Source organism: Mesorhizobium sp. M0898 (assembly GCF_040319695.1).
Taxonomy (GTDB): domain Bacteria; phylum Pseudomonadota; class Alphaproteobacteria; order Rhizobiales; family Rhizobiaceae; genus Mesorhizobium.
Map to the genome: position 1 here is coordinate 57476 of NZ_JAMYOE010000004.1, position 56827 is coordinate 114302.

At 64.3% G+C, this 56827-nt stretch carries 53 protein-coding genes (2 of these 53 cut by a window edge); 34 read left to right on the forward strand and 19 right to left on the reverse strand.

The window, feature by feature from the left end; translation table 11 throughout:
• A protein-coding gene (mutS, locus tag NKH90_RS07620; RefSeq protein ID WP_352818788.1) for a DNA mismatch repair protein MutS crosses the window boundary here: on the reverse strand, positions 1-2174 show its 5' portion. Its footprint begins 517 nt before the window's first position; the window shows 2174 of its 2691 coding nt (coding positions 1-2174); its start codon is at positions 2172-2174; its stop codon lies beyond the left edge, outside the window.
• Between the two features lie 203 nt (positions 2175-2377).
• Between mutS and NKH90_RS07625 the strand changes: the two genes are divergently transcribed.
• The gene (locus NKH90_RS07625; protein ID WP_023676376.1) at positions 2378-4657 is read left to right on the forward strand and encodes an NADP-dependent malic enzyme; all 2280 of its coding nucleotides are present in this window, start codon (positions 2378-2380) and stop codon (positions 4655-4657) included.
• A gap of 184 nt (positions 4658-4841) precedes the next feature.
• Here the strand turns inward: NKH90_RS07625 and NKH90_RS07630 are convergent, their stop codons facing one another.
• Complete coding sequence (locus NKH90_RS07630) at positions 4842-5834, reverse strand: adenosine kinase (RefSeq protein WP_352469968.1); 993 nt, start codon at positions 5832-5834, stop codon at positions 4842-4844.
• A 213-nt stretch (positions 5835-6047) separates the two neighbouring features.
• Here NKH90_RS07630 and NKH90_RS07635 point away from each other — a divergent pair, with 213 nt between their 5' ends.
• The gene (locus NKH90_RS07635; RefSeq protein ID WP_352818514.1) at positions 6048-6743 is read left to right on the forward strand and encodes a sulfate transporter family protein; all 696 of its coding nucleotides are present in this window, start codon (positions 6048-6050) and stop codon (positions 6741-6743) included.
• On the opposite strand, the gene NKH90_RS07640 is transcribed toward NKH90_RS07635, so the two are convergent.
• The 4 genes from NKH90_RS07640 to NKH90_RS07655 all read right to left on the reverse strand — a co-directional run bounded on the left by NKH90_RS07640 (position 6740) and on the right by NKH90_RS07655 (position 9919).
• Positions 6740-7738: a proline racemase family protein gene (locus tag NKH90_RS07640; protein ID WP_352818517.1), complete on the reverse strand. Its 999-nt coding sequence runs from the start codon at positions 7736-7738 to the stop codon at positions 6740-6742. The two genes, NKH90_RS07635 and NKH90_RS07640, sit on opposite strands and share 4 nt — an antisense overlap.
• 14 nt (positions 7739-7752) lie before the next feature.
• On the reverse strand, positions 7753-8556 hold the full coding sequence (locus NKH90_RS07645; RefSeq protein ID WP_352681377.1) for an isocitrate lyase/PEP mutase family protein: 804 nt from the start codon (positions 8554-8556) through the stop codon (positions 7753-7755).
• Between the two features lie 77 nt (positions 8557-8633).
• Positions 8634-9491, reverse strand: a complete 858-nt coding sequence (locus NKH90_RS07650; protein ID WP_352818521.1) for a hypothetical protein — start codon at positions 9489-9491, stop codon at positions 8634-8636.
• Positions 9492-9568: 77 nt separating this feature from the next.
• Positions 9569-9919 carry an SRPBCC family protein gene (locus NKH90_RS07655; RefSeq protein ID WP_352818524.1) on the reverse strand — a complete coding sequence of 117 codons (351 nt, stop codon included), beginning with the start codon at positions 9917-9919 and terminating at the stop codon, positions 9569-9571.
• Between the two features lie 11 nt (positions 9920-9930).
• Here NKH90_RS07655 and NKH90_RS34795 point away from each other — a divergent pair, with 11 nt between their 5' ends.
• Positions 9931-10464: a TetR/AcrR family transcriptional regulator gene (locus NKH90_RS34795; RefSeq protein WP_502898806.1), complete on the forward strand. Its 534-nt coding sequence runs from the start codon at positions 9931-9933 to the stop codon at positions 10462-10464.
• A gap of 33 nt (positions 10465-10497) precedes the next feature.
• Here the strand turns inward: NKH90_RS34795 and NKH90_RS07670 are convergent, their stop codons facing one another.
• The 3 genes from NKH90_RS07670 to NKH90_RS07680 all read right to left on the reverse strand — a co-directional run bounded on the left by NKH90_RS07670 (position 10498) and on the right by NKH90_RS07680 (position 12194).
• On the reverse strand, positions 10498-11154 hold the full coding sequence (locus NKH90_RS07670) for an HAD family hydrolase (RefSeq protein WP_352818530.1): 657 nt from the start codon (positions 11152-11154) through the stop codon (positions 10498-10500).
• Complete coding sequence (dut, locus tag NKH90_RS07675; protein ID WP_023717930.1) at positions 11154-11639, reverse strand: dUTP diphosphatase; 486 nt, start codon at positions 11637-11639, stop codon at positions 11154-11156. Before dut ends, NKH90_RS07670 begins: the two co-directional genes overlap by 1 nt.
• A gap of 84 nt (positions 11640-11723) precedes the next feature.
• Positions 11724-12194 carry an Lrp/AsnC family transcriptional regulator gene (locus tag NKH90_RS07680; protein ID WP_023676368.1) on the reverse strand — a complete coding sequence of 157 codons (471 nt, stop codon included), beginning with the start codon at positions 12192-12194 and terminating at the stop codon, positions 11724-11726.
• A 115-nt stretch (positions 12195-12309) separates the two neighbouring features.
• Here NKH90_RS07680 and NKH90_RS07685 point away from each other — a divergent pair, with 115 nt between their 5' ends.
• Both NKH90_RS07685 and NKH90_RS07690 read left to right on the forward strand, forming a co-directional pair.
• Positions 12310-12525 carry a DUF6356 family protein gene (locus tag NKH90_RS07685; RefSeq protein ID WP_352469961.1) on the forward strand — a complete coding sequence of 72 codons (216 nt, stop codon included), beginning with the start codon at positions 12310-12312 and terminating at the stop codon, positions 12523-12525.
• A gap of 170 nt (positions 12526-12695) precedes the next feature.
• Positions 12696-14069, forward strand: a complete 1374-nt coding sequence (locus NKH90_RS07690) for an amidase (RefSeq protein ID WP_352614557.1) — start codon at positions 12696-12698, stop codon at positions 14067-14069.
• Here the strand turns inward: NKH90_RS07690 and NKH90_RS07695 are convergent.
• Entirely contained in the window at positions 14063-15139 is a 1077-nt protein-coding gene (locus tag NKH90_RS07695; RefSeq protein ID WP_352469959.1) for an NAD(P)/FAD-dependent oxidoreductase, read from the reverse strand. The genes NKH90_RS07690 and NKH90_RS07695 overlap by 7 nt on opposite strands.
• A gap of 118 nt (positions 15140-15257) precedes the next feature.
• Here NKH90_RS07695 and NKH90_RS07700 point away from each other — a divergent pair, with 118 nt between their 5' ends.
• The 4 genes from NKH90_RS07700 to NKH90_RS07715 all read left to right on the forward strand — a co-directional run bounded on the left by NKH90_RS07700 (position 15258) and on the right by NKH90_RS07715 (position 19085).
• The gene (locus tag NKH90_RS07700; RefSeq protein ID WP_352614617.1) at positions 15258-15857 is read left to right on the forward strand and encodes a TetR/AcrR family transcriptional regulator; all 600 of its coding nucleotides are present in this window, start codon (positions 15258-15260) and stop codon (positions 15855-15857) included.
• The gene (locus NKH90_RS07705) at positions 15854-16780 is read left to right on the forward strand and encodes a haloalkane dehalogenase (RefSeq protein WP_352818535.1); all 927 of its coding nucleotides are present in this window, start codon (positions 15854-15856) and stop codon (positions 16778-16780) included. The genes NKH90_RS07700 and NKH90_RS07705 overlap by 4 nt, the downstream gene beginning before the upstream one ends.
• Before the next feature lie 260 nt (positions 16781-17040).
• On the forward strand, positions 17041-17403 hold the full coding sequence (locus NKH90_RS07710; RefSeq protein ID WP_352818538.1) for a hypothetical protein: 363 nt from the start codon (positions 17041-17043) through the stop codon (positions 17401-17403).
• Between the two features lie 83 nt (positions 17404-17486).
• Positions 17487-19085 (forward strand): peptide chain release factor 3, encoded by a 1599-nt coding sequence (locus NKH90_RS07715; protein WP_502898805.1) that lies wholly within the window; start codon positions 17487-17489, stop codon positions 19083-19085.
• A 148-nt stretch (positions 19086-19233) separates the two neighbouring features.
• On the opposite strand, the gene NKH90_RS07720 is transcribed toward NKH90_RS07715, so the two are convergent.
• The gene (locus NKH90_RS07720) at positions 19234-19707 is read right to left on the reverse strand and encodes a VOC family protein (protein WP_352540429.1); all 474 of its coding nucleotides are present in this window, start codon (positions 19705-19707) and stop codon (positions 19234-19236) included.
• Positions 19708-19996: 289 nt separating this feature from the next.
• Between NKH90_RS07720 and ilvD the strand changes: the two genes are divergently transcribed.
• The 3 genes from ilvD (at position 19997) to NKH90_RS07735 (ending at position 24487) form a co-directional block, all read left to right on the forward strand.
• Positions 19997-21841, forward strand: a complete 1845-nt coding sequence (gene ilvD / locus NKH90_RS07725; RefSeq protein ID WP_352818543.1) for a dihydroxy-acid dehydratase — start codon at positions 19997-19999, stop codon at positions 21839-21841.
• A gap of 231 nt (positions 21842-22072) precedes the next feature.
• The gene (locus tag NKH90_RS07730) at positions 22073-23347 is read left to right on the forward strand and encodes an amidohydrolase family protein (RefSeq protein WP_352818547.1); all 1275 of its coding nucleotides are present in this window, start codon (positions 22073-22075) and stop codon (positions 23345-23347) included.
• Between the two features lie 219 nt (positions 23348-23566).
• Positions 23567-24487 carry a DMT family transporter gene (locus NKH90_RS07735; protein WP_352818550.1) on the forward strand — a complete coding sequence of 307 codons (921 nt, stop codon included), beginning with the start codon at positions 23567-23569 and terminating at the stop codon, positions 24485-24487.
• Here NKH90_RS07735 and NKH90_RS07740 read toward each other — a convergent pair.
• Entirely contained in the window at positions 24484-25386 is a 903-nt protein-coding gene (locus NKH90_RS07740) for a phosphotransferase (RefSeq protein WP_352818554.1), read from the reverse strand. The two genes, NKH90_RS07735 and NKH90_RS07740, sit on opposite strands and share 4 nt — an antisense overlap.
• 103 nt (positions 25387-25489) lie before the next feature.
• On the opposite strand from NKH90_RS07740, the gene NKH90_RS07745 reads away from it, so the two are divergent.
• Positions 25490-26122 carry a class I SAM-dependent DNA methyltransferase gene (locus tag NKH90_RS07745; RefSeq protein ID WP_352469951.1) on the forward strand — a complete coding sequence of 211 codons (633 nt, stop codon included), beginning with the start codon at positions 25490-25492 and terminating at the stop codon, positions 26120-26122.
• Between the two features lie 18 nt (positions 26123-26140).
• On the opposite strand, the gene NKH90_RS07750 is transcribed toward NKH90_RS07745, so the two are convergent.
• Together NKH90_RS07750 and NKH90_RS07755 are read right to left on the reverse strand one after the other, a co-directional pair.
• Positions 26141-28594: a GcvT family protein gene (locus tag NKH90_RS07750; protein WP_352818557.1), complete on the reverse strand. Its 2454-nt coding sequence runs from the start codon at positions 28592-28594 to the stop codon at positions 26141-26143.
• Positions 28591-29475, reverse strand: coding sequence for a phosphotransferase family protein (locus NKH90_RS07755; RefSeq protein ID WP_023676353.1), 885 nt, complete (start codon positions 29473-29475; stop codon positions 28591-28593). The genes NKH90_RS07750 and NKH90_RS07755 overlap by 4 nt, the downstream gene beginning before the upstream one ends.
• A gap of 434 nt (positions 29476-29909) precedes the next feature.
• Between NKH90_RS07755 and NKH90_RS07760 the strand changes: the two genes are divergently transcribed.
• The 7 genes from NKH90_RS07760 (at position 29910) to NKH90_RS07790 (ending at position 37559) form a co-directional block, all read left to right on the forward strand.
• Complete coding sequence (locus tag NKH90_RS07760) at positions 29910-30686, forward strand: DeoR/GlpR family DNA-binding transcription regulator (RefSeq protein WP_352767217.1); 777 nt, start codon at positions 29910-29912, stop codon at positions 30684-30686.
• Positions 30687-30764: 78 nt separating this feature from the next.
• On the forward strand, positions 30765-31691 hold the full coding sequence (locus NKH90_RS07765) for a LysR family transcriptional regulator (RefSeq protein ID WP_023676350.1): 927 nt from the start codon (positions 30765-30767) through the stop codon (positions 31689-31691).
• A gap of 304 nt (positions 31692-31995) precedes the next feature.
• On the forward strand, positions 31996-33150 hold the full coding sequence (locus tag NKH90_RS07770) for an ABC transporter substrate-binding protein (protein WP_352540421.1): 1155 nt from the start codon (positions 31996-31998) through the stop codon (positions 33148-33150).
• Positions 33151-33340: 190 nt separating this feature from the next.
• Positions 33341-34336, forward strand: a complete 996-nt coding sequence (locus NKH90_RS07775) for an ABC transporter ATP-binding protein (protein ID WP_352540420.1) — start codon at positions 33341-33343, stop codon at positions 34334-34336.
• A gap of 14 nt (positions 34337-34350) precedes the next feature.
• Positions 34351-35301, forward strand: a complete 951-nt coding sequence (locus NKH90_RS07780; RefSeq protein ID WP_352614621.1) for an ABC transporter permease — start codon at positions 34351-34353, stop codon at positions 35299-35301.
• Positions 35291-36106, forward strand: coding sequence for an ABC transporter permease (locus NKH90_RS07785; protein ID WP_352479858.1), 816 nt, complete (start codon positions 35291-35293; stop codon positions 36104-36106). The genes NKH90_RS07780 and NKH90_RS07785 overlap by 11 nt, the downstream gene beginning before the upstream one ends.
• Positions 36107-36131: 25 nt before the next feature.
• The gene (locus NKH90_RS07790; RefSeq protein ID WP_352818561.1) at positions 36132-37559 is read left to right on the forward strand and encodes a gamma-aminobutyraldehyde dehydrogenase; all 1428 of its coding nucleotides are present in this window, start codon (positions 36132-36134) and stop codon (positions 37557-37559) included.
• 17 nt (positions 37560-37576) lie between these two features.
• Here the strand turns inward: NKH90_RS07790 and nhaA are convergent, their stop codons facing one another.
• The 5 genes from nhaA to NKH90_RS07815 form a co-directional block, all read right to left on the reverse strand.
• Positions 37577-38770 (reverse strand): Na+/H+ antiporter NhaA, encoded by a 1194-nt coding sequence (nhaA, locus tag NKH90_RS07795; protein WP_352818564.1) that lies wholly within the window; start codon positions 38768-38770, stop codon positions 37577-37579.
• A gap of 91 nt (positions 38771-38861) precedes the next feature.
• Positions 38862-39425, reverse strand: coding sequence for an ActR/PrrA/RegA family redox response regulator transcription factor (locus NKH90_RS07800; RefSeq protein ID WP_023676342.1), 564 nt, complete (start codon positions 39423-39425; stop codon positions 38862-38864).
• A 63-nt stretch (positions 39426-39488) separates the two neighbouring features.
• Positions 39489-40814, reverse strand: a complete 1326-nt coding sequence (locus NKH90_RS07805) for an ActS/PrrB/RegB family redox-sensitive histidine kinase (protein ID WP_352448476.1) — start codon at positions 40812-40814, stop codon at positions 39489-39491.
• A gap of 89 nt (positions 40815-40903) precedes the next feature.
• Positions 40904-43522, reverse strand: a complete 2619-nt coding sequence (gene hrpB / locus NKH90_RS07810; RefSeq protein ID WP_352818567.1) for an ATP-dependent helicase HrpB — start codon at positions 43520-43522, stop codon at positions 40904-40906.
• A gap of 75 nt (positions 43523-43597) precedes the next feature.
• Positions 43598-44488: a DMT family transporter gene (locus tag NKH90_RS07815; RefSeq protein WP_352448474.1), complete on the reverse strand. Its 891-nt coding sequence runs from the start codon at positions 44486-44488 to the stop codon at positions 43598-43600.
• Positions 44489-44515: 27 nt separating this feature from the next.
• Between NKH90_RS07815 and NKH90_RS07820 the strand changes: the two genes are divergently transcribed.
• The 14 genes from NKH90_RS07820 to dhaK form a co-directional block, all read left to right on the forward strand.
• Positions 44516-45205, forward strand: a complete 690-nt coding sequence (locus tag NKH90_RS07820; RefSeq protein WP_352448473.1) for a PIG-L deacetylase family protein — start codon at positions 44516-44518, stop codon at positions 45203-45205.
• 212 nt (positions 45206-45417) lie between these two features.
• On the forward strand, positions 45418-46749 hold the full coding sequence (locus NKH90_RS07825) for an ABC transporter substrate-binding protein (protein ID WP_352448472.1): 1332 nt from the start codon (positions 45418-45420) through the stop codon (positions 46747-46749).
• A gap of 110 nt (positions 46750-46859) precedes the next feature.
• The gene (locus NKH90_RS07830) at positions 46860-47807 is read left to right on the forward strand and encodes a carbohydrate ABC transporter permease (RefSeq protein WP_031211681.1); all 948 of its coding nucleotides are present in this window, start codon (positions 46860-46862) and stop codon (positions 47805-47807) included.
• Positions 47804-48754: a carbohydrate ABC transporter permease gene (locus NKH90_RS07835; RefSeq protein WP_352448471.1), complete on the forward strand. Its 951-nt coding sequence runs from the start codon at positions 47804-47806 to the stop codon at positions 48752-48754. The genes NKH90_RS07830 and NKH90_RS07835 overlap by 4 nt, the downstream gene beginning before the upstream one ends.
• Complete coding sequence (locus tag NKH90_RS07840; protein WP_023676334.1) at positions 48751-48951, forward strand: hypothetical protein; 201 nt, start codon at positions 48751-48753, stop codon at positions 48949-48951. The genes NKH90_RS07835 and NKH90_RS07840 overlap by 4 nt, the downstream gene beginning before the upstream one ends.
• Positions 48952-48954: 3 nt before the next feature.
• Positions 48955-50067: an ABC transporter ATP-binding protein gene (locus tag NKH90_RS07845; RefSeq protein WP_352818570.1), complete on the forward strand. Its 1113-nt coding sequence runs from the start codon at positions 48955-48957 to the stop codon at positions 50065-50067.
• Complete coding sequence (locus NKH90_RS07850) at positions 50060-51073, forward strand: ABC transporter ATP-binding protein (RefSeq protein WP_352769103.1); 1014 nt, start codon at positions 50060-50062, stop codon at positions 51071-51073. The genes NKH90_RS07845 and NKH90_RS07850 overlap by 8 nt, the downstream gene beginning before the upstream one ends.
• A 67-nt stretch (positions 51074-51140) precedes the next feature.
• On the forward strand, positions 51141-52784 hold the full coding sequence (locus NKH90_RS07855; RefSeq protein ID WP_352769100.1) for a dihydroxyacetone kinase subunit DhaK: 1644 nt from the start codon (positions 51141-51143) through the stop codon (positions 52782-52784).
• An 81-nt stretch (positions 52785-52865) separates the two neighbouring features.
• Positions 52866-53468: a dihydroxyacetone kinase subunit DhaL gene (gene dhaL, locus NKH90_RS07860; protein WP_352767236.1), complete on the forward strand. Its 603-nt coding sequence runs from the start codon at positions 52866-52868 to the stop codon at positions 53466-53468.
• Positions 53465-53854: a dihydroxyacetone kinase phosphoryl donor subunit DhaM gene (gene dhaM, locus NKH90_RS07865; protein WP_352469937.1), complete on the forward strand. Its 390-nt coding sequence runs from the start codon at positions 53465-53467 to the stop codon at positions 53852-53854. The genes dhaL and dhaM overlap by 4 nt, the downstream gene beginning before the upstream one ends.
• A 22-nt stretch (positions 53855-53876) precedes the next feature.
• Positions 53877-54179, forward strand: coding sequence for an HPr family phosphocarrier protein (locus NKH90_RS07870; RefSeq protein WP_023676329.1), 303 nt, complete (start codon positions 53877-53879; stop codon positions 54177-54179).
• Positions 54163-55779, forward strand: coding sequence for a phosphoenolpyruvate--protein phosphotransferase (gene ptsP / locus NKH90_RS07875; protein WP_352769097.1), 1617 nt, complete (start codon positions 54163-54165; stop codon positions 55777-55779). Before NKH90_RS07870 ends, ptsP begins: the two co-directional genes overlap by 17 nt.
• 8 nt (positions 55780-55787) lie before the next feature.
• On the forward strand, positions 55788-56210 hold the full coding sequence (locus NKH90_RS07880; RefSeq protein WP_023676327.1) for a hypothetical protein: 423 nt from the start codon (positions 55788-55790) through the stop codon (positions 56208-56210).
• A gap of 26 nt (positions 56211-56236) precedes the next feature.
• Positions 56237-56827 carry the 5' portion of a dihydroxyacetone kinase subunit DhaK gene (gene dhaK, locus NKH90_RS07885; RefSeq protein ID WP_352769094.1) on the forward strand. Its footprint extends 396 nt past the window's final position, so the window shows 591 of its 987 coding nt (coding positions 1-591); the start codon lies at positions 56237-56239; the stop codon falls past the right edge of the window.

Sequence of the window (56827 nt, forward strand, 5' to 3'; positions counted from 1 at the left end):
ATGACCAGTGCGCGCTCGCCGGCCTGGTTGAGGATCGCCGCCGTCTCGACCATCTCGACCATGAAGGTGGAGCGGCCGCGCGCCAGATCGTCGGAGGCGCCGACCCGCGAAAACAGCCGGTCGACGACGCCGATATGGGCTGATGCCGCAGGCACGAAGGAGCCGGTCTGGGCGAGGATGGCGATCAGCGCGTTTTGCCTGAGGAAGGTCGATTTGCCGCCCATATTGGGGCCGGTCAGCAGCCAGATCGCGCCGGCCTTGGCATCGCCTTGCGGCGACAGGTCGCAATCATTGGCGACGAACGGACCTTCGCCGGAACGCCGCAGCGCCTGTTCGACCACCGGGTGGCGTCCGCCCGCAATCTCGAAGGCAAGGCTCGCATCGACCAGCGGCCGGCACCAGGCCTCGCTCTCGGAAAGCAAGGCAAGTGCGGCCGAAACGTCGAGCACGGCGAGCGCTTCGGCACCGGCACGGATCGTGTCGGCCTGGCCGACCACTTCCGCCGTCAGCGCCTCGAAAGCGGCAAGCTCGATCGCCAGCGCCCGGTCGGCGGCGTTGGCGATCTTGGTTTCCAGTTCGGCGAGTTCCGTGGTGGTGAAGCGCATGGCGTTGGCCATGGTCTGGCGATGGATGAAGCGCGCCTTGGCGCCGTCGCTGCCGGTCATCAGCGCATGATGATTGGCGGTGACCTCGATATAGTAGCCGAGCACATTGTTGTGCCTGATCTTCAGCGAGCGGATGCCGGTCTCGTCGATCAGCGAGCGCTCCAGCCCGGCGATCACCTTTCGTGACTCGTCGCGCAGCGCCCGCATCTCGTCGAGTTCGGCATGGTAGCCGGAACGGACAAAGCCGCCGTCGCGCTTGAGCAAAGGCAGCTCGTCGCTGAGCGCCTGCGCCAGATGCGTCGCCAGTTCATTGGGCAGCGCCTTGATAGCTCCCAACGCCGCGGCCAGTTCGCCCGGCAAGGCGGTTTGGCCGAACAGTTCGGCGATGGCGCCGGCCGCTTCGAAACCGGCGCGCAGCGCGCCGAGGTCGCGCGGGCCGCTGCGGTTGAGCGCCAGCCTGGACAGCGCGCGCGGCATGTCGGCAACGCTCTTCAGGCTTGCCCGCACCGCCTGGCAAAGGCGCGTTTCGGAGCGGAAGAACGACACCGAGTCCAGCCTTGCAGCGATTGCCGCCGGATCGGTCAGCGGCGCCATCAGCCGGTCGGCGAGCAGCCTTGCACCGCCGCCGGTCACCGTGCGGTCGATCGCCTTGAACAGCGATCCGTCGCGGCTGCCGGACAGCGTGCGCAGCAGCTCCAGATTGGCGCGCGTCGCCGGGTCGATGAACAGCGTCGAACCCTGCTCCTCGCGCTGCGGCCGCGACAGCGGCGGCCGCTCGGCCTTCTGCGTCTTCTCGACATAGGCGATGACGCCTGAGATCGCCGACAGTTCGGCGCGCGAAAACGTGCCGAAACTGTCCGGCGTTGCCACCTCGAAGAAGCGGGCGATGCGGCCGGCGGCCGAAGCCGAATCGAACAGCGACGGCGGCTGCGGGCTGGCGACGCGGCCGAGCACGTCGAACACCGGTTTCAGCTCCGGGTCGTAAAACACCGGCTCGGCGACGATCAGCTCGCGCGGATCGACGCGGAAGACGTCGGCGAGCAGCCGGTCGGCGGTGGTCTCGGCGACGCGGAAGACACCGGTCGAGATCTCGATCCAGGCCAAGGCGAAACTTCCTTGGTTCCCTGTCGCGCTGCCGCGCTCCCCGCCTCTTGTATCGCTGCTGCCGCCCTTGACCCGTCCCAGCGCCATCAGAAAACTCGATTCCGACGGCGCCAGCAACTTGTCCTCGGTGATGGTGCCTGGGGTGACCAGCCGCACCACGTCGCGGCGCACCACCGATTTGCCGCCGCGCTTCTTCGCCTCGGCCGGATCCTCGATCTGCTCGCAGACGGCGACGCGGAACCCCTGGCCGATCAGCTTCTGCAGATAATCGTCGGCGGCATGCACCGGCACGCCGCACATCGGGATGTCGAGCCCCTGATGCTTGCCGCGCTTGGTCAGCACGATGCCGAGCGCCCGGCTTGCCTTCTCGGCGTCGTCGAAGAACAGCTCGTAGAAATCGCCCATGCGGTAGAACAGCAGCGAATCCGGGTTCGCCGCCTTGATCTCGATATACTGCTCCATCATCGGCGTCGCCGGCGCGAAGGCCGGCGTGGCGTTGTCGCTTCGAATGGGCGTCTCGTCGTTCAAGAAGCTGCTTCCAAAATTTTGCAAGCCATGCTTGGCGGTTTACAGCGGCGAAGTGTAGCCTTAATCCCGAACCTTCCACAAAAGAAAGCATGCGCACCCATCTCAAGCGGTGCCGTACGGGCGAGGAAACCGAAAGTACCATGGCCAAGAAAACCGAAAGCAACGGGCCCTCCGTCAGCGCCCAGGAGGCATTGGAATTCCATGCTATGGGCCGCCCCGGCAAGCTGGAGATCGTAGCCACAAAACCAATGGCGACGCAGCGCGATCTCAGCCTTGCCTATTCGCCGGGCGTCGCTGTGCCGGTTCTCGCCATCGCCGAGGACCCGAGCCGCGCCTTCGACTACACGGTTCGCGGCAACATGGTCGCCGTCATCTCCAACGGCACCGCCATCCTCGGCCTCGGCAATCTCGGCGCGCTGGCCTCGAAGCCGGTAATGGAAGGCAAGGCGGTGCTGTTCAAGCGCTTCGCCGATGTCGATTCCATCGACCTCGAGGTCGATACCGAGGATGCCGACGAATTCATCAACTGCGTGCGCTTTCTCGGCCCCTCCTTCGGCGGCATCAACCTCGAGGACATCAAGGCGCCGGAGTGCTTCATCATCGAGCAGCGGCTGCGCGAGCTGATGGACATCCCGGTCTTCCATGACGACCAGCACGGCACCGCCATCATCTCGGCCGCCGGCCTGATCAACGCGCTGGAAATCACCGGCCGCGACATGAAGACCACGAAAATGGTCTGCAACGGCGCCGGTGCTGCCGGCATCGCCTGCATCGAATTGATGAAGGCGATGGGCTTTGCGCCTGAGAATATCATCCTTTGCGACACCAAGGGCGTCGTCTTCCAGGGCCGCACCGAAGGCATGAACCAGTGGAAATCGGCGCACGCCGTGAAAACCGGCGCGCGCTCGCTGGCCGAGGCGCTGGACGGCGCCGACGTGTTCCTCGGCCTCTCGGCCAAAGGCACGCTGACCACCAAAATGGTGCAGTCGATGGCCAAGAACCCGATCATCTTCGCTATGGCCAATCCCGACCCCGAGATCACGCCGGAGGAAGTCGCCGAGATCCGCACCGACGCCATCATGGCGACGGGACGGTCCGACTATCCCAACCAGGTCAACAATGTGCTTGGCTTCCCCTACATCTTCCGCGGCGCGCTGGATGTGCGGGCGACCACCATCAACGACGACATGAAGATCGCCGCGGCCAAAGCGCTCGCCGAACTGGCGCGCCAGGACGTGCCCGACGACGTCGCCGCCGCCTATCAGGGCATGCGGCCGAAATTCGGCCCCAACTACATCATCCCGGTGCCGTTCGACCCGCGCCTGATCTCGGCCATTCCGATTGCGGTGGCCAAAGCGGCGATGGACTCCGGCGTCGCGCGCAAGCCGATCCTCGATCTCGACCGCTACGCGCAGGAGCTTTCCGCCCGCCGCGACCCGATCGCATCGACGCTGCAGCGCATCTACGACCGGGTGCGCCGCCAGCCCAAGCGCATCGTCTTTGCCGAGGGCGAGGAGGAGCAGGTGATGCGCGCCGCCGTCTCCTATGTGAACCAGCGACTCGGCACCGCCATCCTGCTCGGCCGCGACGACATCATCAAGGAAAACGCCAGGAACGCCGGCATCGACCTCGGCAAGCAAGGCATCGAGATCATCAATGCGCGGCTGTCGCGGCGCAACTCCGTCTACACCGACTATCTCTACGAGCGCATGCAGCGCAAAGGCTTCCTGTTCCGCGACTGCCAGCGGCTGATCAACAACGACCGCAACCATTTCGCCGCCTGCATGGTGGCGCTGGGCGATGCCGACGGCATCGTCACCGGCGTTACCCGTAACTATTCGACGGCGCTCGACGACATCCGCCGCGTCATCGACGCAAGGCCCGGCCATTGCGTCATCGGCGTGTCGATCGTGCTCGCGCGGGGTCGCACCGTCCTCGTTGCCGACACCGCGGTGCACGACATGCCGGATGCCGTCGAGATCGCCGACATCGCCGAGGAGGCCGCCGGTTTCGCCCGCCGCATGGGCTACGAGCCGAGGCTCGCCATGCTCGCCTATTCAACCTTCGGCCATCCGCAGGGCGAGCGCTCCGAGCGCGTCCAGGAAGCGGTGCGCATCCTCGACAAGCGCCGCGTCGATTTCGAGTATGACGGCGAGATGGCCGCTGACGTGGCGCTCAACGCCCGCGCCATGGCGCAGTACCCGTTCATCAGGCTGACCGGCCCGGCCAACGTGCTGGTCATGCCGGCCTTCCACTCGGCCTCGATCTCGACCAAGATGCTGCAGGAGCTCGGCGGCTCGACCGTCATCGGCCCGCTGCTGGTCGGCCTGAACAAGCCGGTCCAGATCGTCTCGCTCAATGCCAAGGATTCGGACATCGTCAACATGGCAGCGATTGCGGCGTATAGCGCAGGAGCTTGACGAGCGGGGGCAGCAGCAGCGCCTCTCCCTTCTCCCCCTGTGGGAGAAGGTGGCCGAGCGAAGCTCGGTCGGATGAGCGGTGTTCCAGCTTGGCACCGGCAGCACTCCGTCCAGCACCCCTCAACCGTCTCGGCGCTGCGCGCCGATCCACCTTCTCCCACAGGGGGAGAAGGAAGAGATGCCGCTACAGCAGCCCCGCCTGCTCGGCCTCTCTGCGCAAATTCTGGCGTGGCCTTGGGCCGATCTGCTGGATGACCAGCCCGGCCGCTAGCGAGCCGAGATCGCCGCAATCCTTGAGGCTGCGGCCTTGCGTGTAGCCGTAGAGGAAGCCGGCGGCATAGAGGTCGCCGGCGCCTGTCGTGTCGACCAGCTCGCGGATCCTGGTCGCATTGATGGTCACGGTCTCGTCGCCGCGCACGATCACCGAGCCCTTTTCCGAGCGGGTGACGGCGGCGATCTTGCAGTCCCTGCGGATCCGCGCCAGCGCCTCGTCGAATGAAGCGGTCTGGTAGAGCGACTTGATCTCGTGGCTGTTGGCAAAGACGATATCGACGGTGCCGGAGCGCATCAGATCGAGGAATTCGTCGCGGTAGCGATCGACGCAGAACGAGTCCGACAATGTCATCGACACTTCGCGCCCGGCGGCGTGGGCGAGCTTAGCCGTCTGCCTGATCGCCTCCTTGGCGCGCGGCGGGTCCCACAGATAGCCCTCGAAATAGGTGACGGCCGCGCCCGACGCCTTGTCGGCCTCGACGTCCTCCGGGCCGAGCTCGACGCAGGCGCCGAGATAGGTGTTCATCGAGCGCTCGCCGTCCGGCGTGACGAAGATCATCGAGCGCGCTGTCGGCGGTTCGCCGTTAAGCGGCCTGGTGTCGAAGGCGACACCCTGGGCATGGATGTCATGCGCGTAGATTTCGCCGAGCGCGTCGTTGGAGACCTTGCCGAAGAAAGCGGCGCGACCGCCGAAGGAGGCGACGCCCGCCGCCGTGTTGCCGGCGCTGCCGCCCGAGGCTTCAATGGCCGGGCCCATGCGGCTGTAGAGCAGTTCGGCGCGCCTCGTGTCGATCAAATTCATCGCGCCCTTGATGATGCCGTTGGTCTCCAGGAACGCCTCGTCGCACTGGGCGATGATGTCGACGATGGCATTCCCGATACAAAGCACGTCATAGTCCGGCATCAATTCATGTCTCCGCCAAAAAACCCACCGGCTTTCTGCCACGCCGGGCGCGGGCGGGTCTAGCGGTTTGATGCGGCTTTGCCTAGGCCGCGAGTTATAAATCCGGGCAGAGCGCATGCTTCGTATCGCGCGGTTTGCGCTTGTCTCGCGACCTGTCTCCGCCTATCCCGAAATATCGCCCATGGCCTCGTTTGACATGGAATTGGAAACGCCGTGATCCTCGACGCCGCCCGTGCCGCCTTGAGCCGGCTGTTCTCGCCCGAATTCCGTTCCGTGTTCCTGAAGACGCTGGGGCTGACCTTGCTGGCGCTGGCGGCGCTTTGGTTCGGGATCAAGAGCCTGTTCGAATTGCTGGCCTGGCCGTGGATCGATGCATGGCTGCCCGCCCCACCCTCCTGGGCCGGGTGGCTGGGCGCCGTCGTCGCCGGCGTCGGCCTTGCGCTGGGCTTGGCGCTGCTCATCGCGCCGGTGACGGCGATCATCGCCGGCCTGTTCCTCGACGACGTCGCCGAAGTGGTCGAGCGCACCGATTATCCAAACGACCCGCCCGGCCGCGCCGTGCCGGCGTTGCGCTCGCTGGTGCTGGCGATCCGGTTTTTCGGCGTCGTCATCCTCGGCAACATCGTCGCCCTGCTGCTTCTGCTGGTGCCGGGCATCAACATCGCCGCCTTTTTCGTCGTCAACGGCTATCTGCTCGGGCGCGAGTTCTTCGAGTTCGCCGCCATGCGCTTTCGCCCGGAGGCCGAGGCACGGGCGTTGCGCAGAAAGCACTCGATCACCGTGTTCCTGGCCGGGCTGGTGGTCGCCGCTTTCCTCGCCGTGCCGCTGCTCAACCTTCTGACGCCACTGTTCGCCGCCGCCATGATGGTGCATCTGCACAAGGCGATCTCGGCACGGGAAGGGAGCTAGCGCAGCAGAAAGCCGCGCCCCAGTTCATCATCGTCCTCGACTATGAATTCGGCTCGGCCTGAGTAATAGGCGCGGCCGCCGACGCGGGCGATGATGGCGTCATGCGGCCCGGCTGTGGCCGTGCGTACGACCGCGCCGGAAAAGCGCGAGCCGGCAATGCTCTCGAACAGCCGCGTCCGGCCAATTTCGATCTGCCCCTTGGCGTGCATGGCCGCCAGCCGCGCGGTGACGCCGGAGCCGGTCGGCGAACGGTCGACCTCGGCCTCGGCGAAAACGCAGATGTTTTTGGTCGGCGTATCGGAGAACGCATCCTGTCCGTCGGTCAGGATTGTGCCGTAGAGAAAGGCGAGATCGGCATGGTCGGGATGCGACAGCGGCAATTCGGCCTTGAGCTTATTGGTCAGCGCGGTCGCCGCATCGACGAAATCGCGCACGCGGTTCCTGCCAAATTCCAGCCCGAACTGGCGGCAGTCGGCCACTGCATAGAAGGCGCCGCCATAGGCGATGTCGAAGCCGACCGGACCATAGCCCGGCAGCTCGATCCGCTGGTCGCCGACGAACAGAAACGCCGGCACGCTTTCGAAGGACACCGCGCCGGCCTTGCCATCCCTTACCTCGACTGCAGTCGAAATCAGCCCGCATGGCGCCTCGATATTGACGGTCGTCAGCGGCTCGCGTGGCGCCACCAGCCGCTCGTCGACGGCGTAGCGGCCGAGCGCGACGATGGCGTGGCCGCACATCGTCGAATAGCCGTCATTGTGCATGAACAGCACCGCGAGGTCGGCGCCTGGCAGGTCGGGCTCCACCAGCAGCGCGCCATACATGTTGTAATGGCCGCGCGGCTCGAACATCAGGATCTTTCTGAGATGATCGAGATGGTCGCGCACATAGGCACGCTTTTCGAGGATCGTGCCCTTGGGAATATCGGGGTAGCCGCCGGTGACGATCCGCAGCGGCTCGCCGCCGGTGTGCATGTCCACGACCGTGAGGGTCATTTGCCGGGCCCGACCTAGGCGGAAGGTTTGGCAAACAGCGCCTGCAGCTTGCCGAACGGCATGGCGGCGCGGGTGAAGCCGAAGGTGCCATCCTGCTGGATCTCGCGCGCCGCGGTCTCCAGCATGCCGAAGGCGAAATTGGTCAGCCACGGACCGAGCGAGACGCGCTTTACCCCCGCCATGGCCAGGTCGGCGATGGTGAAGCCGGGCCTGGCCATGACGTTGACCGGCTTGGTCAGCGCCGAGCAGACGGTTCGCACCATCTCGATGTCGTCCAGCCCCGGTGCATAGAGCACGTCGGCGCCGGCCTTCTCGAAGGCCTGCAGCCGCTTGATCGTATCGTCGAGGTCGGGCTTGCCCCACAGGAAATTCTCGGCTCGCGCGGTGAAAACGAAATCGCGTTTCAGTGCCCGTGCCGCTTCCGCCGCCGCCGCGACGCGCTCGACGGCATGCGCAAAATCATAGATCGGCTTGTCGGGCTCACCGGTATGGTCCTCGATCGAGCAGCCGGCGAGGCCAGCCGCCTCGGCGGCGAAGATGGTCTCGCCGGCACTTGTTGCGCTGTCGCCCTTGCCCTTTTCGAGATCGGCCGAAACCGGCAGCCCGGTCGCCGCCGAGACTTCACGGCAATGATGGATCATCGCCTCGAACGTCACCGCGCCATCGGGCAGGCCGCGCGAAAAGGCAAAGCCGGCGCTGGTCGTGGCCAGCGCCTTGAAGCCGAACGACGCCAAAAGCTTGGTCGTGCCGACGTCCCAGGAATTGGCCATGACGAAGATCGAGGCATGCAGGTCGCGAAAAATCTTGCCCTTGTCCATGGATGCTCCCCTCCAGTGCAGAATGTGAGGCAAATTCTAGCCCGGCGGCAGGCGCCGGGCAAACAAATGCGGTTGGCTCAGAAGCGTTTGGCGTTGTCATCTGCCAATCGATCCAGCGCGTCGGAATCCTTGACATAGCGCGAAGCATTTTTGTCCCAATGATAGGTGACGGAGATGTCGCGCGAAGACGCCTCTGGCGGCGGCTGGCCGTCGCAGCTTTCTTCTCCCGGCAGCGTCGCGTCGGTCACCGTGACCTTGATGGCTGCATAGGGCTGGCCGTCGGCGATCACCTGGAACGCCGCATTCTGTGTCCTCCTATGAGTGCAGAGGTTTTCGTCGAATGTATAGATCATGTCGATCAGCTCGAAGCTGTCGTTGCGGACCATGACCAGCGGCGTGATCCCATAGCCCTGGCTCGAATTGAAATGCATGCTCATGCTGATGATGGCGTCATCGCCGGGCCCGATCGACAGCTTGCCCGGATCGCGAAAGTAGGTGCTGCGGTCGACGGCAACATTGACCGCGTCGAGCAAGGCCGGCTTGCCGGTGATGTCGTAGAGTGCCAGCACGGCATAACCCTCGGCGCTGTCAGGCGAGTCGCCGAGGTCGAGCAGCATCGCCAGCCGGTCCTTGCCGCCGGTCTTGATGTCGAGCACGTCACCGCTGGAAAGACCCGACGTCGCCGGCGGCGAGCCGTCGTAGTCCGGTCCAGCGATGTGGCGCATCTCGATCGGCATCGAACCTCGGAAAAAGCCGTCCTTGTCCGCCGCCAGATCGGGAATGACCATCCTGGCGAGATCGAGATAGGTGACATCGCCGTGGCCGGGGACGGCGCTGCCGAGCTCCGGGAAACTGACGGCCTCCGCGCTGGCCGTCGTCCAAAGACAGGGCAGCAGCAGGCAGGCAAAGATGAAACGAAGCAGGGAGAAGGTCATGCGCGCGCGCTCGTTATCTCGGGCGCGCGCAAGCTAGAGCATTTTGCGACCAAGAGGAAACACTTGGCGTTGCCTCACTATGTTGGCTTGGCTTGGCTCGCCAGGGTCTGCTGGAAAACCGGCACCAGCTGATCCATGGCGGCTGCGAGCCACGCGCCGAGTTCGTCGGGCAGAGTGTCGTGGATCCAGACCAGGCGGCTCCGGCCCTCGCCCTCGGCAAAGACCTGCATGGAGGTATTATCGTGGGTGACCTCATCGCCGAGCCATCCCCACACGATTCGCCGGCTCTGCTCGTCGCGGGCGATGAGCCGCTCTCGCACGATCTTGCCGTCGGCGAAAGTAAGGGCCCGTACGTCGCCCTCATCCACCCGGCAGTCGACGAAAACGCCTGGGGCTATCCGTTGGGCGCCGCCGGCGAAGTCGCCCACCGCGCCGCCGCATCGTCGATACGGCGACCGCGCTGTTTTCTCTGGAGGGGGTCCGTGCCGTCGGCATCGACCGCATCATCGCCGAGGCCGGCGTTGCCAAGGCGACGTTCTATCATCACTTCGCGGCCAAGGACGATCTCGTCCGCGCCTATATCGAGGAGCTCAGCAAGGGAGGACGGGCGGCAATCGCGAGCCTTGGCCGGCGGCCACCTCGCCAGATGATCCCCGCCATATTCGATCTCATCGCCGACGCGGCGGATCAGCCGGGCTACCGCGGCTGCCCGTTCCAGAATGCCGCGGCCGAATACCCCGACCCGAGGAGCCCGGTTCGCCAGGCAATCGATAAGCATCGTCACTGGAAGTGGGGCACCCTCAGGGACTTGCTGATCGCTGACGCAAATCGCGATCCGGACCGCACCGCAGACGCGCTAACGGTGGCGGCGGACGGTCTCCTTGTCGTCAGTCATCTCGACAGGCCGGCCAATCTGCGCAGTCTCATACGCGACACCGTCGACCGAGTACTTGGAGGCCCGCGCCCGGTCTGAGACCGGGGGCGCGTGCAGCCTGCGCATAGGCGATCAGTGGATCGGCACCAGCCCGGCCAGTTCACGCATGTCGTCGAACAGGATGCCGCCGGCTCCGATCAGGCCGTCGCGGTCGGAAAGCGGGTCGCCGTGGTAGGAATAGACGCGCATGCCGGCGGCGATGCCGGCTGTCGTCCCGGCGACGCTGTCCTCGATGACGATGCAGTCGGCGGGCGCGAAGCCCATCGTCGCTGCCGCATGCAGGAAGAGGTCGGGGAACGGCTTGCCGCGCGAGACCATGGTCGAGCTGAACAGCGCATGCTCGAACAGCGGCAGCAGTCCGGTCTGGCCGAGCGTGATGTGCATTTTGGACACCCGTGCCGACGAGGCGACACAGGTGGCGATGCCGGCGGCGTGCACGGTTTCGATGAACTCGCGAACGAAGGGGATGGCCTCGACGCCATGCGCGAACAGGTCGGGCAGGCCGGCGTTCCAGCGCTCGACGAAATCGGCGCCGAGGCTGACGCCGGTCGCCTCGACTTCCTTCTGCACCGAGACCATGCTGCGGCCGGAGAAATTCTTGCGGCAATATTCGAAGCTGGCCGGAAAGCCGGCCGCGGTCAGCCACTCGGCGAGGCGCCGATTGGCCAGGTTCTCGGTATCGACCAGAACCCCGTCGCAATCGAAGATGACGAGCTTGGGTATTTTCATCAGGCCGTGCCGGTCGATCCGAAGCCGCCCGAGCCGCGCGTTGTGCCGCCAGCCAATGTGCGCTCCTCGACGGTCGCCTGCGTCACCGGGGCGAAGACGATCTGGGCGATCCGCATGCCCCGCGTCACCGCGAAATCCTCGTCGCCGAGATTGATCAGCAGCACCTTGACCTCGCCGCGATAGTCACTGTCGATGGTGCCCGGCGTGTTGAGGCAGGTGAGCCCGTGCTTGAAGGCGAGGCCCGAACGCGGCCGGACCTGGCCTTCGACGCCCTCCGGAATTTCCAGGACCAGCCCGGTCGGCACCAGCGCGCGCTTTCCCGGCAGGATCAAAAGCGGCCTGTCGTCCGGGACGGCGGCGCGCAGGTCCATGCCGGCGGCGCCCGAGCTTTCATAGGCCGGAAGCGGCAAGCCCTCGCCATGCGGCAGCCTGACGAAGCCGACAGCCGGACCGATGACGGAGGTGGGATAAAGTGCTGCGCGCATGAGGCTGATCCTATCGTCGCGAACGCCGGCTCAGTCAACTCGGCGGCAATGCTATCAACGGCTTTCTTTCAGTGCGGTTCCGCCTCAGCGCAGTTCCATCGGAACGACCGTGGTCTCCTTGATCTCCTCCATGACGAAGGAGGCCGAAACGTCGGATAGTGCCACCTTGGCGATCAGCCGTTGATAGAGCCGGTCATACGCCTTCACATCGGCGACGCGGGCGCGCAGGACATAGTCGAGATCGCCGGACATGCGGTAAGCGCCGGTGATCTCGGCAAAGCCGGTCACCGCCGCCCGGAATCTTTGCAGCCAGTCGGGATCGTGGTTGGAGGTGCGGATCAGGATGAACACCGAAAGGCCGAGCCCAAGCTTGTCGGCATCGACCAGCGCCACCCGGCCGGTGATGACGCCGTCCTCCTCCAGCCGCTTCACCCGGCGCCAGCAGGCATTGCGCGACAGCGATATTCTTGCCGAGAGCTGGTCGACGGACAGCGTGCCGTCGCGTTGCAGCTCGGCCAGCAATCTCCGGTCTATTTCGTCTATTTCCGGCGCCATGTGGGATGTTTGTCCCAAAATTCAGCCTTTCACAAGGACAATTTGAGACCGATGAACCGAACACCCATGCCAGTATACTCATCGCCGGCTCTTCATGCCGGCAGGAGGGATCGACATGACCGCACGGCTCGCAAGACTTTTCACCTCTCACCCGGCCGCGGTCGGCGAGAGTTATTTCGGCCATATGGCTTTCGCCGCATGGTTCTCGTCGCGATTGTTCATGGCGGCCTTTGCCGCGCTCGTTCATGCTTTCTTGCCGTTTCTGTTCGAGACCACGGCAAGCGGCATCATCCGTGAGCTCTATGAGCGGACGCACAACAGAGGACGGTAAGCCGCAGAGGTACCGAGCGCAGCGAGGCCGCTGGACAGCGCCGACCCTCAACAGGCCCCGCAGCGCAATCCCGATCAAGCGCCGCCATCGTCGAATGCCGAGCCAGGCTTGTATCCACGCGCCAATCCGCCATTTTGAGGATCGCGGCGCGATAGCCCGGAGCATTCACCATGGATATCGTCTTTTCCTCGACCACCAAACTGGCCGCGGCCATCCGCGACCGTACGGTTTCCGCAATAGAGGTGCTGGACGAGCATCTGGCGCAGATCGACAGGCACAATAAGGCGGTCAATGCCGTCGTAACCCTCGATCGGGACGGTGCGCGGCAACGCGCCGTCAAAGCCGACGACGCGCAGGCGCGCGGCGAGGCTCTTGGGCCGCTGCATGGCGTGCCGTTCACACTGAAAGACACGCATGAAACCGCCGGCATGAGAACCACCGTCGGCTTCCCGGCCTTCGCCGACTATGCTCCGAGGGCAGACAGTCCGGTCGTTGCCCGGCTGAAGGCGGCAGGCGGCGTGCTGGTGGGCAAGACGAACGTGGCGACGATGCTCGGTGACTGGCAGTCTGACAATCCACTGTTCGGCCGCACCGGCAACCCCTGGAACCTCCAGCGCACCGCCGGCGGCTCCAGCGGCGGTGCGGCGGCGGCGCTCGGCACTGGTATGACGCCGTTCGAGGTCGGCACCGACATGCAGGATTCGATCCGGCTGCCGGCCGCCTTTTGTGGCGTCTACGGCCTCAAGCCGACCGAGCACCGCGTCTCGCTCGCCGGCGCCTTCCCCGACCCGGGCGGGGCGCCGCGCAGCGTGCGGCTGATGTCCTGCCTCGGACCGCTGGCGCGCAGCGTCGAGGACCTGGCACTGATCTACGGCCTCATTGCCGGGCCGGATGGAAGCGATACCGACCTTGCGCCGGTACCGGTCGAAACCATGCCGGAGCTGGATCTCAGAAATTTGCGCATTGCCGTCGCGCCGTCCTTTCCGGGCTTTCCGGTGGCCGGCGAGATCAGCGCGGCGGTCGAAAGTCTGGCAAAGGAGCTTCAGTCGGCAGGCGCCATCGTCGAGGATGCCAAATTGCCGGAGCTCGACCTGCACGACGACCTAGCACAAGGCGGTGCGCTGATCGGCATGATGCTGGAGGCGGCCCAGCCCAAACCACCGGAGAAGCCGACGCCGGTCTCGCGCTGGTTCGAGGCGCTCGCCCGCCGCGACAGCTCCATCCTGGCGTGGGAACGGTTCTTCGACGGCTGCGACGCCTTGCTGTGCCCGGTCGCCATGGCCACCGCCTTCCCGCATTGCGAGCCGGGAACGCCGATCGAGGTCGACGGCAAGACGCAAAGCTACTTGATGCTGCCGGCCTATGGCGCGGTATTCAACTACAGCGGCCATCCGGCACTGTCGCTGCCCTGCGGACAAGATCGCGACGGCCTGCCCATCGGACTACAGCTTGTCGGCAAACGCTGGTCGGAGCGGCGCCTGCTCGGAATCGCCAGGGCAATCGAGCCGCTGGCCGGCGGCTTTCGCCGCCCGCCCGGCTATTGAGTAAACCGCGCCAGTCCGTAGGGATCAAGCAGCGGATCGCGCTCGCCGTCGAGGATTTCGCGGGCGGCGAACAGGGCGACGGCCGGCGCCAGCGTGATGCCGGAATGCATAACGGCGACATAGACGCCGCTCGTGCCTTCGGCGCGGCCTATGATCGGAAAGCCATCGACCGGCGTGGGCCGATAGCCAATGGTGTGGAAATCGAGTTCCAGCCCATCCGCGCCGCGCAGCATCGCCTTCATCGCCGCAAACAGCTCGCGGGCGGTGGCCGGGGCATCCATGCCGGGATCGGCGCCACCGAAATCCGAGCCGGCGATGACGCGGCCTTCCGCCGTCTGGCGCATATGCAGGCGGTCGCCGATCACCAGGCCGTTGAGCAGCTTTTCGTAGGGGCGCGAATGCACGATCAGGCCGGGCGGCGTTTCGATCGGCAGTTCTATCCCGGCTGTGGCAGCGATTGCCGGGGAGCCGGCTCCGGCCGCGATCACCACCTCGTCGGCAGCAATCCGCCCGCCGGATGTATCGACGCCGGCAATCCTGCCGTTGGCTTGCACCAGAGCGGTGACGGTCGTCCCGGCTACAATTCGCGCGCCGCGCCGTTCGGCGTCGGCCAGCAGTGCTTGCGTGGCGGCGACCGGCTCGGCAACGCCTTCCTCGGCGACATAAAGGGCGAAATCGGGAAGCTCGGTCAGATTGGGCTCGATGCGGGCCGCTCCGGCAAGGTCGACACGCTCGATGCCGTAGCCCCATGCGGAGTGCTCGGCCGCATAGGCTTCGAGTTCGGGACGTGGCAGGTCCCAGCACAGGCCGCCGCACCATTGCAACGGGATGCCGGGCACCTCGTTCGCCAGTCGCGTCCATTCGGCCATCGATCGAGTCCGTAGTCGGAAGTAAGGCTGCGGATTACCCCAGCTGGCATTGATCCAGGCAAAGGAATTCGGTGTCGCGACGCCGCCGGCGCCGCTGCCGGCAACGACCGTCACCTTTGCTCCAGCCCTGGTCAGGTGCCAGGCGATGGAGGCGCCGATGATACCGGCGCCGATGACGATCACTTCTTTCGCAGCTGTCATGCTTCACTCCTCGTTCCAACGCCACCACTGCGATGCCATTGCCCGTGGGTTCTGCCAAGAGCGAGCCGTATCAAATGTGCCTCTTGACTTTAATACGTACGTACGTATTTTACCTGGCATGGCTAGACATTCACTTCGCGAAAAACTTCTCGACGCCGGTTTCAAAACCATCTGGAGCTCCGGCTATTCGGCCGCCGGCGTACGCGACATCGTCGCCGCGGCCGATGCCCGTCCGGGGTCCTTCACCAATCATTTTGCCTCCAAGGAGGCGTTCACCGGCGAGGTGCTGGACCGCTATTTCGCCTATGTGAGCGGTTTGGCGGAGCAGGCCCTTGCCCGGGACGGCACACCCCCGGTCGGGCGCTTGCGCCGCTATCTCGAAATCATCACGTCGAAGCTGGAGGCGCATGATTGGGCACGGGGCTGCATGATCGGCAATCTCAGCCTCGAGACGGCGGCTCACAGTGAGGCGCTGAGGCTGCAACTCGTCGCCATCTTCGAACGCTGGCGTAAGCCCTTTGCCGAATGCATTGCCGAAGGCCAGGCGGCTGGCGACATCACCGACGCGTTCGATGCCGAGGACCTCGCCGATTTCCTGTTGAGTTCCTGGCAAGGCGCGATGCTGCGCATGAAGGTGGAGCGCAGTCCCGAACCGCTCGAGCGTTTCAAGAACATCGTCTTCAAAACAGTCTTCGTAAAAAAGGAGCTGATCCGATGAACCCGAAACTCGAAAAGCAGCAATCCCGCACAATGGTGCCGCGCTCGCAAGTCGCGGTACTCGATTCCACCATCTCCTATGTCGAGGCAGGTACTGCCGGTCCGACGATGCTATTCCTGCACGGCAACCCGACGTCGTCCTACATCTGGCGCGACATCATCCCGCATGTGGCGCCGTTCGGCCGCTGCATTGCGCCCGACCTGATCGGCTATGGCCAATCCGGCAAGCCGGACATCGACTATCGCTTCTTCGACCACGTCCGCTATCTCGACGCCTTCATCGAGACGCTTGGCATCACCGACGTGGTGGTCGTCGCGCAGGACTGGGGCACCGCGCTCGCCTTCCATCTCGCGGCCCGGCGGCCGCAGCGGATCCTCGGCCTCGCCTTCATGGAATTCATCCGCCCCTTCGAGAGTTGGGACGATTTTCACCAGCGTCCGCAGGCGCGCGAATTGTTCAAGGCAATGCGCACGCCGGGCGTCGGTGAGAAGCTTGTCCTGGAAGACAACGTCTTCGTCGAAAAGGTGCTGCCGGCTGCGGTGCTGCGCACGATGAGCGATGAGGAAATGGCCTCCTACCGGGCACCGTTCCCGACGCCGCAATCACGCAAGCCGATCCTGCGGCTGCCGCGCGACCTGCCGATTGAAGGCCAGCCCGCCGATGTCGCTGCCATCAGCGAGCACGACCATCGGGCACTCCGGCTCTCCTCCTACCCGAAGCTGCTTTTCTCAGGCGATCCGGGGGCCCTCGTCTCGCCGCATGCGGCACGGGAATTCGCGGCCGGCCTGAAGAACTGCCGGTTGATCGATCTCGGACCCGGCGCGCATTATCTACAGGAGGACCATGCCGACAGGATCGGCGCCACAATTGCCGAGTGGATTCCGAAGGTGGCCTTCGAGAGCCGAGCGACCGAATCGGCCTGACGTCGGGACGTGAACCGGCGGCAGCCGGAGACGTCGACAGCTTAGCTCTGCCGGTGCCAAGCGATGGAGGCGCCAATGACGCCGGATCCAATGACGATGATGTTCTTGCTCACGGCCGTGTACCTTCAAACGCCCAGGACTTCTTGCCCTCATTGCCACCATGCTACAGACTTACCAAGGGCGATGCCGGGACCGCTCTCGAAGCGGGTCGATGACGATCGCCTCACTGGAAACGTTCAGCTCAATCACATGGGGGTCATTTGCGCCGCTGGATAAAAGGGCTGGTTTTTGCTGCAGCCGGAGCCGCCATTGTCTATGCCGTCTTCTTTGGCCCGCTGCCGTTCGTTCGATCTTGGTGGCAGGACGACAACTGGCTGGATCCTTTGCATAAACGCCATCGCATCGCTGACGGTTTGGTGCTGACCGGGGCGTTGGTTGGGAAATCGCGGGCAGAAGTTGTTGCCATGCTCGGCGAGCCGCCGAAGACGGACTATTTCGAGGACTGGAGTCTGGTTTATATTCTTGGTTCGGAAAGAGGATTTTTTTCGATCGACTCTGAACGGCTGGTTATGCGCCTGGATGACGTTGGCTCGGTCACGCAGGCGGCTATCGTCAGAGATTGAACCTGCTGCCGGGGTATCAGCGGTGTTTCCGTTCGACAGGCTGGAAAAGCGCTGCTAGAAGCCCGCGCCACAGACAGGATTCCATGAAATTGGCTGAAGACATCGAACAAGCGGTATCGCGCCGCCGCACTTTCGCGATCATTGCCCACCCCGACGCCGGCAAGACGACGCTCACCGAAAAACTGCTTTTGTTCGGCGGCGCCATCCAGCTTGCCGGCGAGGTCAAGGCCAAGAAGGACCGCATCCAGACCCGCTCGGACTGGATGAAGATCGAACGCGAGCGCGGCATTTCGGTGGTCACCTCGGTGATGACCTTCGAATACGAGGACACCGTCTTCAACCTGCTCGACACGCCCGGCCACGAGGATTTCGCCGACGACACCTATCGCACGCTGTCGGCGGTCGACAGCGCGGTCATGGTCATCGACGCCGCCAAGGGCATCGAGCCGCGCACGCTGAAACTGTTCGAGGTCTGCCGGCTGCGCGACATCCCGATCATCACCTTCGTCAACAAAATGGACCGCGAAAGCCGAGACCCATTCGACATCCTCGACGAGATCGAGCAGAAGCTGGCACTGGATACAGCGCCGATCACCTGGCCGATCGGCCGCGGCAAGACCTTTTCCGGGACCTACCATCTGGCGCTGAACGCGGTGCGCAAGGGCGACGCCGAAAAGGAGCGCACGCCGGTCAATGGACCCGATTCCAACCGCGTCGCCGGCCTGTTGCCGGAGAACGAGCGCGAGGCCTTCATCGAGGAGCTGGAACTGGCGCGCGCGGCCTGTCGCCCGCTCGACCTCGATGCCTTCCGCGAGGGCCATTTGACGCCGGTCTATTTCGGTTCGGCGCTGCGCAATTACGGCGTGCGCGACCTGATCGAGGCGCTCGGCGCCTACGGGCCGCCGCCGCGCGCGCAGGAGGCCGACAGCCGCAAGGTCGAGGCGACCGAGGACAAGATGACCTCCTTCGTCTTCAAGATCCAGGCCAATATGGACCCCAACCATCGCGACCGCATCGCTTTCGTCCGCGTCTGCTCCGGCAAGCTCGAGCGCGGCATGAAGGCCAAGCTGGTGCGCACGGGAAAACCGATGAGCCTGTCGGCACCGCAATTCTTCTTCGCCCGCACCCGCGTCACGGCCGACGAGGCGTTCGCCGGCGATGTCGTCGGCATCCCCAACCACGGCACGCTGCGCATCGGCGACACGCTGACCGAAGGCGAGGAGATCCTGTTTCGCGGTGTGCCGAATTTCGCGCCTGAAATCCTGCGCCGCGTTCGCCTCGGCGATGCCATGAAAGCCAAGAAGCTCAAGGAAGCACTGCACCAGATGGCCGAGGAAGGCGTCGTGCAATTGTTCTCGCCGGAGGACGGCTCGCCAGCCATCGTCGGCGTCGTCGGCGCCCTGCAGCTCGACGTCTTGAAGGAGCGGCTAAACTTCGAATACACACTGCCGGTCGATTTCGAGATGTCGCGCTTTTCCGTCTGCCGCTGGATATCGGCCGACGATAAGGCCGAACTCCAGCGCTTCATCGAGGCGCATCGCGGCGACATCGCGCGCGATCTCGACAACGATCCGGTGTTCCTCGCCCAGCACGCCTTCTCGCTCAACTACGAGGCCGAGCGCTGGAAGGCGATCCGCTTCACCGCGGTCAAGGATTATCAGGTCCGCGACAGGGCGGCTTGATGCGCCCCTTCCCTTCTCCCCTTGTTGTGGGAGAAGGGAAGGGGTGTTCCAGGAAACACCAACGTCTCATTCCGTCCAGCACCCCTCAACCGTCTCGGCGCTGCGCGCCGATCCACCTTCTCCGGCACGAAGGAAAGATCGCGTTCGTTCACCCTTTCGCTGCCTCTTCGATCTTGGCGATGTCGATCTTGCTCATCTGCATCATCGCCTGCATCACGCGGCCGGCCTTTTCCCTGTCGGCGTCCAGCAGCAGCCTGGGCAGCTGCTCGGGAACGACCTGCCAGGAGAGGCCGAATTTGTCCTTCAGCCAGCTGCACTGGCTGGGCTGGCCACCGCCCGCGATGAGCCTGTCCCAGAAATAGTCGACCTCTTCCTGCGTCTTGCAGTCGATGGAGAGCGAGACCGCCTCGGTGAACTTGAATTGCGGCCCGCCGTTCAGCGCCTGGAACTGAACGCCGTCGAGCTCGAATGAGACCATCAGCACCTTGCCCTCATTATCGCCGCTGCCCTTGGGCCAGCGCATCACGCTCAGCACCTTCGAATTCTTGAAGATGGAGACATAATGGTTCATGGCCTCCTCGGCCTGATCGTTGAACCACAGGCAGGGGGTGATCTTTTGCATTCTCTTGCTCCTCGGGCTGGTTTTGGCTTTGTTTTCACTCGCAAAACGGCTGGCTGGCAATTGATGCCCGGTTCCGCCGTCTACCCAAGGACGCTCGAACGAGACCCGATCCGACAGCACCTCTGACTTTTTATGGTCTGGGCCGGCTGCGTCTTTGGCTGGCCGCTCGTTCCGCACCCTGGCGCAGCGCAAAATTGTGGCCAGACCAGAGTGTGCCGTCTATAAGGCCTGCGGCTCAATTCCGGTTTTCCGCACCTTTGGGCGCGACGCAGACAGCAAGGACAGTTCAATGCCCGCCTACCGTTCCCGCACCACCACCCATGGCCGCAACATGGCCGGCGCCCGCGGCCTGTGGCGCGCTACCGGCATGAAGGATTCGGATTTCGGCAAGCCGATCATTGCCGTGGTCAATTCCTTCACCCAGTTCGTGCCCGGCCATGTCCATTTGAAGGATCTCGGCCAGCTGGTTGCCCGCGAGATCGAAAAAGCCGGCGGCGTTGCCAAGGAGTTCAACACCATTGCCGTCGATGACGGCATCGCCATGGGCCATGACGGCATGCTCTATTCGCTGCCGTCGCGCGAATTGATCGCCGACTCGGTCGAATACATGGTCAACGCGCACTGCGCCGACGCGATGGTCTGCATCTCGAATTGCGACAAGATCACGCCCGGCATGCTGATGGCGTCGCTGCGCCTCAACATCCCGACCGTCTTCGTCTCCGGCGGGCCGATGGAGGCCGGCAAGGTGGTGCTCGCCGGCAAGACCCAAGCGCTTGACCTGGTCGACGCCATGGTCGCGGCCGCCGACGACAAGGTGTCCGACGAGGACGTCAGGATCATCGAGCGCTCGGCCTGTCCGACCTGTGGCTCCTGCTCCGGCATGTTCACCGCCAATTCGATGAACTGCCTGACCGAGGCGCTCGGCCTGTCCTTGCCCGGCAATGGTTCGACGCTGGCGACGCATGCCGACCGCAAGCGCCTGTTCGTCGAGGCCGGCCACCTGATCGTCGATCTTGCCCAGCGCTATTACGAGCAGGACGACGACACGGCGCTGCCGCGCAGCATCGCCTCGAAGGGCGCCTTCGAGAACGCCATGACGCTCGACATCGCTATGGGCGGCTCGACCAACACCGTGCTGCACATCCTTGCCGCGGCACATGAGGGCGAGGTCGACTTCACCATGGAGGACATCGACCGGCTGTCGCGGCGGGTGCCGGTGCTGTGCAAGGTGGCTCCGGCCAAGGCTGACGTCCACATGGAGGATGTCCATCGCGCCGGCGGCATCATGGCCATCCTCGGCCAGTTGGATAGCGCCGGGCTGATCAACCGCGACCTGCCGACGGTACACGCCGCAAGCCTCGGCGAAGCGCTCGATCATTGGGATATTTCGCGCACCACCAGCCAGAATGTCCGCGATTTCTTCCTGGCGGCACCCGGCGGCGTGCCGACGCAAGTCGCGTTCAGCCAGGACCGCCGCTGGGACGATCTCGATCTCGACCGCGAGAAGGGCGTCATCCGCTCGGCCGAACATCCTTTCTCCAGGGATGGCGGCCTTGCCGTGCTGAAAGGCAATCTGGCACTCGATGGCTGCATCGTGAAGACGGCGGGCGTCGATGAATCGATCCTGAAATTCACCGGTCCGGCAAGAGTGTTCGAAAGCCAGGACGCCAGCGTCAAGGCGATCCTGTCGAACGAGATCAAGGCCGGCGATGTCGTCGTCATCCGCTATGAAGGGCCACGCGGCGGACCCGGCATGCAGGAAATGCTCTACCCGACCAGCTATTTGAAGTCGAAAGGTCTCGGCAAAACCTGCGCACTGATCACCGACGGTCGTTTTTCCGGCGGCACCTCCGGCCTGTCGATCGGCCATGTCTCGCCGGAAGCCGCGGAAGGCGGTCTGATCGGGCTGGTCAGGGAAGGCGACACGATCGAGATCGATATCCCCAACCGCACCATCAGGCTTGCTGTCGACGACGCCGAACTCATCGCCCGTCGCGCCGCGATGGAGGCCAGGGGAACGGCTGCCTGGAAGCCCGAAGAAAAGCGCAAGCGCAAGGTGACGACAGCCTTGCGCGCCTATGCGGCGATGGCGACAAGTGCCGCCAAGGGGGCGGTGCGGTACGTGCCGGAATAGAGGCTTTTCCTTCTCCCTTTGTGGGAGAAGGTGGATTGGCGCGCAACGCCAAGACGGTTGAGGGGTGCTGGACGGAGTGCCGCCGGCGCCAAGCTGGAACACCCCTCATCTGGCCGCTTCGCGGCCACCTTCTTCCACAAGGGAAGAAGGGAAGGGCCGCGCCTGAAGGTTCCGCCTTGCGGCAGCACGCTGCATGGAAAGAAACGGCTTTTTTGAACGAGGTGGCGCTAGATGGATTTTGACCTTGTGGTGCGCGGCGGGACGCTGCCCGACGGCAGGATCGCGGATATAGGCATCGTCGGCGAAACGATCGCAGCGATAGAGCCCGAGCTGAACGTCAGCGCCGGCACGGCGATCGATGCCCATGGCAATCTGGTCTCGCCGCCCTTCGTCGATCCGCATTTCCATATGGACGCCACGCTTTCGCTCGGCATTCCGCGCATCAATGTCTCGGGCACGCTGCTCGAAGGCATCTCGCTTTGGGGCGAGTTGAAGCCGCTTCTGACCCACGAAGCGGTGCGCGACCGTGCGCTCGCCTATTGCGACTGGGCGGTGTCGATGGGCCTGCTCGCCATCCGCACCCATGTCGATGTTTGCGACGACCGCCTGCTGGCGGTCGAAGCGCTGCTCGACGTGAAGAAGACGGTTGGCCCCTATATCGACCTGCAGCTGGTCGCCTTCCCGCAGGACGGGTTTTACCGCTCGCCGACGGCGCGCGACAACACCATCCGGGCGCTCGACATAGGCGTCGATGTCGTCGGCGGCATTCCGCATTTCGAGCGCACAATGGCCGACGGCACGCGCTCCGTCACCGAGCTCTGCGAAATCGCGGCGAAGCGCGGCCTGATGGTCGACTTGCATTGCGACGAGACCGACGATCCGCTGTCGCGCCACATCGAGCAGCTTGCCTATGAGACGCAGCGGCTCGGGTTGCAGGGCAGAGTGGCCGGCTCGCACCTGACATCGATGCATTCGATGGATAGTTACTACGTTTCGAAGCTATTGCCGCTGATTGCCGAGGCCGGCGTTTCGGCGATCCCCAATCCGCTGATCAACATCATGCTGCAGGGCCGCCACGACACCTTTCCCAAGCGCCGCGGACTGACGCGGGTCAAGGAGATGCTGGCGCAAGGCATCCGCGTCGGCTGGGGCCAGGATTGCGTGCTCGACCCCTGGTATTCGCTGGGCACCGCAGACATGCTCGACGTCGCCTTCATGGGCCTGCATGTCGCGCAGATGTCGAGCCCGGCCGAGATGGCGCGCTGCTTCGATATGGTCACCAACGTCAATGCCGCCATCATGGGCCTCGACCACCTTGGCCTGGCGGTCGGCAAGCGCGCCAGCCTGGTCGTTCTCGATGCCGGCAACCCAGTCGAGGCCCTGCGGCTGCGCCCAGAGCGCCTCTGCGTCATCGCCAGGGGCAAGGTGGTGGCCGAGCGCAGCCGGCAGGACACGCGGCTTTCGATCGCCGGAAGGCCGGGCACGGTGAACCGGCGCCACGCTTAAAGCGCGTCGCGTTTGAACGGACCCACGCGACGCGCTTTAAGGTCTTGTTTTTAAGCGTGTCGTTATCGCAAAACCGCTGCACACTTTTGCGCGACATGCATTAGTCCAGCCGATTTCCGGCGCTGGTCTTACCGAATTCTCGATTTTCGCCTCGTCATGGCCGCAGCTTGCGACTACGACGCGGGTCACCGTACCCCACGGCGAGGAACCGGTAACGGAATGGCGCGGCCCGCAGCCCAGTGCTCAACGATCATGAACGTGCTGCTGGCCGGCATCCTGCTGATGCTCGCCGGCGACTTCCTGTTTGCGCTGAACGACGCGATGGGCAAGTGGCTGGTCGCCAGTTTTTCCGTCGGCCAGGTCGTGCTGATCCGCTCGATCGGCGCGTTTTTCATACTCGGGCCGATGATTGCACATCAGGGTGCGGCCAAGCTGTTTCGCATGGAGCGGCCGGAGCTGCAGCTGCTTCGCGTGGTGATGACGACGCTCGACACGGCGCTGTTCTACGCGGCGGTCGTCTATCTGCCGCTCGCCGATGTGATGAGTTTTTACATGGCCGGGCCGATCTATGTCGCGGCGCTGTCGCACTTCCTGCTCGGCGAAAGGGTCGGCTGGCGCCGCTGGGCGGCTATCCTGGTCGGTTTCTGCGGCGTGCTGATCATGCTGAAGCCGTCCTCGGCCGCGTTCTCGCTGTCGTCGATGTTCGCGCTCGCCGGCAGCATTTCCTTTGCCTTCGCCATCATCCTCAATCGGCGGCTGCGCGGCACCAGCGACACCTCGCTGGTCACCTGGCAAACCATCGGCACGCTGCTGGTCGGCGCTGCGTTGACCCTCGGTAGCTGGAAGACGCCGTCCTCGCTCGATTTCGGCGCCATGCTGCTTCTCGGCATCGTCTCCTGCGGCGCGCATCTGATGATCACCAGGGCGTTGAAGCTGGCGCCGGCCTCGACCTTGGCGCCGCTGCATTACAGCCTGCTGTTGTGGGCAGTGGTCTTCGGCCTCGCCTTCTTCGGCGATGTGCCTGGGCCGCGCATCCTGATCGGCTCGGCCATCGTCGTGCTGGCCGGCCTGTTCATCTTCCACCGCCAGAAGGTGGTCGACACGGTACCGCCGGAAGACGTGCCGAAGGGTGTGAATTAGCCCCGGCGCACCTCTGCGAGATGCCGCGAAAATTCCGGCATCTCCATCAGTGCCTTGCAGCGCGCAAACCGGCCGTCGGCATAGGCGCGAAAGTCGTCGGCCGGATTTTTGTTGGCAAGCTGGATCAAGCCCCAGAGCGTCCACAAGAGGTCGCACATCGCCTTGTAGATGACGATGCGGCCGCGCTCCGCCGGTCTCGGCTCGCCGCCGAAATAGGCGCGCATCATTTCTTCGTCTTGGGCCTCGTCGAATTGCCCTTCGACCGAGAGGTCGCCGAGATCCCAGAGCGGATCGTTCATGCCGGAATATTCCCAGTCGACGATCCACATCCTGTCGCCCGTATCAAGAAAGTTTTCGCAGAGCGGGTCGCAGTGGCAGGCGACGATCGGCAGAGGTTGAGCCGCAAGTGCTGAGCGCACTGCCTCCGCCTCGCGGACCACATCGTGGTAGCCGGCAGGCAGGGCGACGTCCTTGGTTGACAGCACTTTCAGATAATCGTCGATCATCGCAAACAGCTCGAAGCGGGAGGGGAACACCGCGCCGGATGTGTGCAGTTTGCGAAAGGCCTTGCCGGCGCGTGCCGGGCTGCCCGGCCGAGTCTTGAACTTTCCCGGTGACATCGTCTCGGCACCGGCAACGAAGCGGGTCACCAACACGCCGGTCTCGGCATCGACATGCAGCACATCGGGACTGACGCCGGCCTTCGCCGCTTCCCGCGCCGCCACTGCCTCGTTGGCGCGGTTGATGTATTCCTCGGTACCCTTGCCGGGGATACGCAGGCAGAAATCCTTACCCCTGAAGACGAGGTTGGTGAGACCGCCGAGCCGTTCCAGAGGGCCGTCATAGCCGGCCAGCATCGGAATGGCCGCAAGTGCGGCGCGCGCCCGGTCGTCCGCCATGGATTTCGCTCCTTTCCCCGTATTATTGGGACGACGACGGTTCCACAGTTTTCGCCGTTTGGCTATGATCGCGTTGCGGATCGATACCAGGCGACGGACAGCAATGACAAACAGCAAACATCAGAGCGCGCTCGCCGCAGCCTATGCGGCGAAGCGGCCGGAAGACGTCGCGGCTCTTTACGACAGGTGGGCAGGCACCTATGACGCCGACATGTCGGTGGCTGGCTATCGCCATCCCACCATCTGCCTTGCCTTGCTGGCCCGCCATCTGGCGCGCGGCGCCGCTCCTCTGCTCGATGCCGGCGCCGGCACCGGGCTCATCGGCGAATGGCTTGCCATTACCGGTTATCCGCAGGTCGAGGCGCTCGACATCTCGGAAGGCATGCTGGCGCAAGCCGCGCGCAAGGGCGTCTATTCAGCGCTGCACTGCCTGGCGCTTGGCGGACCGCTGCCCTTCGTGGACGACGCCTATGCCGGGATCATCTCAGCCGGCGTCTTCACGTCCGGCCATGTCGGGGCCGAGGGTCTGGACGAGCTGATCCGCATCTGCCGGCCGGGCGGGGTGATCGTGCTGACAGTGAAGAACACGCTGTGGGATGCCGGGTTTGCCGCGCGGATCGCCGAGCTCGAGGCGCAAGGCACCGTCACGCGCGCCGAAGAGACGCCGCCCTATGTTTCGATGCCAGGCGAGGCCGATACCGTGCCGAGCCGGGGGCTGGTGCTCATCGTGAACTGAGGCTGAAACCGGAAGGCTCTATGCCTTCACCTTTGCTCCTGCCGGATCGTAAAGCGGCTCGAGGTGTATCTTAGCCGGCGTCCGTTCCATTGCCACCACCAGCTCGTAGTTGCCGGAGGTAAGGAAATCATCGTTGACGCCATCGGCATTGCGCACATAGCCGTAGCCGATGTTCTTGCCGATGGTGTAGCCATAGCCGCCGCTGGTGAGATAACCGACCGCCTCGCCGTTGCGCAGGATGGTCTCGCGCCCGAGCAGCACGACGGCCGGATCATCGACGGTGAAGCCGGCAAAGCGTTTGCCGAGCGTCGAGCCATCGAGCTTTTCAAGCGCCCGCCGGCCGAGGAAATCGGTGTTCTTCCTGAGCTTCACCGCCCAGCCGAGGCCGGCCTCCTGCGGCGTGTCGTTGGGTGTAATGTCGGCGCCCCAGGCGCGGTAGCCCTTTTCCAGCCGCAGCGATTCCAGCGCCCGATAGCCGACCGGGCGAATGTCGTGGACAGCGCCCGCCGTCATCAGCACGTCGAAAACCTCGCCCGTCGCCGCGATCGGCGCATGCAGTTCCCAGCCGAGTTCGCCGACATAGGTGACGCGCAGTGCCCGGACGGCGTGACCGGCAATGGCGATCTCGCGAACATGGCCGAATGGAAAGGCGGCATTCGAGACGTCGGCATCGGTCACCGCTGACAGCACGTCACGGGCGCGCGGCCCCATTAGCGACAATGTGCCGAAATCCTCCGTGACGTCGGTCAGCGTCACGTCGAACTCCCTGCCGATATGATCGGCAATCCAGGAGAAATCATGCGTGCGGAAACCGGTGCCGGTGACGATGTAGAATTTTTCCTCACCGAGCCTCGCCACGGTCAAATCGGCCTCGATGCCGCCGCGCGTGTTGAGAAGCTGCGTGTAGGTCAGCCGGCCGACCGGCTTGGCGACGTCGTTGGCGCAGATCCAGTCCAGCGCCTTCAGCGCGTCGGCTCCGGTCATTTCGTATTTGGCGAAAGACGACTGGTCGAAAATACCGATCTTTTCGCGCACGTGGCGGTGCTCGTCGCCAACCGCCGGGAACCAGTTCTGCCGGCCCATCGAATAGACGTCCTTCGGCTCGATGCCTTCCGGCGCGAACCAGTTCGGCCGCTCCCAGCCAAGTTTCGAGCCGAACACGGCGCGATGTTTTTGCAGCCGCTCGTACAAAGGCGAGACGATGCGCGGCCGGCCGCTGACATATTCCTCATGCGGGAAGCCGATCGTGTAGTGCTTGCCATAGGCTTCCAGCGTGCGGTCGCGGACCCATTGCCGGTCGCGGTGGAGATCGGAGAAGCGGCGGATGTCGACCACCCACAGATCGAGCGGCGCCTCGCCGTCGACGACCCATTGCGCCAGCACCCAGCCGGCGCCGCCGCCGGACGCGATGCCAAAGGCATTGAAGCCGGCGCCGACGAACATATTGGCGCATTCCGGCGCCACACCGAGGATGAAATTGCCATCCGGCGTAAAGCTCTCCGGCCCGTTGATCATCTGCTTGACGCCGGCATTGGCGAGCGCCGGGACACGCTCGATCGCCTGGCTCATATGCTGCTCGAAATGATCGTAATCATCGTCGAACAGCCGGAACTCCCAATCGTCCGGCACATCGCCGCCCGGCAGACCGGTCGTCCACGCCTGCGGGTTCGGCTCGTAGCCGCCCATCACCAACCCGCCGACCTCCTCCTTGAAATAGGTGCGGCGATCGGGGTCGCGAATTGTCGGCGCGTCGGTCGGCAGGCCATCGATCTTTTCGGTGATGATGTACTGGTGCTTCACCGGCTGCAGCGGCACGTTTATCCCGGCGAGCGCACCCACCTGCCGCGCCCATTGCCCGGCGCAGTTCACCACCTTGTCGCAGGCGATATCGCCCTTGCTGGTCTTTACCGCGGTGATGCGGCCGTCTCTCATTTCGAAGCCGGTGACCCGCACCTCCTCGAACAATTTTGCGCCATGCATGCGCGCACCCTTGGCCAGCGACTGGGTGATGTCGGAAGGGCTTGCCTGACCGTCGGTCGGCAGCCAGGACGCGCCGACGAGGTCGCCGGTTTCCAGCAGCGGCCACATCTCCTTGACCTCGGCCGGCGACAGCAGATGCATGTCCATGCCGAAGCTCTTAGCCGTCGTTGCCAGCCGCTTATACTCGGTCCAGCGGTCGGCATTGGTGGCGAGGCGCAGGCAGCCAGTCATCTTCCAGCCGGTGGCGAGGCCGGTTTCGGCTTCCAGCCCCTTGTAGAGATCTACCGAATATTTGAGCACGCGCGTGATCGACGCCGACGAGCGCAGCTGGCCGACCAGCCCGGCAGCATGCCAGGTCGAACCCGAGGTCAGTTTGCCCTGTTCGAGCAGCACGATTTCGGCCTTGTGGTCGCGCGCCAGATGATAGGCCGTCGAACAGCCGATGATGCCACCGCCGATGACGACGATCCCGGCCTGGGCGGGCAAGGTCATGTCCGCGTCCCGTATTTTGTCCTGTAGTTTTCCAGGGCGGCTTCGAGCCGCGCCAGGTTTTCGTCGGCATAGGCGGCGTAGTCGACACCGGGCGCGTCGAGGTAAAGCTCGGAAACCATGCCCCACATCGCCTCACGCAGCAGCGACGCGCATTGCATGGCGGCGTGCGAGCGCCGTATCGCCGGGTCCGGCTCCTTCATGAAATAGGCGGTCAGGAAGGCGAAGGACTCCTCGTCGCTCATGCCTGCATTCGACGCCGCGCCGGCAAGGTCGAACATCGCGGTGTTGAAGCCTGCATATTCGAAATCGATGAGCCACAGCCTGTGACCGTCGTCGATTATGTTAGCCGGCAAGAGGTCATTATGGCCGAAGACGATCGGCAGCAGCTTTTGCGCGCGCTCGAGCTCGTCCGCCAGCGTCAGCAGGCGCGGCAGTTCGCCCAGCTTGCGGCTGCGGCCTTCCTCCAGCGTGCGCGCATAGTCGCGAATGACATGGAATACCCAGAACATGAAGCCGGCGCCGGAGACATGACCGGGCATCTCCCGATGGAAACCGCGCAGCAACGCGGCAACGCGGCCGAGATCGGCGCGCACGTCCTGCGCGACATAGGCCTTGGCGCCGAGATACTCCGTCACCATGACGCCGGGTCCAGTGTAGTGGACGGCCGGAGCGAAGCCTGCCGCGTGCGCTGCCCGCGCCGTCATCATCTCGCGCTCGCGAAAGACATGGTGGAACGGATAGTCCTGGCCGAGCCGCACGACGTGCCGCCCGGCCGCGTCCTTGACCAGATAATTGGCATTGCTCAGCCCGCCCGGCAGCGGCGCGATGTCGATGCTGCCGGTCCAGCAAGGCAGCGCACGGATGCGGTCTTCGACAGTCACGATCTCGTCCAACATTGGGTCAATTTTCCACGCATGTCACGGCTGGCCAGCGATGACAATCGGACGGAGGAATGGAGGCAACGCGAAGATCTCGTCGGTGCAGATCTCGGGATCGGTATCCCGCACCGCACCGACGAGCCCCTTTGTGCCGGGTTCTTCGACGCCGGCATCCGCCCCCGCGGATCCTGAATTTCGGCACCCTTGCACCCGACGATCTCCCGGGCGTTCGGGCAGCGATTTTTCGTGCGGCTCAGCCGTCGTCCTCCGTTCCGAGCCTGTCACAGCGATAATGTCGCGCCACGCTGGAGGCGTTGTCAACGCGAAATTGTGGTATTTTCTGGTTTTTTGCCCGAATTTTGCTAAATTCCTTGGAGTTAGTGGCATTTATGCCGTAGAAGCGGTCAGCGGTGCAACAATCCGACCGGATGGAACCGATGGTCCACTCGAAGCGGCATGGCGAAATCCTGCGCCTCCTCAAGGAGGAAGGCACCGTGACCATTGCGAGCCTGGCCGACCGGCTGGGCGTCTCGCTGGAGACAGTACGCCGCGACGTCAAGCCACTGACCAGCGACGGTTCCATCCTCAAGATGCACGGCGCCGTCGGCCTGCCGTCGATTGCCGGCGAAGCGCCGTTCGAGCGGCGCATGCGCGAGAACGCCGATGCCAAGCGGGCAATAGCGCGCATGGTCGCCGCCACCATCCGCGACGGCGAATCGATCATGCTCGACACCGGCACCACCACCTCTTTCCTGGCCCGGGAACTGCTCGGCCACCGGCGGCTGACGGTCGTCACCAACTCCTCCGACATCGCCCGCACACTGGCCACCGTCAACGGCAATAAGGTCTACATGGCCGGCGGCGAGCTGCGCAGCGATTCCGGTGCTGCCTTCGGCGTCTCGGCCATCGAATTCGTCAGCCGCTTTTCCGTCAGCCATGCAGTGATATCGACCGGTGCGGTCGATGCCATAACCGGCGTCATGGACTATGATCTGGAAGAGGCCGAATTCGCCCGCATGGTGCTGTCGCGCGGCCAGCGTTCGCTTGTCGTCACCGACCATAGCAAATTCGGCCGCCAGGGCCTTGTTCAGGTCTGCGGCTTCGGCGGCTTTTCCGAACTCGCGACCGACCGTCCGCCGCCGCACGACATCGGCGCCGCCCTCGCCCAGGCCGGCGCACGGCTCAGCATTGCCGATGGCGGAAGCGAGGGCTGAGCTCTATCGTGAGCTCTGTCGGGAGATCTGCTCCAGCACCCACTTCCCAGCGCCGCGTCTGCCGTGTTTAGTCCGGCCATGGCTTTCACCATCCGCCAATTGCAGTTCTTCATCGCCGTCGCCGAGCAGGGCACGGTGTCGGGCGCCGCCCAGAACCTGTCGATCTCGCAATCGTCGGTCACCGAGGCGATCAAGGAGCTGGAGCACGATCTCGGCGTCGAGCTGTTCGAGCGCCACCCGCGCGGCTTGAACATCACCCACAAAGGCCACCAGTTCCTGCGCCATGCGAGAAAGATCCTGGCCGACGTTTCCGATGCGCGCCGCGCCTTCTTCGGCGAACAGGCCGCGGCAAGCGGGCGGCTGCAACTTGGCGTCACCTCGCTGGTCGCCGGCTATGTGCTTTCCGATCTTCTTGCCCGCTACCGCCGCGCCTATCCGGGTGTCGAGGTCTCGGCGATCGAGGACAATGGCGACTATCTCGAGCACCTGTTAATTGGCGGCAAGCTCGACATTGCCGTCATGGTCACCTCGAACCTGCGCGACCGCACGGCACTGCAGTCCGAAATCCTCGAAGTCTCGGCCTACCGGCTGTGGCTGCCGCTCGGCCACCCCTTGGCCGGTGCCGACATCATCGGCATCGGCGACATCGCCTCGGAACCGCTGATCATGCTGACCGTCGACGAGATCGAGGAGAATACCGGAAAGCTGCTGACGGCAATCGGCGCCAAGCCGCATGTCGCCTTCCGCACCCGCTCGGTCGAAGCGGTGCGCAGCCTCGTCGCTACCGGCGCCGGCGTGGCGCTGCTGCCCGACCTCGTCTACCGGCCATGGTCGCTGGAAGGCGACCGCATCGAATCGCGCGATATTTCGGGGTCGTTGCCGGTCGTCCAGGTCGGCATGGTCTGGCGGCGCGGCTCCGGTCTGCCGCAGGCGGCGCGCGACTTCATCGGACTTGCCCAGTCGCAGCGCATGGTGCGCCAACGGCCCGAGAAGATTGGCCGCTGACGTATCGGAAAAATCGATATCGGCTTTCTGATAAATGAATTTGCGAAACCGGAAATTTCGCAGCACTTTTCGGTCAGGGAACAAAGCTGCCGTTAGAGCGACGTGCGTCCAATTGGACGCACATAGTACGCTCTAAGACTTTTAGTTTTCGCATCGGGCTTTCCGAAAATCGATTCCGATTTTCGGGTCGATGCGAGGAGCACGGCCCTTCAGAGCCGCGCATCCAACGTTTTTGAACGGGCGCATGATCTTCTTCCGAAACCCGAAACCGGTTTCGAGGTCATGCAAAAATGGGAGATCGACGATGAATTCATTGCTGAAATCATGCACTGCCTTGACGGTCGCGCTGAGCTTCTCCGGCCAGGCCATCGCCCAGGTCAAGGAGCTCGGCAAAGGCGAAGGCGAGGTCAATATCGTCGCCTGGCCGGGCTATATCGAGCGCGGCGAAACCGACAAGGCCTATGATTGGGTCACTTCGTTCGAGAAGGAAACCGGCTGCAAGGTCAACGTCAAGACCGCCAACACCTCCGATGAGATGGTCTCGCTGATGAACGAGGGCGGCTTCGATCTCGTCACCGCCTCGGGCGACGCTTCGCTGCGCCTTGTCGCCGGCAAGCGCGTCCAGCCGATCAACACCGACCTCATACCGAGCTGGAAGACGGTCGACAACCGGCTGAAGGATGCGCCCTGGTTCACCGTCGGCGGAGTCCATTACGGCGTCCCCTATCAGTGGGGGCCGAACGTGCTGATGTACAACACCGAAGTGTTCAAGGAGGCGCCGAAGAGCTGGAACGTGGTCTTCGAGGAAATGAAGCTTCCCGACGGCAAGTCGAACAAGGGCCGCGTCCAAGCCTATGACGGGCCGATCCACATCGCCGACGCTGCCAATTACCTGATGGCTCACAAGCCGGAGCTCGGCATCAAGGATCCGTACGAACTGACCGAGGATCAGTACAAGGCGGCGCTCGACCTGCTGCGGGTCCAGCGTACGCTGGTCGGACGCTATTGGCACGACGCCGCCATCCAGGTCGACGATTTCCAGAACGAAGGCGTCGTCGCCTCCGGTTCCTGGCCCTACCAGGTAAACACGCTGATCGCGGCCAAGAAGCCGGTCGCCTCGACTATCCCCGAGGAGGGCGTCACCGGCTGGGCCGATACCACGATGATGGAGGCCGATGCTGCCCACCCAAACTGCGCCTACATGTGGATGGAGCATTCGCTGTCGCCAAAAGTGCAGGGCGACGTCTCCGCCTGGTTCGGCTCGCTGCCGGTGGTGCCCGCCGCCTGCAAGGGCAACGAACTGCTCGGCGAGGAAGGCTGCAAGACCAACGGTTACGACAATTTCGACAAGATCAAGTTCTGGAAGACGCCGGTCTCGAAATGCGCCACCCAGAACGACCAGTGCGTGCCCTATTACCGCTGGGTGTCGGACTATATCGGCGTCATCGGCGGGCGGTGAGTTCGCCTCACCTACGAAGCTCGGCGCTGCCCCTCACCCTTACCCTCTCCCGGTGAAGAACCGGGGGGTCGCCAGCGTTGGAGCGCCTCCCTTCTCCCCGTCCACTATACGAGGAGAAGGTGCCGGCAGGCGGATAAGAGGCAGCGCTACCGCCTGAAATTTGATGAGCCTGACAGATCAGGACAGCCCCATGACCTCCGCCGTTTCCTTCCAAAACGTCTCTCGCCATTTCGGCAGCGTGCGTGCCGTTGACGCGGTCGATCTCGACATCGTGCCGGGCGAGTTCTTTGCCATGCTCGGGCCTTCCGGCTCGGGCAAGACGACGTGCCTGCGCCTCATCGCCGGTTTCGAGCAGCCGACGGCGGGCTCGATCTCGATCTTCGGCGAACGCGCCGAGGGCGTGCCGCCCTATCGCCGCAACGTCAACACCGTGTTCCAGGATTATGCGCTGTTCCCGCATTTCAACGTGCTCGACAACGTCGCCTATGGGCTGATGGTCAAGGGCGTCGGCAGACCGGAGCGGCAACAGGCGGCGGAAGAAGCGCTGGCGCTGGTGCGGCTTCCCGGCTACGGCGCCCGTCGCCCTGGCCAGCTTTCCGGCGGCCAGCGCCAGCGCGTCGCGCTCGCCCGTGCGCTGGTCAACCAGCCCAAGGTGCTGTTGCTCGACGAGCCGCTCGGCGCCCTCGACCTCAAGCTTCGCGAAAACATGCAGGAGGAGTTGAAATCGCTGCAGAAGGCGCTCGGCATCACCTTCGTGTTCGTCACCCACGACCAGGGCGAAGCGCTGTCGATGGCCGACCGCGTGGCCGTCTTCAATGACGGCAAGATCATGCAGATCGGCACGCCGGAAGACATCTACCAGCGCCCCAAGACCCGCTTCGTCGCCGATTTCGTCGGCTCGTCCAACGTGCTGCCGCCGGATTTCGTCCAGCGCTATGCCGGCCAGTATCGCTGGGGCAGCCTGCGGCCCGAATCCATCCGTATTGGCCGGGCCAACGGCGAAGGGGTTGCCGCCCGCCTGGTCTCGACCAACTATCTCGGCGCCACGACAAGACTGGCGCTCGATGCAGAGGGCTTGCGACTGCATGCCATCGTGCCGGCGGGTGCTGTGCTGCCGGGGGAAGGCGAGGCGGTGGTGCTCACCTTCAAGCGCGAGCATTTGCATCTGATGGACGAGCTCGGATGAGCCTGGACGCTGCCATGCCGCGGGCCACGGCCCCCGCCATCCTGCCGCGAAGTGGTGGCGTACGCGGCGGGCTCTCCGATCTCTTCTGGCGCCGGCCGCAATTCTTGCTGCTCTTGATGCTGCTACCCCCGGTTCTTTGGCTCGGCATCGTCTATATCGGCTCGCTGTTTGCGCTGCTTTTGCAGAGCTTCTTTTCGATCGATGAGTTCTCCGGCCTGATCAACCGCGAGTTCACGCTGAAGACCTATGGCGACCTGCTGCAGGCCGCCAATCTCGACATCATCCTGCGCACGGTGACTATGGCGGCGCTGGTGACGCTGGCGGCGGCGGTCATCGCCTTTCCCATCGCCTATTACGCGGCGCGCTATGCGCGCGGCCGTTGGAAGGCGCTGTTTTATCTCGGCGTCATGCTGCCGCTGTGGTCGAGCTACCTGGTCAAGATCTATGCGTGGAAGCTGATTCTCGCCAAGGAAGGCATCCTGACTTGGCTGCTGGCCAAATTGCATCTTCTGTGGCTGCTTGATGCCTGGCTGTCGCTGCCGGTCGTCGGCGGCAACTCGCTGTCGGTCTCCTCAACCGGTACCTTCATCGTCTTCGTCTATGTCTGGCTGCCGTTCATGATCCTGCCGGTGCAGGCCGCACTCGAGCGCGTGCCGGGCAATTTGGTCGAGGCTTCGTCCGATCTCGGCGCCTCGCCCGGGCAGACCTTCGGCAACGTGCTGTTCCCGCTGGCGCTGCCCGGCATCGTCGCCGGCTCGATCTTCACCTTCTCGCTGACGCTCGGCGACTACATCATCCCACAGATCATCGGCACCTCGCGGCTGTTCATCGGCCAGGCCGTCTATTCGCAGCAAGGCACCGCCGGCAATATCCCGCTCGCCGCCGCCTTCACCGTGGTGCCCATCGTCATCATGGGCTTCTACCTCTGGGGCGCCAAGCGCATGGGGGCTTTCGATGCGCTCTGACCGTGGCCCATCCGCGCCGATCGGCCTGAAGCTCGCTGCCACCGGCGGCCTGCTTTTCCTGCATTTGCCGATCCTGCTGATCTTCGTCTATGCCTTCACCACCGAGGAGAAGAGCTTCGTCTGGCCGCCGCCGGGCCTGACCACGCAATGGTTCGCCGTCACCTGGAACCGCCCCGACGTCTGGCAGGCGCTGTCATTGTCTGTGCGGGTCGCGGCGATCTCGACTGCCATCGCGCTGGTCCTGGGCACGCTGTGCGCCGCTGCCGTGTCCCGCACAAAATTCTTCGGCCGCGAAACCATCTCGCTGCTGGTCATCCTGCCGATCGCGCTGCCCGGCATCATCACCGGCATCGCGCTGCGCTCGGCCTTCGCGCTGGCCGAAATCCCGTTCTCGTTCTGGACGATCGTGCTCGGCCACGCCACTTTCTGCGTGGTCGTCGTCTACAACAATGCGGTCGCCCGTTTCCGCCGCACGTCCGGCTCGATGATCGAGGCGTCGATGGATCTCGGCGCCGATGGTTTCCAGACCTTTCGGCATGTCGTGCTGCCCAACATCGCAACCGCGCTGCTGGCCGGCGGCATGCTTGCCTTTGCGCTGTCCTTCGACGAGGTCATCGTCACCACCTTCACCGCCGGCCAGCAGCAGACGGTGCCGATCTGGATGCTCGAAGAATTGATCCGTCCGCGCCAGCGTCCGGTCACCAATGTCGTGGCGATGGTGGTAGTGCTGGTGACGCTGCTCCCAATCCTCGCTGCCTATTACCTGACCCGCGACGGCGACCAGATCGCCGGTTCGGGCAAATGATCTCGTTCATAAGGGAGAGACTTCCATGGACACGCAGATGCTGATCGGCTCGAAATTCGAAAAAGGCACCGAGACCGAGGAGCCGATCCTCAACCCGAGAACCGGGGCGACCATCCTCAATCTGCCTGAGGCCAGCCCAGCGCAGATCGAGGCGGCCGTGCTTGCTGCCGAAAACGCCTTCGTCACCTGGTCCCGCACAACACCGGCGCAGCGCGCCGGCTATCTCCTGAAGATCGCCGATCGCATCGAGGCTGCTGCACAGGATTTCGCGGCGCTCGAGGCGCTGAACTGCGGCAAGCCGATCAATGCCGTGCTCAATGACGAGATCCCGGCGATCGTCGACTGCTACCGCTTCTTTGCCGGCGCGGTCCGCTCGATGCCCGGCCAGGTCGCCGGCGAATACATTCCCGGCCACACCTCGATGGTCCGCCGCGACGCCATCGGCGTTGTCGCGTCGATCGCGCCGTGGAACTATCCGCTGATGATGATGGCCTGGAAGCTGGCGCCGGCGATTGCCGGCGGCAACACCGTCGTCTTCAAGCCGTCGGAACAGACGCCGCTGACCGCGCTGAAGCTGGCGAAAATCCTTGCCGAGATCCTGCCGGAAGGCGTCGTCAACGTCGTGCTCGGTCGCGGCGACAGCGTCGGCAACACGCTGATCAACCACCCGAAGGTCAACATGATCTCGATCACCGGCGACGTCGCCACCGGCAAGAAGGTGCTGCAGGCTGCCGCCAAATCGGTCAAGCGCACGCATCTCGAGCTCGGCGGCAAGGCGCCGGTCATCGTCTTCGACGACGCCGATCTCGGCGCGGTGGTCAACGGCCTGCGCGCCTTCGGCTATTACAATGCCGGCCAGGACTGCACCGCGGCCTGCCGCATCTACGCCGGCAAGAAGATCTACGACAAGCTCGTCGCAGACCTCTCCACTGCGGTCTCGACCATCAAGTATGATCGCCCCGACGATACCGAGAACGAGATCGGCCCGCTGATCTCGCGTCGCCAGCGTGACCGCGTCTCGAGCTTCGTCGAGCGCGCCTCTGAGCTCAAGCACATCGAGATCACCACGGGCGGCAAGCCGGGCGAGGGCTCCGGCTTCTTCTACCAGCCGACCGTCGTCGCCGGCGCGCTGCAGGAGGACGAGATCGTGCGCCGCGAAGTGTTCGGTCCGGTGGTCTCGGTCACCCGCTTTTCCGAAGTTGACGAAGCGGTGAACTGGGCCAATGATTCTGACTACGGCCTGGCGTCGTCGGTGTGGACCAAGGACGTTTCGCGGGCCATGGCGACAGCGGCCCGGCTGCAATATGGCTGCACCTGGATCAACACCCATTTCATGCTGACCAACGAGATGCCGCATGGCGGGTTGAAACAATCCGGCTACGGCAAGGACATGTCGCTCTACGCGCTGGAGGACTATACCGCCGTCCGCCACGTCATGGTCGCTCACGGGTAGCGCCCGCGAGGAGACGCCTATTCTTCCGCCTCCTCCGCCTCGCCTGCGGCCGGCGCGACCAGCAGCACTGCGGCGCCTAGGAGCGCGGCGATGAAAGAGCCGGCGAGGATGCCGACCTTGACCGCGTCCTGCAGGGCGGCGTCGCTGGCGAAGGCGAGCAGGCCGATGAACAGGCTCATGGTGAAACCGATGCCACAGAGCAGCGAAATGCCGACCATGTGCAGCCAGCCGGCATTGACCGGCAGATCGGCGAAGCCAAGCCGGATGGCAAGCGCGGAAGACCCGAACACGCCGACCAGCTTGCCCAAGACGAGGCCGGCGGCGACGCCGAGCGTCAGCGGCTCGGCCAGGGCGGCAGCGCTGAGACCGGCGAGCGAGACGCCGGCGTTGGCAAAGCCGAAAATCGGGATGACGAAAAAGGCGACGACTTTGTGCAGGCCGTGTTCGAGCCGGTGCAGCGGCGAATGGTCGAGATCATGGCCGCTGCCCGGCGATATCTTCAGCGGTATGGTGAGGGCCAGCGCGACGCCGGCGAGCGTCGCATGGACGCCCGATTTGAGCACCAAAACCCACAGAACGATGCCGAGCAAGATGTACGGCAGCAGCGTCAGCACCCGCATGCGGTTGAGCACCACCAGCAGCGCGATCACGGCGAAGGCGGCGCCGAGATAGGCGAGCGAGAGGCCGCTGGTATAGAACACCGCGATGATGAGCACCGCGCCGAGATCGTCGATGATGGCAAGCGCCGTGAGGAATATCTTCAGCGAACCCGGGACGCGGCTGCCGAGCAGCGACAGCACGCCGAGCGCAAAGGCGATATCGGTGGCGGTTGGGATCGCCCAGCCGGACAGAGCGGCTGGATTGTTGCGGTTGATGGCGACGTAGACCAGTGCCGGCGCTGCCATGCCGCCGGCGGCGGCGATGCCGGGCAGCACGCGGCGCGGCCAGGTCGACAGCTGGCCGTCAAGCATTTCGCGCTTGATCTCGAGACCGACCAGCAGGAAGAACACCGCCATCAGGCCGTCATTGATCCAGTGCGAGACGCTGAGCGCTCCGAGATAGGCATGGAGGGCGGAGAAATAAGCCTCGCCCAGCGGCGAATTGGCGACGATCAGGGCCAAGGCCGCCGCAGCCATCAGGATGAGGCCGCCGGCCGCCTCGCTGTCGAGGAATTCGCGCAGCATGGAGACCAGCCGCTTTTCGTCCTGCATGTCGCCTCCGTCGTATCAGCGGCAAGGTCCGACACCGCCAAGCGATGATGCGCAAACAGCGCTGGCCGGGCAAGCCTGTAATGAGAGCCCTTTAGCGCGGCGCGCGCTTGGCGAGGATGCGTTGCAGCGTGCGGCGATGCATGTTCAGGCGGCGTGCGGTTTCCGAGACGTTGCGGTCGCACATTTCGTAGACGCGCTGGATGTGTTCCCAGCGCACGCGATCGGCCGACATTGGATTTTCTGGCGGCGCTGCGCGTTCGCCCGCGGTGCGGGTCAGGGCGGCAAAAATATCGTCGGCATCGGCCGGCTTCGACAGATAGTCGATGGCGCCGAGCTTTACCGCCGTCACCGCGGTGGCGATGTTGCCGTAGCCGGTGAGGATGATGGCGCGGGCATCGTCGCGCTTCTCGCGAATCGCGGCGACGACGTCGAGGCCGTTGCCGTCGGCCAGCCGCATGTCGACCACCGCATAGGCCGGCGGATTGGCGCGCGCCTTGGCAACCGCCTCCTCGACGCTCTCCGCCGTCTCGACCACGAAACCCCTGGTTTCCATGGCGCGGGCAAGCCGCGTCAGGAACGGCTTGTCGTCGTCCACGATCAGCAGCGAGGTATCCTCGCCTTCGACCATTGCGCCAATCGTTTCGTCAGTACTCATCGTGCTGAAAATCCTGCTGCCTGATTTTTACGCAAATATAGTTTCGCAACGCTATTGTCCAATTTAGGCCGTGTCGAACATGGTGGCCGAAGCCTGCTCGGGATTGAGGAAGACGCTGCGCGGCCACGATATCTGCACGATAGCGCCCTCGCCGGGCTCGCTTGAATTGCGGAAATCGAGCGTCGCGCCGGAGCGTTCGAGCAAGGTCTTGGCGATGAATAGGCCGAGGCCGAGGCCGCCGCCGGCTTCGGTGCCTTGTCGCGTCGACATATAGGGTTCTCCGATACGGTCGATGATCTCCGGTGGAAAGCCCGGCCCGTCGTCGATGATCGAGAAGCTGACGGCGGCCTCATTCCAGTTCCAGCGCACTGTCACGCTGTTGCGGGCGAAGTCGACCGCGTTCTCGACCAGATTGCCGAGGCCGTAAATGACGCCGGGATTGCGCCGGCCCACCGGTTCCGGGCCGATGCGCTCGCCCGGCCGAAGCTTGATCGAAATGCCGAAATCGCGGTGCGGCGCCGTCACCTCCTCGACCAGCGAGGTCAGCGGCAGGCGCGAGAGGTGCACCTCGCTCTCGGAGGACAGGCTGGTCAGGCGCTTCAGGATTTCGCGGCAGCGCTCGCTCTGCGAACGCAGCAGCTTCACGTCCTCGCCGTATTTCGGATCTTCGCCAAGCGCCTTCTCCATCTCCTTGGCAACAAGCGTGATGGTGGCGAGCGGCGTGCCGAGTTCGTGCGCGGCGGCCGCGGCGAGGCCGTCGAGGGCCGAGAGATGCTGTTCTCGCTGCAGCACCAATTCCGTGGCGGCAAGCGCGTTGGCAAGCAGCCGCGCCTCCTCGGCCACCCGGAAGGCATAGATCGCGGTAAAGGCGATGGAGCAGAACACCGCCATCCACATGCCGGCGACATAGATGAACGGCATCGCCAATGGCGCCCCCTCATGCCAGGGCAGCGGCAGGTGGTAAAAGACCAGCAGCGTCGCCGCCACGATCACCAGCGCGCCGAGCATGGCGGTCAGCCGCAGCGGCAGCGACGTCGCCGAGACGACGACGGGCACGGTCATCAGCAGCGAAAACGGATTCGTAAGGCCGCCGGTCATGTAGAGCAGGCCGGCAAGCTGCAGGCTGTCGAAGGTCAGGATGGCGAAGGCCGAGAACGGGGTAAGCCGATGCGCCGCCGGATAGCGGAAAGTCAGCAAAAGGTTCATCCAGGCCGAACAGGCGATCAGCGCAAAACACATGCTGACCGGTAGCGGAAATTTCAGCCCGTAAGCGACCACAAGCACGGTCAGGCTCTGGCCGACGATGGCAAGCCAGCGCAACCTGATCAGCGTGTTGAGGCGCAGCCGCTGGCTTTGCTGGAAGTCGGGTGCGTGCAGGATGTTTATCATGGCCAGTGATTATAGAGGGGAAACAGCCGGAGGTCTTTTCCGAAAACCGTCGAAGCTGGGCCTCGGTTCGGGATGACAGTCTGGAAGCATCAGGTACCGCGCGGCTTGGCGCGGCTGGTGGCGGCGGCGAGAAGCGGGTTCTCCGGCCAGACATGCCTGGGATAGCGGCCGCGCATCTCTGCCCGCACATCGGCCCAGGAGCCGCGCCAGAAGCCGGGCAGGTCGCGCGTCGTCTGGATCGGCCGGTGCGCCGGCGACAGCAATTCGAGCGTCAGCGGCACAGTGCCGTTGGCGATCGCCGGATGCCGGTCGAGGCCGAACAGTTCCTGCACGCGGATCGCCAGCACCGGCCATTCGCCGTCATAGCGGATCGGCAGCCGGCTGCCCGACGGCGCGTCGAAATGGGTCGGCGCCAATGTGGCGATCTTGCGCTGCAATTCGTGCGGCACCAGCGTCATCAGGCCTTGCGAAAGCACGCTGGGATCGATTGCCGCAAAGGATGCCGCGCCGGAAAGGAACGGCAGCAGCCAGTCGTCGAGGCGCTCGAGGAGCGCGGCATCGGAGACATCGGGCCATGGCACGCCGAGGCCGCGATGCAGCCAGCCGAGCCGCTGCCGCAACGTCTCCGCCTCCCTGTTCCACGGCAACAGGGACAGGCCGTGTTCGCGCAAGGCGTCGAGGATGGCGCGATCCGCGTCGGCACCGGTCGGCGCCGGCAGCATGCGTTCGGACAGCGTGATGGCGCCGAGGCGAACCGTTTCGCGCACCCGCACCGCGCGCCTGTCGCGGTCGAAGCTCACCTCGCGGCGGGCCTCGATCTTTTCCGCCAACGCAGTGCGGATGTCGGCCTCATCGATGGCTGCCGCTGCGGTGATGCGGGCGTTCTGCGCCTTGCCCTGCAGGTCGGCGACGACGAGCCAGGTCTCGCCGGCCAGCGGATCGGAGGCGTCGAGCATGGCGCCCGAGCCGTTGGCAAGCACGAAGCGGCCACGCTCGCCGCGCGCTTTGGCGACCCGATCCGGCCAGGCATGGATGAGGAGAGCGCCGGCTGTGCTGCCCTCCCCCTTGAGGGGGTCGGAAGGACGGGCGAGACCCGTGGCTCGCCCCGGCGCGTCGATCCGCGTAGCGGATCGGGGTGGGGTCGGTTCGGGCACGGCATCGACGACCCCGCCCCGTCTCCCTCGTCTCGCTGCGCTCGGCTCGCTCGCCGACCCTCTCCTCGAGGGGGAGGGTGAAGCCTGCTTTGCCAGCCTCTCAGCCAGCTGCCGGGCGGCGGTGGCGCGCGGCGATCTTTCGGCGCGAAAGCGCAGCAGCCGCCGTTCGAGATCGGCACCATCGCCGCCAAGGCCACGCTCGGTCAATAATACGGCGAGCATCGCCGCCTCGAGCGCCTCTCCGGTCCTTGCCGCCTCGGCGACCATATGGGCGAGCCGCACCGGTAGCGCCAGCCGGCGCATCGCGGCACCGGCATCCGTCAGGCGTCCTGCCGCATCGACAGCATCGAGCGCACGTAGCAGTACCCTCGCCTCGGTGAGCGCCGGAGCCGGTGGGGGGTCGAGGAAGGATAGACTGGTCGGATCGGCGACGCCGAACGCTGCGCTATCGAGCAACAGGCCGGAAAGATCGGCCTCGAGGATTTCCGGCGGCGTGAAGGCCGGCAGGGCCGCCGTCTGCTCGGCCCGCCACAACCGGATGGCGACGCCCGGCTGCGTGCGCCCGGCACGGCCGGCGCGCTGGTCGGCGGAAGCGCGGGAAGCACGTACCGTCTCCAGCCGCGTCAGGCCGCTCGCCGGTTCATAGCGCGGCAGCCGCGACAGGCCGGAATCGATGACGACGCGGACGCCGTCGATGGTGATGGAGGTTTCGGCGATCGACGTCGCCAGCACGACCTTGCGGCGGCCGAGCGGCGCCGGCTTGATCGCCGCGTCCTGCGCCTTGTTGTCGAGCATACCATAGAGCGGCACGATGTCGGTATCGGCGCCGACCTTGCCCGCCAGCCGCTCGGCGGTGCGCTCGATCTCGCGCTGGCCGGGCAGGAAAGCGAGCACGCTGCCCTCCTCCCCGGCAAGCGCCGAGCGGATCGCCTTGGCCATGGCGTCCTCGATCGTGACGCCGGCCGGCCGCTCGTCATAGCGGATGTCGACCGGGAAGGCGCGGCCCGCGCTCTCGATCACCGGCGCGCCGGACAGCAATTTTGCGACACGCGCGCCGTCGAGCGTTGCCGACATCACCAGCAATCTGAGTTCGGGCCTCAGCGCACCCTGCACGTCAAGCGCCAGCGCCAACCCGAAATCGCCGTCGAGCGAGCGTTCGTGGAACTCGTCGAATAGCACCGCCGCGACACCAGGCAGTTCCGGGTCGTCGAGGATCATGCGGGACAGCACGCCTTCGGTGACGACGAGAACCCTGGTCTTTGCGGAACTGCGGTTTTCCATGCGCATGGCATAGCCGACGGTTTCGCCGGGCTCTTGGCCGAGCAATTCGGCCATGCGGCGGGCGGCAGCGCGGGCGGCGAGGCGGCGCGGTTCGAGCAGGATGATCTTTCCGGCGCCGAGCCATTCAGCGTCGAGCAGCGCCAGTGGAACCAGCGTCGTCTTGCCGGCACCGGGTGGCGCCACCAGCACGGCGCTGTTACCATGGCTCAGCGTTTCATTGAGCGCCGGCAAGACAACGGAGACCGGCAGGTCCGGCAAGGGTTTTGTCGTCATTGTGCTATGCTGTGCAGCCAGTTGGCAGCAACCGCATATCAGCGGTGGCGGTCGCGGCGCAACCTCGGCGCCGACTCAAAGCCTGGTCCGCGAAAACGGGTTCCAGCGCACCGTGCCGAGCCGCACCTCCTCGCGCACCATGGTCAGCAGGCCGGAACCGCCGACCACGGCCAAGCCGACCAGCGACAGAAAATCCGGATATTCCCTGAAGAACAGCGCACCCAGAACCACCGCCCAGACGATCTGCGAGTAATGCGTCGGCGCGATGCGGTTGGCCGGTGCGTATTTGACCGCCAGCAGATGCAACAGCTGGCCGCCGGCGGTGAAGGCGCCGGCCAGTACCAGCCAGGCCCATTGCCTGCCATCCGGCAACGAGAACGAGGTAGCCGCCGCACCGGCGCCGTTGAAGAGCAGGCCGTAGCCGATCAGCACGCCGAGCATCGTCGTGCGCTTTTCCTGCGCGGCGAGCGAACGCATCAGGATCACATTGGTGGCGGCCAGGAAGGCGATGATGAACGCCGCCAGATGACCAAGATGCAATTCGCGAAACCCCGGCCTGACGACCAGCATGACCCCGGCAAAGCCGGCGACCACCGCCAGCCACCGCCACGGGCCGACCTTCTCCTTGAGGACCAGCGTGGCTAGGATGGTGACGAACAGCGGCGCCAGAAAGATGAGCGCATAGACTTCCGCCAGCGGAATGGTGGTGAAGGCATAGACGCTGAGCACGCCCGAGGCGATGCCGGCCCAGGCCCGGGCCTGTACCGCCCAGGGCCGGTTGGTGCGCCAGAAATCGAGCCAGCGCTCGCCTGCCGGCCTGGCAAAGAGCAGAAAGCAGCCGGCAAACAATGTCGAGAAGAAGCCGATCTCGAAGACGTTGAACTGCCCGCCCAGGCTTTTGACAACGGCGTCGCTGCACGAATAGCTTGCATAGGCGATGAGTGCGAGCAGAATTCCGTTGGGCACGTTTTTCCATTTCCGGGAGAGATGAGAGTGAAGATATTGGCGCTTGGCGCGCATTCGGACGACATCGAGATCTTCATGTTCGGTACGATGGCGGCCTATGCCGCGCAAGGCGCAGAACTCTTTTTTGCCATAGCCACGGATGGCACCAGGGGCGGCTACGGCGATCCGTCAGCGCTGGCCCGCACGCGCCGCAAGGAGGCGATGGCGGCGGCCGGCCTGCTTGGCGTGACGCCGCGCTTCCTTGACTTTCCCGATGGCGGGCTGGTCGCGGATGCCGCGCTGATCGGGGCGCTCAAAGCACTGATCGGCGAGATAGGGCCGGATCTGGTGATAACGCATGCGCCGAACGACTATCATGGCGACCACCGCGCGCTGTCGGATGGCGTGCGCATCGCAGCGTCATTCTCGGTGCCGGTGCTACATGCCGACACGTTCGGCGGCACCGGGTTTTCGCCAACGCACTACGTCGACACCTCCAGGCATTTCGATCTCAAGGCGGAGGCGATCAGGGCGCACCAGTCGCAGGATCCCGAGCGTTTCGTCGACGCGGCGCGCACGCAGAACGCCTTTCGCGCCGGCCAGTGCAACGGCCCAGCCGGATCGTTTGCCGAGGCGTTCCGCTTCGAGCCAGTCTTCCCCTTCGCCGATATCCGCGCGCTGCTGCCGCCGGCCCCAGTGATCCGTCCGGTGGCTGTCAGCAACAAGACGGTGACCTAGACAGGTCGCCGCAACTTCTCACGTTGCTTTCCTGTCCAGCATGCTGCGGTGCAGCAACGAATTCGCTTGCTTTGTTTAGTAAAAATTGCATCACTAAACAAATTACTAAACATCCGGTGCGCCGCCGCGTCGTTGTGTTTGGGCCCCGGAGGAGGGGTTTAGCGGGCTCTTGAAACCGTCATCCGGACGTGTTTCGCAAATGGGAGGAAGGCATGAAATCGACCTTGAAATTGGCGTTGGGACTGGCATCGACACTCTTTGCGTCGACAGCCGTTTCGAATGTCGCGCAGGCAGAAGATCTGACGCTTTGCTGGGCAGCCTGGGACCCGGCCAACGCGCTTGTGGAATTGTCCAAGGACTTCACCAAGGAAACCGGCATCGGCATGAAATTCGAATTCGTGCCGTGGACCAACTATGCCGATCGCTTTCTCAACGAGCTGAATTCGCACGGCAAGCTGTGCGACCTCATCATCGGCGACAGCCAGTGGATCGGCGGTGCCGCCGAGAACGGCCATTACGTCAAGCTGAACGACTTCTTCGACAAGGAGAAGATTAGCATGGATGATTTCGTGCCGGCGACCGTCGTCGGCTATTCGGAATGGCCGAAGAACTCGCCGAATTACTGGGCGCTGCCGGCCATGGGTGACGTCGTCGGTTGGACTTACCGCAAGGACTGGTTCTCCAAGCCGGAGCTGCGGAAGGAATTCAAGGAAAAGTACGGCTGGGATCTCGGCCCGCCGACGACCTTCGACCAATTGAAGCAGATCGCCGAATTCTTCCAGAAGCGCGACATCGACGGCAAGACCGTCTATGGCGCGTCGATCTACACCGAGCGCGGCTCGGAAGGCATCACCATGGGCGCCATGGACGTGCTCTACAGCTTTGGCTTCCAGTACGAAAACCCGAAAAAACCCTACGAGATGGAAGGCTTCGTCAACTCCGATAAATCGGTGAAGGGCCTGGAGTTCTACAAAGCCCTCTACGATTGCTGCACCCCTCCCGGCGCCTCGAACAGCTACATGGGCGAAGGCGTTGATGCCTTCAAATCCGGCCAGGTGGCGATGCACATGAACTTCGCCTTCACCTGGCCAGGCCTGCAGAAGGACGAGAATGTCGGCGGCGACAAGATCGGCTATTTCGTCAATCCCAAAGGTCCGGACGGGGACCAGTTCGCCCAGCTCGGCGGCCAGGGCATCTCGGTGGTCTCCTATTCCGACAAGCAGGAAGCCGCGCTCAAATACATCAAATGGTTCGCCAACAAGGACGTGCAGTCCAAATGGTGGTCGCTCGGCGGCTATTCCTGCCTCAACGCGGTCGTCAAGGACCCCGCCTTCCCGGCCAGCCAGCCCTATGCGCAGACCTTCCTCGACTCGATGGCCATCGTGAAGGACTTCTGGGCCGAGCCGAGCTATGCCCCGCTGTTGCAGGCATCGCAGAAGCGCTTCCACGACTATGTCGTTGCCGGGCAAGGCTCGGCCAAGGATGCGCTCGACGGCCTGGTCAAGGACTGGACCGAGGTCTTCCAGGACGATGGCAAGATGTAAACGGCTCCTCCCGAGCCCATGACCGAACCGTCCCGTGCCACTTGGCACGGGACACAGTTCAGATAAATTCCATTGTCGAGACGAGCCAAGTGACCGAAGCAGGACTGACCATGCTCAATCGGACGGCGGACAGCGTTGCCCGGGCTACGCCCGAGCCGTTGGCCCGCAAGGTCCGGGGCATCAGCGACAAGGGCCTCGCCTGGCTGTTCATCTCGCCGACGATCCTGTTGCTGTTAGCTATCAACATCTTTCCGCTGTTCTGGGCAATCTATCTGTCCTTCACCAATTTTCGCGCCAATCGGCCCAACGAGGTTGTGAAGAACCTCGGGCTGGCCAACTACAAGCGCATCCTCGCCGACCAGGACATCTGGATCGCCATGCAGACGACGGCGCATTTCGTGTTCTGGACCATCCTGCTGCAGACGCTGATCGGCTTCACTCTGGCCTGGCTGATCGACCGCAAGTTCCGCGGCCACGCCTTCTGGACGACCATCATCCTGGTGCCGATGATGCTATCGCCGGCGGTGGTCGGCAATTTCTGGCGCTTTCTCTACGAGCCGCAGATCGGGCTGTTCGCCTACGCCGTTTCGTTCGTCACCGGCATTCCGGCAACCGAGATCAGCATGCTCTCCAACGTGTCACTGGCGCCATGGTCGATCATCATCGTCGACACCTGGATGTGGACGCCTTACGTAATGCTGATCTGCCTCGCCGGCCTGCGCTCGATCCCCGAATACATCTACGAAGCGGCCGAGGTCGACCGCGCCTCCAACTGGCGGCAGTTCTGGTCGATCACGCTGCCGATGGCGCTGCCCTTCATCATGCTGGCGGTGCTGTTTCGCGGCATCGAGAACTTCAAGATGTTCGACATGGTCAATTTGCTCACCGGCGGCGGGCCGGGATCGACCACCGAAGTGGCCTCGATCACGCTGAAGCGGCAGGCCTTCGAAAGCTGGCGGACGGGCTATTCCTCGGCTTTCGCCATCATCCTGTTCGTCGCAGTGTTTGGCCTCGCAAACATCTACGTCAAGGCGCTCAACAAGGTGAAGCAGAGATGAGCCTGACGTCAGCCCATTCCGTTGTCGCGCCGTCGGCCACGTCGAAGCGCGTCGCCGGCGCCATCATCGTCGCCTACGCGCTGATCTCGATCGTGCCGCTGCTGTGGATCTTCGCCACCAGCTTCAAGACGCCGCCGGATTCGATCGCCTATCCGCCGAAGATCCTGTTCCAGCCCAGCCTCGAGGGCTACTGCAATTTGTTCTCGACCCGGACTCGGCAAACACCGGAATACATCAACTCGCTGGGACCGGCGACGGGCCTGTGCGACGAGACGGTGCGCAAGCGCAATATGGTGATCGCCGGCCCGTCCAACTTCATGCCGCGCTTCGTCAATTCGCTGATTATCGCGTTCGGCTCGACGTTTTGCGCGGTTTTCCTCGGCACGCTGTCGGCCTATGGTTTTTCGCGCTTCAAGGTGCCGCTCGCCGACGACCTTCTGTTCTTCATCCTGTCGACGCGGATGATGCCGCCGATCGCGGTCGCCATCCCGATCTACCTGATGTACCGGGAGCTTGGCCTGTCGGACACGGCTCTCGGCATGATCCTGCTTTATACGGCGGTCAACGTGTCCTTGGCGGTGTGGCTGCTGAAAGGCTTCATCGACGAGATCCCGCGCGAATATGAAGAAGCGGCGATGATCGACGGCTACACCAGGCTGCAGGCGTTCTGGCGCACGGTGCTGCCGCAGGCGACCACCGGTATTGCCGCAACCGCCATCTTCTGCCTGATCTTTGCCTGGAACGAATATGCCTTCGCTGCGCTGCTGACCTCGGGCACGGCGCAGACCGCGCCGCCCTTCATTCCGACCATCATCGGCGAAGGCGGTCAGGACTGGCCGGCGGTCGCGGCCGGCACGACGATCTTTCTGGTGCCGATCCTGGTCTTCACCATCCTGCTTCGCAAGCAATTGCTGCGCGGCATCACCTTTGGCGCGGTGCGTAAATGAGCATGACCGCAAAACGCAAATCGCGCTGGCCCGTCTGGGCCAGGCGCGGGCTGATGGAAAACGTCGCCACCGCGATCATCGCCATCGGCTTCCTGATGCTGTTCCAGCCCTTCGCACTGGTGCTCTACACCTATTCCTTCATCACCATGCTTGCGGGCACGGCGATGTTCATCATCGTCTCGAAATTTCCGGAGTAGACGATGGCCGAGATCAGGGTCGAACATCTGAGGAAGGCATTCGGCGATTTCGTCGCCGTGCAAGATTCCAACTTCGTCGTCGAGGACGGCGAATTCTTCGTCATGCTGGGGCCGTCCGGCTGCGGCAAGACGACGACGTTGCGCATGATCGCCGGGCTCGAACTGCCAACCGGCGGCAAGATCCTGCTTGGCGGCGAGGACGTCACCATGCGGCGTGCCCGCGAGCGCGACATCGCCTTCGTCTTCCAGCTGTTCGCGCTCTATCCGCACATGAATGTGCGGAAGAACATCGGCTTTCCACTGCTGGCGCAAGGCGTGCCAGGCGCTGAAATCCGGAGCCGAGTGGAGGAGACGGCGAAGCTTTTGCGGATCGACCATCTGCTCAACAAATCGGTCTCCGGGCTTGCCGGCGGCGATCGCCAGCGCGTGGCGCTCGGCCGCGCCATCGTACGGCGGCCAAAATGCTTCCTGATGGATGAGCCGCTCGGCACGCTCGACACCGAATTCCGCGACCTGATGGTCCATGAATTGCGAGAACTGCACAACCGCATTCACGCCACCACCGTCTATGTCACGCATGACCAGATGGAAGCGATGTCGATGGCCGACAAGATCGCGGTGATGAACCACGGCGTCATCGAGCAGTTCGGCACGCCGCGCGAGATCTACGACCGGCCGGCGACGATGTTCGTCGCCGACTTCATCGGCTCGCCGCCGATGAATTTCCTCGGCTTCGGCGGCGGGCTTTCAAAGGGCGCCAGGGAAATTGTTGTGCAAGGCGCGAAGGTGGCCGTGCCGGAGATCCGCGAGGACGTCGCGCCGGCCGAGATGGCGCTTGGCATCCGACCGGAGCACATCCGCTTCGATGACGCTTCGAAGCTGCGCGGTGCTATTTACGGCACGGAATATCTCGGCACCACTCAGATCGTCGCGGTGGAGACAGCGGACGGCATCATCAAGGCCAGGGTGCCGGCCGAAATCCGGCTCAATCCGGGCGATCATGTGGGCCTGACGCTGAGCAGCGCGCGGCTGTCGCTGTTCGCAAAAGGATCCGGGCGTGCGGTGCGCACCGAAATCCATGACTCGGCCTCCCAGGGGAGAGCACATCATGGCTGACGTTCACATCAAAAGCGTGACCAAGGCTTTTGGCGAGCATGTCGCCGTCGACAATCTCGACCTGCATATCGCCGACGGGGAATTCGTCGTGCTGCTCGGGCCGACCGGCGCCGGCAAGACGACGACGCTCAGGCTGATCGCCGGGTTGGAGCGTCCGGAAGCGGGCTCGATCCATATTGCCGGCCACGACACGACGACGCTGTCGCCGGCCGAGCGCGACACCGCTTTCGTGTTCCAGCAATATTCGCTCTATCCGCATCTGTCGGTTTACGACAACCTCGCCTTTCCGCTGCGCTCGCCAGCACGGAAAATGCCGGAGGATCAGATCCGCCGCCGCGTCGAGGACGTGGCCAAGATGGTGCGCATCCACCACAAGCTGAATAATCGCTCGACCAAACTCTCTGGCGGCGAGATGCAGCGCGTCGCCATCGGCCGCGCTTTGGTGCGCAAGCCGTCGATCTACCTGATGGACGAGCCGCTGTCGTCGCTCGACGCCAAGCTGCGCGCCGATCTCAGGCTCGAGCTGAAGCGCATCCAGGCGGAACTCGGCGCCACAATGCTCTACGTCACGCACGACCAGATCGAAGCGATGACCATGGCCGACCGCATCGGCATTCTCGCCGACGGCGTGCTGGTGCAGATCGGTTCCCCGCGCACGATCTATTCTGAGCCGGCAAACCTTCACGTCGCCGCAAGGCTCGGCCAACCGGCAATCAATTTGTTGCCGGTCGGACTGCTGCCGGATGGCGGCGTGCCGGCGGGAACAAAGACGATCGGTGCCCGTACCGAACATCTTTCGATCGAGAAGGCGGCGAACGGCCATGCCGACGGCGTCGTCGATTGGGTCGAGCATCTCGGCGACCAGAACCATCTGCATGTGACGGTGGGGACCAGGAAGCTGGTGACGCTAACCGACCCCGACACCGACCTGGCGCAGGGCGACAAGATCATGATCCGCTATCGCTCGCCGCTGTATTTCGGCCCCGATGGGCGACGGCTGATGTGAGCGCTGCGCGAGTGTTTTCCTGGCACCTTTCAACCGGCAATTTCGGGCACCGGACTGGACCAATTCGATGAAGCATTTTTTCAATCGCAGGGATACGATCGTAACTGAGGCCCTGGACGGCTTCCTCGGTACGACCGGCGCCGGCGATCTCGCTCGCCTCGACGGCTATCCCGAGATCAAGGTCATTCTCCGCGCGGACTGGGATAAGACGAAGGTCGCGGTCATTTCCGGCGGCGGGGCCGGGCACGAACCTGCCCATGCCGGCTTTGTCGGCATTGGCATGCTGACGGCGGCGGTTTCGGGCGAGATCTTTGCTTCGCCGAGCGTGGAAGCGGTATTGGCCGCCATCCGCGCGGTGACCGGTCCCGCCGGGTGCCTGCTGATCGTCAAGAACTATACCGGCGATCGCCTCAACTTCGGCCTGGCAGCCGAGAAGGCGCGCGCCGAAGGTTTTCGGGTCGAGATGGTGATTGTCGCCGACGATATCGCCCTGCCGGACATTGCCCAGCCGCGTGGCGTGGCCGGCACCTTGTTCGTGCACAAGATCGCCGGCCACCTGTCGGAAGCCGGCATTGACCTGGCGACGGTTGCCGCTGCGGCGCGGGCCGCGGCGGCGGATATCGTTTCGCTCGGCATATCGCTGTCATCCTGCTCGATCCCCGGTCAGAGCCATGACGAAAGATTTGGCGCCGACGACGCTGAACTCGGCCTCGGCATCCATGGCGAACCGGGCGTTGAGCGGATTGCGGTGCAAAGTGCCGAAAGGCTGGTTGCGATCATGTCGGAGCGCCTTGCCGCGCGGCTCGATCCGGTCAGCGACTACGCCTTGCTGATCAATAATCTCGGTTCGGTGCCACCGCTGGAAATGTTGCTTGTCGCCAATGCGGTATTGGCTTCACCGCTGGCACAAAAGGTGACGCTGACAATCGGGCCCGGGCAGCTTGTGACCGCGCTCAACATGAACGGCTTTTCCCTGTCGCTGATCCGGCTCGATGCGTCGCGCGAAGCGGCGTTGCGGGCGCCGGTAGGCCCTCACGCCTGGCTGCCGGCAAGAGCCGTTCGCCAAGCCAGCGTCGTGCCGATGGCCAAAGCCGCCGGCCCGAACAACGCGTCGAAAGCCAGCCAGGACGCACGCACCGACCGGTTGGTTGTCGCGGTCTGCGAACGGCTGATCTCGCTTGAAGGCGCGTTGAACGGACTGGATGCCAAGGCGGGAGACGGTGACACCGGATCGACTGTGGCGGCCGGTGCGCGCAGCGTGCTTGGCCGCATTGCGACACTGCCGCTCGCTGAGCCTGCCGCAGCGCTCGCCGTCGTCGGCGACATCCTGAGCGCCAGCATGGGCGGCTCTAGCGGCGTGCTGTTGTCGATCTTCTTCACCGCCGCCGCGCAGGCGCTGGAGTCTGGCGAAACGCTTCCCAAGGCGCTTCTCGCCGGCCTCGATCGGATGTCCTTCTATGGTGGAGCGAGGGTCGGCGATCGCACGATGATCGATGCCCTGGAACCCGCCTTGAGGGCGCTGGATAGGGGGAGTCTGGAAGATGCGGCGGTCGCGGCGCAACGCGGAGCCGAGGCCACCGCTGCCATGCGCAAGGCCAAGGCCGGGCGGTCCGCCTATATTGGCAGCCAGCTCGACGGCGTGGTCGACCCCGGCGCCTTTGCCGTCGCCGAGGTCTTCACTGCCCTCGCTGCGTTGCTCGAACCCGCTTGACTGGGGAAAAGAATGCTTCAATTGCCGGATATGCAATTTTCTCGTACTGCCGGCAGCGCAGGGGCCAGGAGCATGGGTGACATGGCGGCAGCGGATATTTCCAGGCTGATCGAGGCGGCGGCAAACACGATCGCCGCACATGCCGACGAGCTGACCAGTCTCGACCAGGCCATCGGCGACGGCGACCATGGGCTCAACATGAAACGCGGCTTCGAGGCAGTGCGGGCCGAGGCCGGCGCGTTTGCGACAAAGCCGTTGCCCGAGGCGCTGAAGGCGATCGGCACCAAACTGGTGATGACCGTCGGCGGAGCCTCCGGTCCCTTGTTCGGCACGCTGTTCATGGCGCTCGGCAAGGAGATTTCCGCCGCGCCGGGTCGCGCCGACCTGGCGGCGGCCTTCGGCAAGGCGATCGAAGCGGTTGCAGCCAGAGGCAAGTCGCAGGCCGGGCAAAAAACCATGCTCGACGTGCTGCAGCCGGTGCATGAGGCCCTGCTGCAGGGAAAGACGGCAGCGGACATCGTCGAGATCGCCGACAACGCGGCCGACGCGACCGTGCCGATGAAGGCGCTGCGTGGGCGCGCCTCGTTCCTTGGCGACCGTTCGATCGGTCATATGGATGCCGGCGCACGCTCGACTGCGCTTCTGGTGCGAGCCGTAGCCGAGGCAATCGAGAGGCGCGCATGAGCAATGTCGGCATCGTCATCGTATCGCATTCGCCGCTGGTCGCCGAAGGCACCGCCGACATGGTGCGGCAGATGGTCGGCAACGAAGTGCCGCTTGCATGGTGCGGGGGAAACGGCCATGGCGGGCTGGGAACCAATGTCGAGGCGATCATGGACGCCATCGACAAGGCCTGGTCGGAGGCGGGGGTCGCGATCCTCGTCGATCTCGGCGGTGCCGAGACCAATAGCGAGATGGCGGTCGAGATGATCGGCGAACCACGCGCCCAGAAGATCATTGTCTGCAATGCGCCGATCGTCGAAGGCGCGGTGATGGCGGCGACCGAGGCTTCCGGCGGCGCCTCGCTCAGGGAAGTGGTGGCGACGGCGCACGAATTGTCGCCGTCGTGAACGAACGGGAATTTTGACAAGCATGTCCGCAGCAGCCGAAGCCAGCGTCCTGATCACCCATGAGGTGGGACTGCATGCGCGTCCTTCGGTGAAGTTCACCAAGCTTGCCAAGACGTTTTCGGCCGACGTCGAGATTGCGCTCGCCGCCAACGGGCCATGGTTCGACGCCAAGAGCATCGTCAAGGTGATGGCGGCGAAAGCGCCGAAAGGCACTGTCCTGCATATCAGAGCCAAAGGGGACGGCGCCGGCGAGGCGGTCGGCGCACTGGTCGAGCTGGTGCGGCGCGATTTCGACGAAGGCAAGGACCATGCCCGAACCGCTTAGGCTGCAGGGCATTTCGGCATCGGCCGGCTATGCCGAGGGGCCGCTGTTCAATCTGGACCAGGCTGCTGTGCGTTATGTCCGCAAGGCGACTGCCGCGGACGAGAAGGCGGCGCTTGAGGCCGCCATCTCCATTGCCGCAGGCCGGCTCGCGACATTGATCGAAACCAGCGACAGCGAGGCGGCCGGGATCCTCGAATTCCAGCTCGCCATGCTGGAGGACGACGCGCTGACCGGCCCGGCCTTTGCGCGAATTGCCGAGGGCATGGCTGCTGATGTGGCCTGGCGAAAAGCGCTCGACGCCGAGATAGCCGGCTATGAAACATCCGAGCAGGACTATTTCCGGGCGCGCGCGGCCGACATGCGCGACATACGCGACCAGGTGCTACACGCACTTGCCGGGGGCGGCGACATTGCCGCGCCGGCAGGTGCGATCTTCTACGGCGAGGATATCGCACCGACGCGCTTCCTCGAAACCGACTGGAGTGCCGGCGGCGGCATAGCACTTACGGCCGGAAGTGCCGCAAGTCATGTCGCAATGCTGGCACGCTCACGCGGCGTGCCAATGGTGGTGGGGTTGGGGCTCCTAGCGCGTGGGCCAGCCGGGCCCGGTGCTTCGCCGGCTCACCTTGCCGGAATCGCATTGCTCGATGCCGAACATGGCGGCATCGTGTTGGCGCCTTCGAAAGCGGAGATCGATGCATTCCGGCGATCGTCATCGTCTTTCGCGGCGCATCGCGACAAAGCGGCAGCCTATTTGACAAGGCCGGCAGCAACGAAGACCGGCATAGCGGTCCACGTGCAGGTGAATATTGCCGATCCGTCCGATGTCGACCGCATCGATGCTGCGGCGTGCGACGGTGTCGGGCTGATGCGGACCGAATTCCTGTTCGGCAAGACGCTGCCGGACGAGGAGACGCAATATCGCGCCTACCGTAGAGTGCTGGAATGGGCAGGCGACAGGCCGGTGACGATCCGTACTGTCGATGCGGGCGGCGATAAACCTGTGCCGGGCCTGACCGTCGAGGAAGGTAATCCATTCCTTGGCCTGCGCGGGATCAGGCTGTCGCTGATGCGTCCGGAGGTCTTTCGTGTGCAGATCCGCGCCTTGCTACGTGCCGCCATGCACGGCAATCTGAAGGTGATGTTCCCGATGATCGCCGTTCCGGAAGAGTATGAACACGCCACCGCGCTGTTCGCTGAGGAGCAGGCTGACCTTTTGGCGCGCGGCATCGCGCACAAAATGCCGCCGCTTGGCATCATGGTCGAGGTGCCGTCGGTGGCCATCGCACCGGAGGCATTCGCCAAGGCCGCTTTCTTCTCGATCGGTTCGAATGATTTGACCCAATACGTGATGGCCGCCGCGCGCGACAATGCGTCGGTCGCACATTTGAATTCCGTCAGGCATCCGGCCGTGCTCCGGCTGATCGCCTCGGTTGCCGCCTTCGGCCGCGAGCATAATATCCCGGTCAGCCTGTGTGGCGATGCCGGCGGCGACCCCGCCTCGATCCCGGCGCTGCTCGAAACCGGCCTGCGTGACCTCTCCGTCGCTCCCGCCCAACTCGCGATGGCCAAGGCGGCCATCGCGGACGTTTCGATCTAGGCCCCGGTATGGCAGACAAGGCGTCGCAATCCGGCCCCGAAGAGGCGATCCGCGCCTACAAGACGATCCTGTCGCAGGTGATCGACCAGCGCCCGTCCGGCATGCGCCAGCGCCTCGCCGATGCGCTGGGCAAGCATCGCAGCTTCGTCACGCAGATTTCCAGCCCGGCCTATTCGACGCCGATCCCGTCGAAGCATTTGCCGGCTATCTTCTCCGTCTGCCATTTCAGCCCGGCCGAACGCGATCATTTCCTTGAGGCCTACCATCGGGCGCATCCGGGAAAGATGTCGCTGGCCGCAGGCTTGCGCAAGACACGCCATGTCTCGCTGATCGTTCCCGATTTCGGCGACGACAAGCAGAACGCGGCGCTCGACCGGGCGGTCAACGATTTCATCCAGAAGATCACCAGCATCGCCGGCAAGGGCAGCTGACGCTGGGCTATTTCGGGAGGACGGCCATGAAGAAATTTTTGAATTCGGTCGATACGGTGCTGACCGAGAGCCTCGACGGCTTCGTTGCCGCGCATGCCGATATCCTGGCGCTTGGCGAGGAACACAAATTTGTCCGCCGCAAGCTGCTCACACCGGGCAAGGTGGCGCTGATCTCCGGCGGTGGCTCGGGTCACGAGCCGCTACATGGCGGGTTCGTCGGGCACGGCATGCTGGATGCGGCCTGCCCCGGCCAGGTATTCACCTCGCCAACGCCTGACCAGATGATGGCGGCGGCCGAAGTCGTCAATACGGGCGCCGGCTGCCTGTTCATCGTCAAGAACTACGAGGGCGACGTGATGAATTTCGACATGGCCGCTGAAATGTCGGAAGGCGTGATGCAAATCGTGACCAATGACGACGTTGCGGTCGAAAACTCGTCCTACACCACCGGCCGGCGCGGCGTCGCCGGCACGCTGGTGGTCGAGAAAATCGTCGGCGCGGCGGCCGAACAAGGCATGGCACTGGAGCCGTTGAAGGCGCTCGGCGAGCGCGTCAACGGCGCGACGCGCTCGATGGGCGTGGCGCTGACCAGTTGCACCGTGCCGGCGGCGGGCAAG

Coding starts and splice junctions, on each gene's coding strand:
- NKH90_RS07625 (WP_023676376.1), top strand. CDS start 2,378: ATGGCCAAGAAAACCGAAAGCAACGGGCCCTCCGTCAGCGCCCAGGAG.
- NKH90_RS07630 (WP_352469968.1), bottom strand. CDS start 5,834: ATGCCGGACTATGACGTGCTTTGTATCGGGAATGCCATCGTCGACATC.
- NKH90_RS07640 (WP_352818517.1), bottom strand. CDS start 7,738: ATGACCCTCACGGTCGTGGACATGCACACCGGCGGCGAGCCGCTGCGG.
- NKH90_RS07645 (WP_352681377.1), bottom strand. CDS start 8,556: ATGGACAAGGGCAAGATTTTTCGCGACCTGCATGCCTCGATCTTCGTC.
- NKH90_RS07650 (WP_352818521.1), bottom strand. CDS start 9,491: ATGACCTTCTCCCTGCTTCGTTTCATCTTTGCCTGCCTGCTGCTGCCC.
- NKH90_RS07670 (WP_352818530.1), bottom strand. CDS start 11,154: ATGAAAATACCCAAGCTCGTCATCTTCGATTGCGACGGGGTTCTGGTC.
- dut (WP_023717930.1), bottom strand. CDS start 11,639: ATGCGCGCAGCACTTTATCCCACCTCCGTCATCGGTCCGGCTGTCGGC.
- NKH90_RS07680 (WP_023676368.1), bottom strand. CDS start 12,194: ATGGCGCCGGAAATAGACGAAATAGACCGGAGATTGCTGGCCGAGCTG.
- NKH90_RS07685 (WP_352469961.1), top strand. CDS start 12,310: ATGACCGCACGGCTCGCAAGACTTTTCACCTCTCACCCGGCCGCGGTC.
- NKH90_RS07690 (WP_352614557.1), top strand. CDS start 12,696: ATGGATATCGTCTTTTCCTCGACCACCAAACTGGCCGCGGCCATCCGC.
- NKH90_RS07695 (WP_352469959.1), bottom strand. CDS start 15,139: ATGACAGCTGCGAAAGAAGTGATCGTCATCGGCGCCGGTATCATCGGC.
- NKH90_RS07700 (WP_352614617.1), top strand. CDS start 15,258: ATGGCTAGACATTCACTTCGCGAAAAACTTCTCGACGCCGGTTTCAAA.
- NKH90_RS07705 (WP_352818535.1), top strand. CDS start 15,854: ATGAACCCGAAACTCGAAAAGCAGCAATCCCGCACAATGGTGCCGCGC.
- NKH90_RS07715 (WP_502898805.1), top strand. CDS start 17,487: ATGAAATTGGCTGAAGACATCGAACAAGCGGTATCGCGCCGCCGCACT.
- NKH90_RS07720 (WP_352540429.1), bottom strand. CDS start 19,707: ATGCAAAAGATCACCCCCTGCCTGTGGTTCAACGATCAGGCCGAGGAG.
- ilvD (WP_352818543.1), top strand. CDS start 19,997: ATGCCCGCCTACCGTTCCCGCACCACCACCCATGGCCGCAACATGGCC.
- NKH90_RS07730 (WP_352818547.1), top strand. CDS start 22,073: ATGGATTTTGACCTTGTGGTGCGCGGCGGGACGCTGCCCGACGGCAGG.
- NKH90_RS07735 (WP_352818550.1), top strand. CDS start 23,567: ATGGCGCGGCCCGCAGCCCAGTGCTCAACGATCATGAACGTGCTGCTG.
- NKH90_RS07740 (WP_352818554.1), bottom strand. CDS start 25,386: ATGGCGGACGACCGGGCGCGCGCCGCACTTGCGGCCATTCCGATGCTG.
- NKH90_RS07745 (WP_352469951.1), top strand. CDS start 25,490: ATGACAAACAGCAAACATCAGAGCGCGCTCGCCGCAGCCTATGCGGCG.
- NKH90_RS07750 (WP_352818557.1), bottom strand. CDS start 28,594: ATGACCTTGCCCGCCCAGGCCGGGATCGTCGTCATCGGCGGTGGCATC.
- NKH90_RS07760 (WP_352767217.1), top strand. CDS start 29,910: ATGGTCCACTCGAAGCGGCATGGCGAAATCCTGCGCCTCCTCAAGGAG.
- NKH90_RS07765 (WP_023676350.1), top strand. CDS start 30,765: ATGGCTTTCACCATCCGCCAATTGCAGTTCTTCATCGCCGTCGCCGAG.
- NKH90_RS07770 (WP_352540421.1), top strand. CDS start 31,996: ATGAATTCATTGCTGAAATCATGCACTGCCTTGACGGTCGCGCTGAGC.
- NKH90_RS07775 (WP_352540420.1), top strand. CDS start 33,341: ATGACCTCCGCCGTTTCCTTCCAAAACGTCTCTCGCCATTTCGGCAGC.
- NKH90_RS07780 (WP_352614621.1), top strand. CDS start 34,351: ATGCCGCGGGCCACGGCCCCCGCCATCCTGCCGCGAAGTGGTGGCGTA.
- NKH90_RS07785 (WP_352479858.1), top strand. CDS start 35,291: ATGCGCTCTGACCGTGGCCCATCCGCGCCGATCGGCCTGAAGCTCGCT.
- NKH90_RS07790 (WP_352818561.1), top strand. CDS start 36,132: ATGGACACGCAGATGCTGATCGGCTCGAAATTCGAAAAAGGCACCGAG.
- nhaA (WP_352818564.1), bottom strand. CDS start 38,770: ATGCAGGACGAAAAGCGGCTGGTCTCCATGCTGCGCGAATTCCTCGAC.
- NKH90_RS07800 (WP_023676342.1), bottom strand. CDS start 39,425: ATGAGTACTGACGAAACGATTGGCGCAATGGTCGAAGGCGAGGATACC.
- NKH90_RS07805 (WP_352448476.1), bottom strand. CDS start 40,814: ATGATAAACATCCTGCACGCACCCGACTTCCAGCAAAGCCAGCGGCTG.
- hrpB (WP_352818567.1), bottom strand. CDS start 43,522: ATGACGACAAAACCCTTGCCGGACCTGCCGGTCTCCGTTGTCTTGCCG.
- NKH90_RS07825 (WP_352448472.1), top strand. CDS start 45,418: ATGAAATCGACCTTGAAATTGGCGTTGGGACTGGCATCGACACTCTTT.
- NKH90_RS07830 (WP_031211681.1), top strand. CDS start 46,860: ATGCTCAATCGGACGGCGGACAGCGTTGCCCGGGCTACGCCCGAGCCG.
- NKH90_RS07835 (WP_352448471.1), top strand. CDS start 47,804: ATGAGCCTGACGTCAGCCCATTCCGTTGTCGCGCCGTCGGCCACGTCG.
- NKH90_RS07840 (WP_023676334.1), top strand. CDS start 48,751: ATGAGCATGACCGCAAAACGCAAATCGCGCTGGCCCGTCTGGGCCAGG.
- NKH90_RS07845 (WP_352818570.1), top strand. CDS start 48,955: ATGGCCGAGATCAGGGTCGAACATCTGAGGAAGGCATTCGGCGATTTC.
- NKH90_RS07850 (WP_352769103.1), top strand. CDS start 50,060: ATGGCTGACGTTCACATCAAAAGCGTGACCAAGGCTTTTGGCGAGCAT.
- NKH90_RS07855 (WP_352769100.1), top strand. CDS start 51,141: ATGAAGCATTTTTTCAATCGCAGGGATACGATCGTAACTGAGGCCCTG.
- dhaL (WP_352767236.1), top strand. CDS start 52,866: ATGGCGGCAGCGGATATTTCCAGGCTGATCGAGGCGGCGGCAAACACG.
- dhaM (WP_352469937.1), top strand. CDS start 53,465: ATGAGCAATGTCGGCATCGTCATCGTATCGCATTCGCCGCTGGTCGCC.
- NKH90_RS07870 (WP_023676329.1), top strand. CDS start 53,877: ATGTCCGCAGCAGCCGAAGCCAGCGTCCTGATCACCCATGAGGTGGGA.
- ptsP (WP_352769097.1), top strand. CDS start 54,163: ATGCCCGAACCGCTTAGGCTGCAGGGCATTTCGGCATCGGCCGGCTAT.
- NKH90_RS07880 (WP_023676327.1), top strand. CDS start 55,788: ATGGCAGACAAGGCGTCGCAATCCGGCCCCGAAGAGGCGATCCGCGCC.